This is a genomic window from Streptomyces sp. NPDC102283 (assembly GCF_044766265.1).
GTDB lineage: Bacteria > Actinomycetota > Actinomycetes > Streptomycetales > Streptomycetaceae > Streptomyces.
In genome coordinates this window covers 54,846-110,642 of record NZ_JBIWLQ010000017.1, presented here as the reverse complement: position 1 = coordinate 110,642, position 55,797 = coordinate 54,846, and the positions used below count along the sequence as shown (strand labels likewise).

At 72.0% G+C, this 55,797-nt stretch carries 48 protein-coding genes and 4 pseudogenes (2 of these 52 running past the window's edge); 21 read left to right on the top strand and 31 right to left on the bottom strand.

Annotated features, from left to right (window positions below; all coding sequences use genetic code 11):
- Positions 1-85: the beginning of a lactonase family protein gene (locus tag ACIRJT_RS29130; RefSeq protein ID WP_403914759.1), read on the bottom strand. 1,121 nt of this gene lie to the left of the window's left edge; only the first 85 of its 1,206 coding nucleotides appear in the window; the start codon lies at positions 83-85; the stop codon falls past the left edge of the window.
- 259 nt (positions 86-344) lie between these two features.
- Between ACIRJT_RS29130 and ACIRJT_RS29125 the strand changes: the two genes are divergently transcribed.
- The 3 genes from ACIRJT_RS29125 to ACIRJT_RS29115 all read left to right on the top strand — a co-directional run bounded on the left by ACIRJT_RS29125 (position 345) and on the right by ACIRJT_RS29115 (position 3,842).
- Complete coding sequence (locus ACIRJT_RS29125; protein WP_403914756.1) at positions 345-1,184, top strand: TIM barrel protein; 840 nt, start codon at positions 345-347, stop codon at positions 1,182-1,184.
- Positions 1,185-1,263: 79 nt separating this feature from the next.
- Positions 1,264-2,157 (top strand): 2-hydroxy-3-oxopropionate reductase, encoded by an 894-nt coding sequence (locus ACIRJT_RS29120; protein ID WP_403914753.1) that lies wholly within the window; start codon positions 1,264-1,266, stop codon positions 2,155-2,157.
- Between the two features lie 227 nt (positions 2,158-2,384).
- Positions 2,385-3,842, top strand: a complete 1,458-nt coding sequence (locus tag ACIRJT_RS29115) for a catalase (protein WP_402019742.1) — start codon at positions 2,385-2,387, stop codon at positions 3,840-3,842.
- Between the two features lie 299 nt (positions 3,843-4,141).
- Here the strand turns inward: ACIRJT_RS29115 and ACIRJT_RS29110 are convergent, their stop codons facing one another.
- Entirely contained in the window at positions 4,142-4,999 is an 858-nt protein-coding gene (locus ACIRJT_RS29110; RefSeq protein WP_403914750.1) for a choice-of-anchor K domain-containing protein, read from the bottom strand.
- Positions 5,000-5,486: 487 nt separating this feature from the next.
- Positions 5,487-7,271, bottom strand: coding sequence for a glyoxylate carboligase (gene gcl, locus ACIRJT_RS29105; RefSeq protein ID WP_403914747.1), 1,785 nt, complete (start codon positions 7,269-7,271; stop codon positions 5,487-5,489).
- Between the two features lie 260 nt (positions 7,272-7,531).
- Between gcl and ACIRJT_RS29100 the strand changes: the two genes are divergently transcribed.
- The 3 genes from ACIRJT_RS29100 (at position 7,532) to ACIRJT_RS29090 (ending at position 9,207) form a co-directional block, all read left to right on the top strand.
- Positions 7,532-8,242: a hypothetical protein gene (locus ACIRJT_RS29100; RefSeq protein WP_403914744.1), complete on the top strand. Its 711-nt coding sequence runs from the start codon at positions 7,532-7,534 to the stop codon at positions 8,240-8,242.
- A 128-nt stretch (positions 8,243-8,370) separates the two neighbouring features.
- Positions 8,371-9,000: a GNAT family N-acetyltransferase gene (locus tag ACIRJT_RS29095; RefSeq protein ID WP_403914742.1), complete on the top strand. Its 630-nt coding sequence runs from the start codon at positions 8,371-8,373 to the stop codon at positions 8,998-9,000.
- A gap of 9 nt (positions 9,001-9,009) precedes the next feature.
- Positions 9,010-9,207, top strand: coding sequence for a hypothetical protein (locus ACIRJT_RS29090; protein ID WP_403914740.1), 198 nt, complete (start codon positions 9,010-9,012; stop codon positions 9,205-9,207).
- On the opposite strand, the gene ACIRJT_RS29085 is transcribed toward ACIRJT_RS29090, so the two are convergent.
- Positions 9,191-10,840 (bottom strand): AMP-binding protein, encoded by a 1,650-nt coding sequence (locus tag ACIRJT_RS29085; protein ID WP_403914738.1) that lies wholly within the window; start codon positions 10,838-10,840, stop codon positions 9,191-9,193. The two genes, ACIRJT_RS29090 and ACIRJT_RS29085, sit on opposite strands and share 17 nt — an antisense overlap.
- Entirely contained in the window at positions 10,837-12,513 is a 1,677-nt protein-coding gene (locus tag ACIRJT_RS29080) for an AMP-binding protein (RefSeq protein WP_403914735.1), read from the bottom strand. The genes ACIRJT_RS29085 and ACIRJT_RS29080 overlap by 4 nt, the downstream gene beginning before the upstream one ends.
- Before the next feature lie 130 nt (positions 12,514-12,643).
- Here ACIRJT_RS29080 and ACIRJT_RS29075 point away from each other — a divergent pair, with 130 nt between their 5' ends.
- A complete protein-coding gene (locus ACIRJT_RS29075; RefSeq protein WP_403914732.1) occupies positions 12,644-13,486 on the top strand; it encodes a response regulator transcription factor in 843 nt (280 codons plus the stop codon).
- 27 nt (positions 13,487-13,513) lie between these two features.
- On the opposite strand, the gene ACIRJT_RS29070 is transcribed toward ACIRJT_RS29075, so the two are convergent.
- Positions 13,514-14,665: a winged helix DNA-binding domain-containing protein gene (locus ACIRJT_RS29070; RefSeq protein WP_403914729.1), complete on the bottom strand. Its 1,152-nt coding sequence runs from the start codon at positions 14,663-14,665 to the stop codon at positions 13,514-13,516.
- Between the two features lie 120 nt (positions 14,666-14,785).
- Between ACIRJT_RS29070 and ACIRJT_RS29065 the strand changes: the two genes are divergently transcribed.
- The gene (locus tag ACIRJT_RS29065; RefSeq protein WP_403914727.1) at positions 14,786-15,667 is read left to right on the top strand and encodes a DMT family transporter; all 882 of its coding nucleotides are present in this window, start codon (positions 14,786-14,788) and stop codon (positions 15,665-15,667) included.
- 9 nt (positions 15,668-15,676) lie between these two features.
- On the opposite strand, the gene ACIRJT_RS29060 is transcribed toward ACIRJT_RS29065, so the two are convergent.
- Together ACIRJT_RS29060 and ACIRJT_RS29055 are read right to left on the bottom strand one after the other, a co-directional pair.
- Positions 15,677-16,714: a glutathione S-transferase family protein gene (locus ACIRJT_RS29060; RefSeq protein ID WP_403914724.1), complete on the bottom strand. Its 1,038-nt coding sequence runs from the start codon at positions 16,712-16,714 to the stop codon at positions 15,677-15,679.
- A complete protein-coding gene (locus ACIRJT_RS29055) occupies positions 16,711-18,210 on the bottom strand; it encodes an MFS transporter (RefSeq protein WP_403914721.1) in 1,500 nt (499 codons plus the stop codon). The genes ACIRJT_RS29060 and ACIRJT_RS29055 overlap by 4 nt, the downstream gene beginning before the upstream one ends.
- Positions 18,211-18,338: 128 nt before the next feature.
- On the opposite strand from ACIRJT_RS29055, the gene ACIRJT_RS29050 reads away from it, so the two are divergent.
- Both ACIRJT_RS29050 and ACIRJT_RS29045 read left to right on the top strand, forming a co-directional pair.
- Positions 18,339-18,734 (top strand): VOC family protein, encoded by a 396-nt coding sequence (locus tag ACIRJT_RS29050; protein ID WP_403914718.1) that lies wholly within the window; start codon positions 18,339-18,341, stop codon positions 18,732-18,734.
- A 203-nt stretch (positions 18,735-18,937) separates the two neighbouring features.
- Complete coding sequence (locus ACIRJT_RS29045; protein WP_403914715.1) at positions 18,938-20,017, top strand: glycoside hydrolase family 5 protein; 1,080 nt, start codon at positions 18,938-18,940, stop codon at positions 20,015-20,017.
- Positions 20,018-20,418: 401 nt separating this feature from the next.
- Here ACIRJT_RS29045 and ACIRJT_RS29040 read toward each other — a convergent pair.
- Positions 20,419-21,354 (bottom strand): annotated as a pseudogene (locus tag ACIRJT_RS29040) (NtaA/DmoA family FMN-dependent monooxygenase); the annotation flags it as partial.
- 70 nt (positions 21,355-21,424) lie between these two features.
- Positions 21,425-22,177, bottom strand: a pseudogene (locus tag ACIRJT_RS29035) (ROK family protein); the annotation flags it as partial.
- A gap of 874 nt (positions 22,178-23,051) precedes the next feature.
- Here ACIRJT_RS29035 and ACIRJT_RS29030 point away from each other — a divergent pair.
- A complete protein-coding gene (locus ACIRJT_RS29030; protein WP_403914713.1) occupies positions 23,052-25,460 on the top strand; it encodes an endonuclease/exonuclease/phosphatase family protein in 2,409 nt (802 codons plus the stop codon).
- 65 nt (positions 25,461-25,525) lie between these two features.
- Here ACIRJT_RS29030 and ACIRJT_RS29025 read toward each other — a convergent pair whose 3' ends face one another.
- From ACIRJT_RS29025 to ACIRJT_RS29015, 3 genes are read right to left on the bottom strand one after another with little or no spacing between them, the layout of a single operon-like run.
- Positions 25,526-26,434, bottom strand: a complete 909-nt coding sequence (locus tag ACIRJT_RS29025) for an alpha/beta fold hydrolase (RefSeq protein ID WP_403914710.1) — start codon at positions 26,432-26,434, stop codon at positions 25,526-25,528.
- 22 nt (positions 26,435-26,456) lie between these two features.
- Entirely contained in the window at positions 26,457-27,722 is a 1,266-nt protein-coding gene (locus ACIRJT_RS29020) for a beta-ketoacyl-[acyl-carrier-protein] synthase family protein (protein WP_403914707.1), read from the bottom strand.
- Positions 27,719-27,952 carry an acyl carrier protein gene (locus ACIRJT_RS29015; RefSeq protein WP_403914705.1) on the bottom strand — a complete coding sequence of 78 codons (234 nt, stop codon included), beginning with the start codon at positions 27,950-27,952 and terminating at the stop codon, positions 27,719-27,721. The genes ACIRJT_RS29020 and ACIRJT_RS29015 overlap by 4 nt, the downstream gene beginning before the upstream one ends.
- A gap of 242 nt (positions 27,953-28,194) precedes the next feature.
- On the opposite strand from ACIRJT_RS29015, the gene ACIRJT_RS29010 reads away from it, so the two are divergent.
- Entirely contained in the window at positions 28,195-28,641 is a 447-nt protein-coding gene (locus ACIRJT_RS29010; protein ID WP_403914702.1) for a nitroreductase family deazaflavin-dependent oxidoreductase, read from the top strand.
- A gap of 123 nt (positions 28,642-28,764) precedes the next feature.
- Here ACIRJT_RS29010 and ACIRJT_RS29005 read toward each other — a convergent pair whose 3' ends face one another.
- Together ACIRJT_RS29005 and ACIRJT_RS29000 are read right to left on the bottom strand one after the other, a co-directional pair.
- Positions 28,765-29,322 (bottom strand): hypothetical protein, encoded by a 558-nt coding sequence (locus ACIRJT_RS29005; RefSeq protein ID WP_403914699.1) that lies wholly within the window; start codon positions 29,320-29,322, stop codon positions 28,765-28,767.
- The gene (locus ACIRJT_RS29000; RefSeq protein ID WP_403914697.1) at positions 29,319-29,921 is read right to left on the bottom strand and encodes a TetR/AcrR family transcriptional regulator; all 603 of its coding nucleotides are present in this window, start codon (positions 29,919-29,921) and stop codon (positions 29,319-29,321) included. Before ACIRJT_RS29000 ends, ACIRJT_RS29005 begins: the two co-directional genes overlap by 4 nt.
- 155 nt (positions 29,922-30,076) lie before the next feature.
- Between ACIRJT_RS29000 and ACIRJT_RS28995 the strand changes: the two genes are divergently transcribed.
- Positions 30,077-30,808 (top strand): nitroreductase family protein, encoded by a 732-nt coding sequence (locus ACIRJT_RS28995; protein ID WP_403914694.1) that lies wholly within the window; start codon positions 30,077-30,079, stop codon positions 30,806-30,808.
- A 240-nt stretch (positions 30,809-31,048) separates the two neighbouring features.
- On the top strand, positions 31,049-32,602 hold the full coding sequence (locus ACIRJT_RS28990; protein WP_403914691.1) for a peptidoglycan-binding protein: 1,554 nt from the start codon (positions 31,049-31,051) through the stop codon (positions 32,600-32,602).
- A 155-nt stretch (positions 32,603-32,757) separates the two neighbouring features.
- On the opposite strand, the gene ACIRJT_RS28985 is transcribed toward ACIRJT_RS28990, so the two are convergent.
- Complete coding sequence (locus tag ACIRJT_RS28985; RefSeq protein ID WP_403914688.1) at positions 32,758-33,429, bottom strand: hypothetical protein; 672 nt, start codon at positions 33,427-33,429, stop codon at positions 32,758-32,760.
- Positions 33,430-33,503: 74 nt separating this feature from the next.
- On the opposite strand from ACIRJT_RS28985, the gene ACIRJT_RS28980 reads away from it, so the two are divergent.
- Positions 33,504-34,370 carry a DUF3626 domain-containing protein gene (locus tag ACIRJT_RS28980; protein ID WP_403914685.1) on the top strand — a complete coding sequence of 289 codons (867 nt, stop codon included), beginning with the start codon at positions 33,504-33,506 and terminating at the stop codon, positions 34,368-34,370.
- A 49-nt stretch (positions 34,371-34,419) separates the two neighbouring features.
- On the opposite strand, the gene ACIRJT_RS28975 is transcribed toward ACIRJT_RS28980, so the two are convergent.
- From ACIRJT_RS28975 to ACIRJT_RS28950, 6 genes are all read right to left on the bottom strand, one after another.
- A complete protein-coding gene (locus ACIRJT_RS28975; protein WP_403914902.1) occupies positions 34,420-38,079 on the bottom strand; it encodes a S8 family serine peptidase in 3,660 nt (1,219 codons plus the stop codon).
- Between the two features lie 204 nt (positions 38,080-38,283).
- On the bottom strand, positions 38,284-39,426 hold the full coding sequence (locus ACIRJT_RS28970; RefSeq protein ID WP_403914682.1) for an XdhC family protein: 1,143 nt from the start codon (positions 39,424-39,426) through the stop codon (positions 38,284-38,286).
- Positions 39,427-39,461: 35 nt separating this feature from the next.
- Positions 39,462-40,919: an NCS2 family permease gene (locus ACIRJT_RS28965; RefSeq protein WP_403914679.1), complete on the bottom strand. Its 1,458-nt coding sequence runs from the start codon at positions 40,917-40,919 to the stop codon at positions 39,462-39,464.
- Between the two features lie 372 nt (positions 40,920-41,291).
- The gene (locus tag ACIRJT_RS28960) at positions 41,292-43,709 is read right to left on the bottom strand and encodes a xanthine dehydrogenase family protein molybdopterin-binding subunit (RefSeq protein ID WP_403914676.1); all 2,418 of its coding nucleotides are present in this window, start codon (positions 43,707-43,709) and stop codon (positions 41,292-41,294) included.
- Positions 43,706-44,305, bottom strand: a complete 600-nt coding sequence (locus ACIRJT_RS28955; protein ID WP_403914673.1) for a (2Fe-2S)-binding protein — start codon at positions 44,303-44,305, stop codon at positions 43,706-43,708. The genes ACIRJT_RS28960 and ACIRJT_RS28955 overlap by 4 nt, the downstream gene beginning before the upstream one ends.
- 2 nt (positions 44,306-44,307) lie before the next feature.
- Positions 44,308-45,198 (bottom strand): FAD binding domain-containing protein, encoded by an 891-nt coding sequence (locus tag ACIRJT_RS28950; RefSeq protein ID WP_403914670.1) that lies wholly within the window; start codon positions 45,196-45,198, stop codon positions 44,308-44,310.
- 337 nt (positions 45,199-45,535) lie between these two features.
- On the opposite strand from ACIRJT_RS28950, the gene ACIRJT_RS28945 reads away from it, so the two are divergent.
- Together ACIRJT_RS28945 and ACIRJT_RS28940 are read left to right on the top strand one after the other, a co-directional pair.
- Positions 45,536-47,287, top strand: coding sequence for a PucR family transcriptional regulator (locus tag ACIRJT_RS28945; protein WP_403914899.1), 1,752 nt, complete (start codon positions 45,536-45,538; stop codon positions 47,285-47,287).
- A gap of 173 nt (positions 47,288-47,460) precedes the next feature.
- On the top strand, positions 47,461-48,243 hold the full coding sequence (locus ACIRJT_RS28940) for a hypothetical protein (RefSeq protein ID WP_403914668.1): 783 nt from the start codon (positions 47,461-47,463) through the stop codon (positions 48,241-48,243).
- Between the two features lie 44 nt (positions 48,244-48,287).
- On the opposite strand, the gene ACIRJT_RS28935 is transcribed toward ACIRJT_RS28940, so the two are convergent.
- Positions 48,288-49,154: a GntR family transcriptional regulator gene (locus tag ACIRJT_RS28935; RefSeq protein WP_403914665.1), complete on the bottom strand. Its 867-nt coding sequence runs from the start codon at positions 49,152-49,154 to the stop codon at positions 48,288-48,290.
- A 146-nt stretch (positions 49,155-49,300) separates the two neighbouring features.
- Here ACIRJT_RS28935 and ACIRJT_RS28930 point away from each other — a divergent pair, with 146 nt between their 5' ends.
- Together ACIRJT_RS28930 and ACIRJT_RS28925 are read left to right on the top strand one after the other, a co-directional pair.
- Entirely contained in the window at positions 49,301-50,149 is an 849-nt protein-coding gene (locus ACIRJT_RS28930; RefSeq protein WP_403914662.1) for a (2Fe-2S)-binding protein, read from the top strand.
- Positions 50,150-50,341: 192 nt separating this feature from the next.
- A complete protein-coding gene (locus tag ACIRJT_RS28925) occupies positions 50,342-51,442 on the top strand; it encodes a DUF2637 domain-containing protein (protein ID WP_403914659.1) in 1,101 nt (366 codons plus the stop codon).
- Positions 51,443-51,469: 27 nt separating this feature from the next.
- Here the strand turns inward: ACIRJT_RS28925 and ACIRJT_RS28920 are convergent, their stop codons facing one another.
- Positions 51,470-51,934 carry an ATP-binding protein gene (locus tag ACIRJT_RS28920; protein WP_403914656.1) on the bottom strand — a complete coding sequence of 155 codons (465 nt, stop codon included), beginning with the start codon at positions 51,932-51,934 and terminating at the stop codon, positions 51,470-51,472.
- A 257-nt stretch (positions 51,935-52,191) separates the two neighbouring features.
- Between ACIRJT_RS28920 and ACIRJT_RS28915 the strand changes: the two genes are divergently transcribed.
- Positions 52,192-52,626: a ribonuclease domain-containing protein gene (locus ACIRJT_RS28915; protein WP_403914653.1), complete on the top strand. Its 435-nt coding sequence runs from the start codon at positions 52,192-52,194 to the stop codon at positions 52,624-52,626.
- 52 nt (positions 52,627-52,678) lie between these two features.
- Here ACIRJT_RS28915 and ACIRJT_RS28910 read toward each other — a convergent pair whose 3' ends face one another.
- The 7 genes and pseudogenes from ACIRJT_RS28910 to ACIRJT_RS28880 all read right to left on the bottom strand — a co-directional run bounded on the left by ACIRJT_RS28910 (position 52,679) and on the right by ACIRJT_RS28880 (position 55,425).
- Positions 52,679-53,071 (bottom strand): DUF6193 family natural product biosynthesis protein, encoded by a 393-nt coding sequence (locus tag ACIRJT_RS28910; RefSeq protein WP_403914650.1) that lies wholly within the window; start codon positions 53,069-53,071, stop codon positions 52,679-52,681.
- An 85-nt stretch (positions 53,072-53,156) separates the two neighbouring features.
- Positions 53,157-53,357, bottom strand: a pseudogene (locus ACIRJT_RS28905) (transposase); the annotation flags it as partial.
- Positions 53,358-53,513 (bottom strand): annotated as a pseudogene (locus ACIRJT_RS28900) (transposase); the annotation flags it as partial.
- Between the two features lie 95 nt (positions 53,514-53,608).
- On the bottom strand, positions 53,609-54,085 hold the full coding sequence (locus ACIRJT_RS28895) for a hypothetical protein (RefSeq protein ID WP_403914648.1): 477 nt from the start codon (positions 54,083-54,085) through the stop codon (positions 53,609-53,611).
- A gap of 73 nt (positions 54,086-54,158) precedes the next feature.
- Entirely contained in the window at positions 54,159-54,758 is a 600-nt protein-coding gene (locus tag ACIRJT_RS28890; protein WP_403914645.1) for an HD domain-containing protein, read from the bottom strand.
- Positions 54,759-54,836: 78 nt separating this feature from the next.
- Positions 54,837-54,968, bottom strand: coding sequence for a hypothetical protein (locus ACIRJT_RS28885; protein WP_403914643.1), 132 nt, complete (start codon positions 54,966-54,968; stop codon positions 54,837-54,839).
- A 124-nt stretch (positions 54,969-55,092) separates the two neighbouring features.
- Entirely contained in the window at positions 55,093-55,425 is a 333-nt protein-coding gene (locus tag ACIRJT_RS28880; protein ID WP_403914640.1) for an SCO4225 family membrane protein, read from the bottom strand.
- 233 nt (positions 55,426-55,658) lie between these two features.
- On the opposite strand from ACIRJT_RS28880, the gene ACIRJT_RS28875 reads away from it, so the two are divergent.
- Positions 55,659-55,797, top strand: partial view of a hypothetical protein gene (locus ACIRJT_RS28875; RefSeq protein ID WP_403914637.1) — the start only. It continues 161 nt past the right edge of the window; only the first 139 of its 300 coding nucleotides appear in the window; it begins with the start codon at positions 55,659-55,661; its stop codon lies beyond the right edge, outside the window.

The following is a 55,797-nucleotide window of genomic DNA, read 5'->3' as shown; positions in this document are numbered from 1 at the left end:
GGGCGGCTCCCGCCAGCAGGCCGCCGAGGAGACCTCGGCGGCCGGGGAGGCCGGGAGCGGGGCGCGGGTGGGGGGCTGGGTTCATGCGAGGCACCTCGTGTGGGGGGTCGGCTGCTTCGGATGCGTTCGCCACCCTGGCCCGCCGACGACCGTTCGACAAGAGGTGCAACCGGAGTTGCATCCTGCGCAACGCGATGACAGGTCACCGAACAACCGCCCGCCCGGATGCCCCGCCGACCGGGGCGAATTTTCCGGCACCCCCTTGACAGCCTCGCCACCCTCCGGGCAATCTTCCGTTAAGCAGAAACTAACTTCCGCAATACGGAAGGAGCGCCGACATCCTCATGGGATACACGGACCAGCGCTTCAATGTGAACCTTTCGATCCTCTTCACGGAACTCCCGCTCCTGGAGCGTCCCGCGGCAGCCGCCGCGGCGGGCTTCACGGCGGTCGAGCTGTGGTGGCCCTGGATCGAGACCCCCACTCCTCCGCAGGCGGAGCTCGACGCCCTCAAGAAGGCGCTCGACGACGCCGGCACCCAGCTGGTGGGGCTGAACTTCTACGCCGGACAGCTGCCCGGCCCCGACCGCGGCGCGCTCTCCGTGCCCGGCACGGAGTCGGACCGCTTCCGGGCCAACATCGAGGTGGCGGCCGACTTCGCCGCCTCGGTCGGCTGCACGGCGCTCAACGCGCTGTACGGCAACCGCGTCGAGGGCGCGGACCCGGCGGCGCAGGACGCTCTCGCCCTGGAGAACCTGGTGGCGGCCGCCCGCGCGGCGGACCGGGTCGGGGCGATCCTTCTCGTCGAGACCCTCAACAAGCCGGAGTCGCCGCTCTATCCGCTGGTCAGCGCACCGGCCGCGATCGAGGTCGTCGACAAGGTCAACGCGGCGACGGGCCTCGGGAACGCCAAGTTCCTGCTGGACCTCTACCACCTCTCGATGAACGGCGAGGACCTGAGCCAGGTCATCAAGGCGTACGCCGCGAAGACCGGCCACGTCCAGATCGCCGACAACCCGGGCCGCGGCGCGCCGGGCACCGGCTCGCTCCCGCTGGAGCAGCTCCTCGACGAGCTGAAGGACGCCGGCTACGCGGGCTGGGTCGGCCTGGAGTACAAGCCGGGCGACCGGCCGAGCGCGGAGTCCTTCGACTGGCTCCCGGCGTCGGCCCGAGCGGCCCGCTGACCGGCTGCGGACGGGCCGGGCCGACCCCCGGTCGAGCCCAACCCCCTTACGTACAAACGTTTTTCAGGAAGGCACCCTCATGAGCAACAACCTCCCCAAGGTTGCGTGGATCGGCCTCGGCATCATGGGCTCCCCCATGTCCGAGAACCTGATCAAGGCCGGTTACGACGTCACCGGATACACCCTGGAGCAGGACAAGGTCGACCGGCTGGTCGCGGCCGGCGGCACCGGCGCCTCCTCGATCGCGGACGCGGTCAGGGACGCGGATGTCGTCATCACGATGGTGCCCGCCTCCCCGCAGGTCGAGGCCATCTCCTACGGCCCCGACGGCATCCTGGAGAACGCCAGGCGCGGCGCGCTGCTGGTGGACATGTCCTCCATCACCCCGCAGACCTCCGTGGACCTCGCCAAGAACGCGGCCGAGAAGGGCATCCGGGTCCTGGACGCACCGGTCTCCGGTGGCGAGGCCGGCGCCATCGAGGCGGTCCTGTCCATCATGGTCGGCGGCGAGCAGGCGGACTTCGACGCCGCGAAGCCGCTGCTGGAGGCGCTGGGCAAGACCATCGTGCTCTGCGGCCCGCACGGCTCCGGCCAGACGGTGAAGGCGGCCAACCAGCTGATCGTCGCGGTCAACATCCAGGCCTGCGCCGAGGCCGTGGTCTTCCTCGAGAAGTCCGGCGTCGACCTCGCCGCAGCGCTGGACGTGCTCAACGGCGGCCTCGCCGGCTCGACCGTGCTGACCCGCAAGAAGGACAACTTCCTGAAGCGGGACTTCGCCCCCGGCTTCCGGATCGACCTGCACCACAAGGACATGGGCATCGTCACGGACGCCGCCCGCAACGTCGGCGCGGCCCTGCCCGTCGGCGGCGTGGTCGCCCAGCTGGTCGCCTCGCTGCGCGCCCAGGGCGACGGCGGCCTGGACCACTCGGCGCTGCTTCGCTCGGTCGAGCGGCTGTCCGGCTCCCAGGTCTGACCCCCTCGCTCCGCAAGGAGCCCCTGGCCCCGTACGGGGCCACGGCCCGCACGAACGGGCCCCCTGATCTCCGGGCCGCGGTGGCGCTGACACCTGTCCTGTCGCGCCCAGGCGCTGCCGCGGCCCGGAACCACACACTTCGTTTTCAACAAACTGTTGACGTTGTCTCGCGGCGATTCTACGCTCCTCAAGCCGTCAGCAGCTCGTACGAAAGGTCATCCCGCCACATGGCTAAGCGTGTGCTCACGACCGAGTCAGGCGCCCCGGTCGCCGACAACCAGAACTCCGCCACCGCCGGTGTCGGTGGACCGATCCTCCTCCAGGACCAGCACCTCCTGGAGAAGCTCGCCCGCTTCAACCGTGAGCGCATCCCGGAGCGCGTGGTGCACGCCCGCGGTTCCGGCGCGTACGGCTACTTCGAGGTCACCGACGACGTCACGGGCTTCACCCGCGCCGACTTCCTCTCCGAGGTGGGCAAGCGCACCGAGACGTTTATCCGCTTCTCGACCGTCGCCGACTCGCTCGGCGGCGCGGACGCGGTCCGCGACCCGCGCGGCTTCGCCCTCAAGTTCTATACGGACGAGGGCAATTACGACCTGGTCGGGAACAACACCCCGGTGTTCTTCATCAAGGACCCGATCAAGTTCCCCGACTTCATCCACTCGCAGAAACGCGACCCGTTCACGGGCAAGCAGGAGCCGGACAACGTCTGGGACTTCTGGGCGCACGCCCCCGAGGCGACGCACCAGGTCACCTGGCTGATGGGCGACCGCGGCATCCCCGCCTCGTACCGCCACATGAACGGCTACGGCTCGCACACCTACCAGTGGACGAACGCCGCGGGCGAGGCCTTCTTCGTCAAGTACCACTTCAAGACGAACCAGGGCGTGCGGTCCCTCTCCGCCGACCAGGCCGCCGAGCTCGTCGGTAAGGACGCCAACTCGCACCAGACGGACCTGCTCCAGGCCATCGAACGCGGCGTCAACCCCTCCTGGACGCTGCACGTCCAGGTAATGCCGGCCGCCGACGCCGCCGACTACCGGTTCAACCCGTTCGACCTCACCAAGGTGTGGCCGCACAGCGACTACCCGCTCCAGCGGGTCGGCCGTCTGGTCCTGGACCGCAACCCGGACAACGTCTTCGCCGAGGTCGAGCAGGCCGCGTTCTCCCCGAACAACTTCGTGCCCGGCATCGGTCCGTCCCCGGACAAGATGCTCCAGGGCCGGCTGTTCGCCTACGCGGACGCGCACCGCTACCGCCTGGGCGTCAACCACACCCACCTGCCGGTGAACGCCCCGCGGACCGCCGTCGTCGACAACTACGGCCGCGACGGCGTCCACGCGACCCGCAACGGCTCGCGCCACGACAAGAACTACGAGCCCAACTCGTACGCCGGTCCGGCGCAGACCGACGCGGCACTCGCCGCACCGCTGGCGATCCACGGCTGGACGGGCACGCACGAGGCGCCCGCCCACACCAAGGACGACGACTTCTTCCAGGCGGGCGAACTCTTCCGGCTGATGTCGGAGGACGAGAAGGGCCGCCTGGTCGCGAACATCGCCGGAGGCCTCTCGCAGGTCACCCGTGACGACGTGATCGAGAAGAACCTCGCCCACTTCCACGCCGCCGACGCCGACTACGGCAAGCGCGTCGAGAAGGCCGTCCGCGCCCTGCGCGAGGACTAGGCCTCCCCCTGGACCCTGCCCGTACCGCGCACCCGGATGAGGGGTGCCGCGCGGCACGGGCAGGACGACGAGGCCGCGGCGGTCGAGCGATGCCAGTGCGGTGGTGAAGGACCCGGGGACCGTCTCCTGACCTGAAGGAGACGCCCTCCCCCCGGGCCGATCGCCGCCGCCGCGGTCCCTGTCACCCGGCGACACCTCTGTCGCTCCCCGAACGAGGGCGCGGAGTACGGATACGGTCCCGTACTCCGCGCCCTTTCGCGTGCCCGGCCCCGGCCCCGGCCCCGGCCCCGGCCCCGGAGTCAGGGGGTCCCGGCTCCGTAGCTGTAGTCGGAGACGACGGTGTCATCGGTGTCGCGGAGGCGGGCGGTGTCGCCCTTGTCGTTCCAGAGGGGGCGTCCACTGCCGTAGAGGTAGCCGCCCCACTCGGGGTGGACTTCGTTGGTGTAGATACGGATCCGCTGGCCGGGCTGGAGCACGGTGTTCGGCGGGAAGGTGAAGTTCTGCCCGGGGTCGTCGGCGAAGAGGGTCCAGCCGGAGATGTCCCCGGGGGCCGTGCCCCGGTTGACGATCTCGACGTACTCGTCGGCCTGCGTGCGCTTGACCGCACCCTTGTGGCGGATGTCGGCGATGACCACGTCGGGGGCGCCCACGCGGGAGAGCGCGGCGACGATGTGGGCGCTGTTTGCACCGTTCTCCGGGCTGATGAACTTGTTGACGATCTGGCCGTTCTGCTTGAAGCCGGTGATCACGACGGCGTACTCCTCGCCGTCGATGGTCACGCTCTCCGGGGACACCCTCGTGGGAAGGTCGACCTCGTCGTCGGGGGTGGGGCCGTCGTTGGGCGTCTCGAAGTGGTGGAAACGGAAGGTGAAGTCGCGGTCGGTGTCGTCCTCCTCGAACCGGACGCCCACCGCGAGATCGACGTCGAACCTGTTGTTCGCCCCGCCCTGGATGGGGAAGTTCTGGTGGGTGAAGGTACCCAGCGTGAACTCCGCGCCGTCGACCTTCGCCTCGATCGTCCCGCCGGCGAACACGTAGCCGCTCTTGCCTCCGCCGACGGGAACGCCCCAGTGGACGTGGTCGGTGCTGAGACCGGCGAGGTTGGGCGGGGCAGGGCTGACAGCCGTCCAGATTCCGGACGTCGTGACTGTGGACATGCTTGGACATCTCCTTCTTCGGTGGTGCGTCGCCGCCCGGCCCGGGCCGGCGCGTGTGACTCGCCGGGGACCGGCGGACGGCATCGGGCCGACTCCGGGAGCCGCGTCCGACGGACCGCGTCCGACACCCTCCCCGGTGGTTCCGGCCGAGAATCCGCCTTCCTGATCAGGACACCGCGTCCTGTCGCACGGGCGCCGTAATCCGGTCACGTACGAGGACGCAGCGGCAGGCCTGAACCGCGTGGTCTTCGGCCAGGTGCCGGCGGATCCCATCGGCAGGTGGCCGCTGTCCGTTCGCCGGGAGCGGCGGAGCGCCCGCGGGGAGGGGTGCTCGTGGGCCATCTCCGTGCCGCGCAATCATGGCCCGAAGACGCGTCCCTCGTTCGAGTGGTGAGGCTCTCCGCGACCGAGGGAGGGCATGGCGAGGGCCCCTGCCCCGGAGGTTCGCTCCGGGGCAGGGGCCCCTCGCCGTGGGCGGGTCGATCCGTCAGGACGCCGTCAGGGGGCGGATCGCGGTGGGCGCGTGGGAGGCGTCCGTGGCGATGTCCTCGAACTCGTTGACCGACGCGATGTCGCTGCCGCTCATCGCGATGTTCGTGACCCGCTCCAGGATCGCCTCGACGACCACCGGCACCCGGAACTCCGCGGCGAGCTTCTTCGCCTCCTCGAAGGCCGGCAGCAGCTGGTCCGGCTCGGTGACCCGGATCGCCTTGCAGCCCAGGCCCTCGACGACCTTGACGTGGTCCACGCCGTAGACGCCCAGCTCCGGGGAGTTGATGTTCTCGAACTCCAGGTTGACCTGGAAGTCGATGTCGAAGTTGCGCTGCGCCTGGCGGATGAGCCCCAGGTAGGAGTTGTTCACCAGGACGTGGACGTACGGGATGCGGTGCTGCGCGCCGACGGCCAGCTCCTCCAGCATGAACTGGAAGTCGTAGTCGCCGGAGAGGGCGACGACCGTGCCCTCCGGGTCCGCGGTGGCGACGCCCAGCGCGGCCGGGATCGTCCAGCCGAGGGGGCCCGCCTGGCCGCAGTTGATCCAGTGGCGCGGCTTGTAGACGTGCAGCATCTGCGCGCCGGCGATCTGGGAGAGCCCGATCGTGGTGACGTAACGGGTCTCGGGGCCGAACGCCCGGTTCATCTCCTCGTACACGCGCTGCGGCTTCAGCGGCACGTTGTCGAAGTGGGTCTTGCGCTGGAGGGTCGCCCTGCGCTCCTGTGTGGAGGCGGCCCATGCCGAACGGTCCTTCAGCTCGCCCGCGGCCTTCAGCTCGCGCGCCACCTCGACGAAGAGCGTCAGCGCGGCCTTGGCGTCGGAGGCGATGCCGAGGTCCGGGGCGAAGATCCTGCCGAGCTGGGTGGGCTCGATGTCCACGTGGACGAAGGTGCGGCCCTGGGTGTAGACGCCGATCTCGCCGGTGTGGCGGTTGGCCCAGCGGTTGCCGATGCCGAGGACGAAGTCGGACTCCAGGAAGTTCGCGTTGCCGTAGCGGTGCGAGGTCTGGAGGCCCACCATGCCGGCGTTCAGCTCGTGGTCGTCGGGGAGGATGCCCCAGCCCATCAGGGTCGGGATGACCGGGACGCCGGTCAGCTCGGCGAACTCCACCAGGAGTTCGGACGCGTCGGCGTTGATGATGCCGCCGCCCGCGACGAGCAGCGGGCGCTCCGAGGCGTTCAGCATCTGGATCGCGCGCTCGATCTGCTTGCGGGAGGCCGCGGGCTTGTGCACCGGGAGGGGCTCGTACAGCTCGGGGTCGAACTCGATCTCGGTGAGCTGGACGTTGATCGGCAGGTCGATGAGGACCGGGCCGGGCCGGCCGGTGCGCATCAGGTGGAAGGCCTGCTGGAAGACGCCGGGGACCTGCGCGGCCTCCAGGACGGTCGTCGCCGCCTTGGTGACCGGCCCCGCGATCGACGCGATGTCGACAGCCTGGAACGACTCCTTGTGGAGCGCGTCCGTCGGTGCCTGGCCGGTGATGCACAGGATCGGGATGGAGTCGGCGATGGCGGAGTACAGACCGGTGATCATGTCGGTGCCCGCCGGGCCCGACGTGCCGATGCAGACGCCGATGTTGCCGGCCCGGGCCCGGGTGTAGCCCTCGGCCATGTGCGAGGCGCCCTCGACGTGCCGGGCCAGTGTGTGCTGCACCCCGCCGGAGGCCTTGAGGGCCGCGTAGAAGGGGTTGATCGCCGCACCCGGCACACCGAACGCGTTGCTGACGCCTTCGCGCTTGAGGATCTCAACTGCCGCTCGGGCAGCGGTCATACGAGGCATTGAGTGCTCCTGCTCGGGATTGGTGGAGTCGGGCTCTGTCGCGCCACCTGAGAGCACCAATTCCGCATTACGGAAATTCAGTTCTGCTATACGGAAGCAATCTAAAACGTGGGACGATCCCCGTCAAGGGCGCACACGACCGCCCGCCCCCACGAAGTCCGCCGACCCCCTCCCCAGAGCCTCGCTCCTGGTGGACGATGGCGTGACGAGGGAGGCACGGAGCGCAGTCGTCCGCACAACCGTGCCGGAGGGAGACGATCGTGGAGTCCGTGCCGGTACGGTGCCCTGTCTGCAACCGGGACCACGCCTACAGCACACCGGCCTATCCCTGCCCGTGCGGGACGCCCACCGCCCCGCCGCTGCTGCGCGACGCCCCGGCGGTCCTGGTCGCCCACCGCAGCTGGAACGACGCGTGGGTCACCGTCCGCTGCACCTCCTGCGCCCGGGAGAACCAGTGGCCCCAACCCGAGCTGTGCTGCCCGTGCGGGACCGTCCTGCGGATACCGGTACGCCCGGCGGCCGCCGCACCGGCCCCGGCCGCGCCGGTCTCCCCCGCCCACATCCCGCTGCCGCGCACCGCCGCGCACCCGCGCCCGGCCTTCCGGCCGATGACGATCCGCACGGGCCAGGACGCGGTGAGCGCGGCCGGTCTCTATCTGACCTGGCTGGGCTACCTCGACGTCGGCAGGCCCGGAGCCGGCCCGGCCTCCGGGATCGACCTGCGGGCGGACGGGCTGATCGCGCGGGTCGACTCCCACACCCGGCCGACGACGCTGCGCGCGGTCGAGACCCTCTGGCTCAACGCGCTCGGCGCGTCGGCGACCGGGGTGTTCTTCTCCCTCGCGGGATACGCGGCCGACGCCCGGGCCCGTGCGGACGGCGTCGGGCTCCCGCTCTTCGTCATGGATCTCACCGGGACCCCGCAGCCGGTGAACGGACCCGCGGACGAGCTGGTGAGCACGGGCGCCTGAACGTCGACGACCGCGAAAAGCCCTCGGGGGCTCCGGGAAGCGTCTCCCGGGGCCGTCCGGCCATCCGCCGGACATCCTGATCCGGCCGGCGCGTACCGGTCCGCCGTCCGGCGCGGCACACTGAGTACATGCGTATCCGCTCCGCCAGACGCTCGGATCTCCCGCTGCTCCAGGACATCGAGCGCGCCGCAGGGGAACCGTTCCGGGACCTGGGCATGGCCTTCGTGGCCGACGACGATCCGCCCCCGCTCGACCTGCTGGAGCGCTACCGGCTGGCAGGCCGCTGCTGGGTGGCCACCGACCCTCTCCCCGCCACCGGCGACCGGCCGCTCGGCTACGTGCTCGCCGACCCCGTCGACGACGCCCTGCACATCGAGCAGGTCTCGGTCGACCCCGCGGCCGCCCGCCGGGGCATCGGCCGGGACCTGATCGCCCACCTCGCCGCCCTGGCCGCGACCCGGGGCCTGGCGGCGCTCACCCTGACCACCTTCACCGATGTGCCGTGGAACGCCCCGTACTACGCCCGTATCGGCTTCCGGATCCTGGCCGAACGCGAACTCACCGACGGGCTGCGTGCGATCCGGACCGAGGAGGCCCAGCACGGTCTCGACCGTTGGCCCCGGGTCTGCATGCGGCGCGAACTGGCGCCCGCCGCCCGGCCGTCGGGCGCAGCGGGGGCCGTGAGGATTCCGCGTATGCCGGACACCTCGGGGGCCCCGGACACCGCGGAAGCCGTTGCTGTCAGTGGCAGCCCGTAAGCTGTGCGCATGGCTTTACTCCCCGACAGCTCTTTCCCCGCAGACCGCCCCGCGCCCGCCGCCGAGCAGACCAACGAGGCCATCCGCGCCCTCGTCGACGCCTCCGGGCAGGACTGGTCCGCGGTGGAGGCCGCGACGTACGAGGTGCTGCTCATCGAATGGGCGGCGGCGACCCGGGGCGACCACGACATCATCGAAGCCGCCTGACCCGCCCCGTCGCGCGCCCTTCCGCCCGGTCCGCATATGCCTCGCGCAGTTCGATCTTGCGGACCTTCCCGCTCACCGTCATCGGGAAGGCCTCCAGGATCCGCAGCCCGCGCGGGATCTTGTAGTGCGCGAGCCGCTCCCGGCAGTATGCGGCGATCTCCTCCAGGGTGGGCGGGTCGGCGGGGTCCCGCGGGATCACGCAGGCCAGGATCTCCTCGCCGTAGCGCTCGTCCGGCACCCCGACCACCTGGACGTCGGCGACCTTCGGATGCCCGTACAGGAACTCCTCGATCTCGCGTGGGTACACGTTCTCGCCACCCCGGATGATCATGTCCTTGATCCGGCCGACGACCTGGACGTAACCGTCCTCGCGCATCACCGCGAGGTCCCCCGTGCGCATCCACCGCCCGGCGTCGACGACTTCGGCGGTGCGGTCGGGCTGGTCCCAGTAGCCGAGCATCACGCTGTAGCCGCGGGTGCGCAGTTCGCCGGCGCTGCCGCGCGGCAGCGTGACGCCGGTGACCGGGTCGACGACCTTGACCTCGATGTGCGGCAGCACGCGTCCCACCGTGCCGGTGCGGCGATCCAGGTCGTCGTCGCGGCGGGTCTGGGTGGAGACCGGGGACGTCTCCGTCATCCCGTAGCAGATGGACACCTCGGCCATGTGCATCTCGGCGACGACCCGCTTCATCACCTCGGCCGGGCAGGGAGAACCGGCCATGATGCCGGTGCGCAGCGAGGAGAGGTCGTACGCGGCGAAGTCCGGCAGATTCAGTTCGGCGATGAACATGGTGGGCACGCCGTACAACGAGGTGCAGCGCTCCTGCTGGACGGCGGTCAGCACGGCGGCGGGCTCGAAGGACGGGCCCGGAATCACCACGCAGGCGCCGTGCGAGGTGCTGGCGAGGTTGCCCATCACCATGCCGAAGCAGTGGTAGAAGGGGACCGGGAGGCAGACCCGGTCGGCCTGCGTGTACGCGATCGTCTCCCCCACGAAATAGCCGTTGTTGAGGATGTTGTGGTGGGAGAGCGTCGCCCCCTTGGGGAAGCCCGTGGTGCCCGAGGTGTACTGGATGTTGATCGGGTCGTCGCAGGACAGCTCCGCCTCGCGGGCGGCCAGTCTCTCCCGGGTGACGGCGGGCGCGGCGGCGGTCAGCTCGTCCCAGGACGGGTCGCCGATGTAGTGGACGGCGCGCAGGTCCGGGCAGTCGGCGCGGACCTGTTCGACGAGGGCGCGGTAGTCGCTGGTGCGGTGGGAGAGGGAGGCGACCAGCAGGCAGACGCCGGCCTGCCGGAGGACGAACTCCACCTCATGGGCGCGGTAGGCGGGGTTGATGGTGACCATGACGGCCCCGATCCGGGCCGTGGCGTACTGGACGAGCACCCACTCGGGGCAGTTGACCGCCCAGATGCCGACCCGGTCGCCCTTCGCCACCCCCGACGCCATCAGGGCACGGGCCACCATGTCGACGTCCGCGACGAGTTCGGTGTACGTCCAGCGTCGGCCCGAGGCCATGTCGACCAGCGCCTCGCGGTCGCCGTGCACCGCGGCCGTCCGGTCGAGGTTGCGGCCGATGGTGTCGCCGAGCAGGGTGGTGGAGCCGACGCCGTGCGCGTAGGACAGGCTGCTCACGTGAGGTCTCCCTCGTCGAACTCGGCGCCGGAGCCCAGGGCGGTGCGTTCACGCAGTTCGATGCGGCGGATCTTGCCCGACACGGTCTTGGGCAGCTCCGCGAACTCCAGCCTGCGGATGCGCTTGTACGGGGGGAGGACCGCCCGGGAGTGCTCGAAGAGGACCTTCGCGGTGTCGGGCCCCGGCTCCCAGCCCTCCGCGAGAACGACATACGCCTTCGGGACGGAGAGGCGGAGCGGGTCGGGGGCGGGCACGACGGCGGCCTCGGCGACCGCCTCGTGCTCCAGCAGGGCGCTCTCCAGCTCGAACGGCGAGATCTTGTAGTCGGAGGCCTTGAAGACGTCGTCGGCGCGGCCCACATAGGTGATGTAGCCGTCGGCGTCGCGTGCGCCGATGTCCCCGGTGCGGTAGTAGCCGCCCGCCATCGCCTCGGCGGTGCGGTCCGGGTCGCCGTGGTAGCCGGTCATCAGGCCGACGGGGCGGTCGGCCAGATCGAGGGAGATCTCGCCCTCGGCCGCCCCGGGCTGACCGCTGACCGGGTCGAGCAGTTCGACGGTGAAGCCGGGGCTCGGTCGGCCCGTGGAGCCGGTCTTGAGGAGCTGGCCGGGGGTGTTGGCGACCTGGACGGCGGTCTCCGTCTGGCCGAACCCGTCCCGGATGGTGACGCCCCACTCCCGCCGGACCGTCTCGATGACCTCCGGGTTCAGCGGTTCACCGGCCGCGACGACCTCGCGCGGCGGCACCTTCAGCCGGCTCAGGTCGGCCTGGATGAGCATGCGCCAGACGGTCGGCGGGGCGCAGAAGCTCGTGACGCCCGAGCGGTCCATCTCCGCCATCAGACGGCCCGCGTCGAAGCGGGTGTAGTTGAAGATGAAGACGGTGGCCTCGGCGGTCCACGGGGCGAAGAGGTTCGACCAGGCGTGCTTGGCCCAGCCGGGCGAGGAGATGTTCAGATGGACGTCGCCCGGCCTGAGCCCGATCCAGTACATCGTCGACAAGTGGCCCACGGGGTAGGACACATGGGTGTGCTCGACCAGCTTGGGGCTCGCGGTGGTGCCGGAGGTGAAGTAGAGCATCAGGGGCTCGTCGGCGTCCGTCTCCCGGCCCGGTGTGAACGTGGCGGACGCCTCGGCCACTCCCGCGTACGGCAGCCAGCCCGCCACCTCCTCGCCCACCGCGATCCGGGTGTAGTCCCCGGGGACCTCGTCGAACTTCGCGGTGTCCGCGTCCCGCACCAGCACATGGCGCACCCGCCCGCGCTCCACCCGGTCGCGCAGGTCGGCGGGGCCGAGCAGCGGGGTGGCGGGGATGACGACGGCGCGGAGCTTCATCGCGGCGAGGGCGGTCTCCCACAGCTCGACCTGGTTGCCGAGCATCACGAGGACGCGGTCGCCCTCCCGTACGCCCTGGCCCTTCAGCCAGTTGGCGGCCCGGTCGGAGCGCTCCGACATCGCCGCGAAGGACACCTCGGTGCGCCGGCCGTCCTCCTCCACGATGTGCAGGGCGGTGCGGTCGTTGTTCTCGGCGATGACGTCGAACCAGTCCAGGGCCCAGTTGAAGTGGTCCGCCCGGGGCCAGCGGAAGCCGGCGTAGGCCCGCTCGTAGTCCTCGCGGTGCTCCAGCAGGAAGTCCCGGGCTGCCCGGAACGTCTCGGTAGCGCTGGTTGCCGACATGTGCCCTCCTCATTACGGACCGGTCGCCTGACATCATGTAAACAGTGACCCAGGTCTCACCACCCCCGGACGGGGGTGGTCCGCTCCCCCGTGCGGGGGAGCGGCACGGACCGGGCGGGAGGACGTCGGAGTGCCGGAACCGGTCGATGCGGTCGAGATGCAGGCCGCGCTGTTGAGACTGCGCCGCACGAGCGGGCTCCCCGTGGTCTTCGGCGGCCTCCTGTCCGACGCGCGCCATGCGCGGATCGCCGAGCTGAACGGGGCGCAGACCAGCGCGTTGCGCGGGCTCGTCATCTCCGCCGGGAGCGGCCTGGGCGGCAAGGCCATCGCGCTGTCCCGGCCCTGCGCGGTGACGGACTACGCCTCCGCGCGCCACATCAGCCACGAGTACGACGCGGCGGTGGCGGCGGAGGGGCTGCGCTCGGTCGTCGCGGTCCCCGTCGTCGTACGGCGTGCGGTGCGGGGCGTGCTGTACGGGGCGCTGCGCACGCCGGTCACACTGGGCGACCGGACGTTCGACGCGATGGTGGCGGCGGCCCGTGACGTGGAGCAGTCGCTCGCGGTACGGGACGAGGTGCGGCAGTTGCTGGCGGCCGGCCGGGAGCAGGTGACCGATCCGGACACGGCGCCCGGCGCCTGGGAGGATGTGCGCGAGGCCCACCGCGAACTGCGCGCGCTGGCCCCGAGGGTCGCCGATCCGGCACTGCGCGACGAGCTGCTGGACGTCTGCGGGCGGCTGGCCTCGGCGGCGGGCGCCAAGGCGCCGGCGGCCCGGGAGGTCAGCCTCGCACCGCGCGAGGTGGATGTGGTGGCGTGTGTGGCGGCGGGCGCGACGAACGCGGCGGCCGCCGAGCGGCTGGGGCTGCGGCCGGAGACGGTGAAGGGCTATCTGCGGTCCGCGATGCGGAAGTTGGGGGCGCACACGCGGCTGGAGGCCGTGGTGGCGGCCCGCCGGGCGGGGCTGCTGCCCTGACCTGCGGGCCACGGGGCCGCGGAGGTCTCAGTCGCCGTGGTCCAGGAACGTGCCGAACCGGATGTCGTGGTCGGTCGCGTCCGTCATCACGGTCAGCATCCGCGCCGCCTCCTCGGTGATCTCCGCGCGCTCGGCGCGGAGGAGGCTCCGCAGCGGCTGGACGGTCAGGATCGCGGCGCCCCTCTCGCGTTCGACGCGCCAGACGGCGTCGAAGAACCCGTCGATCAGCACGGACCCGTAACTCTGGTTGCCCACCCCGTTGCGCCCCTTGTTGACCGGGGCGATCACGCGGGTGCGGTCGGCGTGGCCGAGCAGGAGGTTGTCGAACTCGGGCAGGAAGCGCGGCGGGGCCGGGGTGTCGGGGTCGGGTCGCGGGGCGTCCGGGAGGTCGAAGAGCTCGACGCCCTTGTCGTCCCGGAAGGTGAGCAGCCGGGGCCTGAGGCGTTCGAAGACCTCCTTCGTGCGGGTGAGCCCCGCCCATGACTGGAAGTCCATCACCGAGGCGGGGCCGAACGCGCCGAGGTAGCGCAGCACGGTGGCGTCGGGTGCGGGCGCGGGTCGGGCGGACCGGCCCAGCCAGTGCTCCACGGTGGTCAGGGCGACCTGTCCGCCGCGTCCCCACAGCCCGCGCGGGGTGACCTGGACCAGCGGCAGCAGGCAGCGGGCGGCGACGGTGAGCGCGAGGGGGTCGGCGCTGGGCCAGTGCGCGAGGAGTTCCTCCCGCAGTTCCCCGACCGGGCGCGGGCGCTCCACGACCAACTCCTCGGCCACCGCCGCGAGCCGGTCCAGGTCCACTCCTTCCAGCCCGCGCCGGAAGCTCTTCAGCTCCCGTTCGCGCGCCGCCTGCACCAGAGGGCGCAGGGTGAGCGCGTCGTCCGCCGTGTGGGTGTGGAGGGTGGAGCGGAGGGTGACGATCCGGACCACCTCGCGGGTCTCCATCAGTGCGGACAGCTCTTCGGGGTCGAAGTCCGCGAGCCGGGCGTACAGCTGGAAGTACGGGGGCTTGGTGTTCTGGGCCTGGAGCCCGAGGAGGTGGGCGACCGCGTCCTTCGCGGACATCTCCGACCGGCGCAGCAGGAGCTGGCGGTCCAGGGTCGCCCGGTTCAGCGCCCGGGTGGACAGGCCGGTGGGGTGTGCGGCGGTGGGATGTGCGGCGCTGCGGTGCGTCTTCGCTGCCATGGTCCGCACGCTACCGCCCCTTGCGGACAGTTACGGTCCGCAAGGGCGGCGGGACGCGCGTTACGCCCACCGGACCCGTGCGCCGAGCGCCCCGGCCGGGGCCGGCTCCATGATGAACCGGTGATCAGTGTCCTGTTCGCCGTCCTCACCGCGCTCAGCAACGCTTCCGCCTCGGTGCTCCAGCGCCGGGCGGCGATGCGGGTGCCCGACAGCGAGGCGATGCGGCTCTCCCTGATCGGTCATCTGCTGCGGCAGAAGGTGTGGCTGGCGGGGATCGGGCTGGTGGTCGTGGCGGCAGTCTGCCAGGCGGTCGCCCTGGCCACCGGGCCGATCGCGGTGGTCCAGCCGATCTTCGTGATCGAGCTTCCGGCGACGCTGCTGATCGCCGGGTTCGTGATGCGGGTCCGGGCGGACCGGGCCGTCCGGTACGGCGTCGCGGCCGTCACGGTCGGCCTCGCGCTCGGCATGGCGTCGGCCGCGCCGGTCGGGGGCAGCGACACGGTGCGGGACGCGGCGTGGATTCCGGCCCTGGTGCTGACGGGGCTGTTCGAGGCGGTGCTGATCGGCGCTGCGCTGCGGACGCGCGGCAGTCCGCGGGCTGCCCTGCTGGGGCTGGCCGCCGCGTGCGGCTACGCGCTGACGGCCGCTCTGATGAAGGACGCGATGGCGAACCTCGACGACGGCGGCGCTCCGGCGCTGCTGGCGTCCTGGCAGCTGTACGCGACGGCGGCGGCCGGGGTGGGCGCGCTGTTCCTGCTCCAGAACGCCCTTCAGGCGGGCAGTCTGGTGGCCGTGCAGCCGATGCTGACCCTGGGGGACGCGCTGATCAGCATCCTGTACGGGGTGACGTTGTTCGGCGAGGAGTTGCGGACCGGCTGGTGGCTGCTGCCGGAGCTGGCGGCGCTGGCCCTGATCGCGGCGGGGTGCGTGCGGCTGGCCCGTACACCGCTGGCGGCGGGCACGCTCGCGCCGCCGCCGCCATCGTCGTCCGCACCCGGGTGAACGCCCGGGTCAGGCGGCGGTCACGGGGGTGACCCGCTCGCCCGGGGGCACGGGGCCCGGGGGTGTGCCGTCGCCGAACGGGCGGCCGCCGAGCTGTTCGCGGTGGTGCGGAGCGGTCCAGCCGGAGAGGTCGGGGCCGACGGGGACGATGCCGGTGGGGTTGATGCCCGTGTGCACCTGGTAGTAGTGCCGCTTGATGTGGTCGAAGTCGACCGTGTCGCCGAATCCGGGTGTCTGGTAGAGGTCGCGGACGTAACCCCACAGGACGGGGTGCTCGGTCAGCTTCGTACGGTTGCACTTGAAGTGGCCGTGGTAGACGGCGTCGAAGCGGACCAGGGTGGTGAAGAGGCGGATGTCGGCCTCGGTGATGGTGTCGCCGACCAGGTAGCGGCGGTCCGTGAGGCGGGCGGAGACCAGGTCGAGTCGGCGGAACAGGGAGGCGTACGCCTGCTCGTACTCCTCCTGGGAGCTGGCGAATCCCGCGCGGTACACGCCGTTGTTGATGTCCCGGTAGACGCCCTCCATGACCTCGTCGATCTCGTCGCGCAGCGGTTCGGGGTAGAGGTCGGGGGCGCCGGGCCGGTGCAGGGCGGTCCATTCGGTGGCGAGGTCGAGGGTGATCCGCTGGTAGTCGTTGGTGACCAGCTTCCCGCTCGCTACGTCCACGATCGCGGGCACGCTGACACCGCCGGGATAGCCGCGCTCCCGGGCGTCGTAGGCCTCGCTCACATAACGGATGCCGAGGACCGGGTCCTTGCCGCCGGGATCGAGGGTGAAGCGCCAGCTGCGGTCGTCCTGGATCGGGTCGGCGACGGCCAGCGACAGCGCGTCCTCCAGGCCGAGGAGCCGCCGGGAGACCAGCGCGCGGCTCGCCCAGGGGCAGGCGCGGCTGACGACGAGCCGGTAGCGGTCCGGCTCCACGGGCCAGCCGTCGCGTCCGTCGGCGGTGATCCGGTCGGCGAAGTGGCTCCGGGACCGCTTGAACGGCTTGTGGCCGTAGGAGGTGTTGCCGTCGCTCCCGGCGCTGTCCGCTGTCGTGTCGTTCATACCGTGCTCCTCGATGCGTCGCTCGGTGTGCGTGCTGTCCGTCGTCTGCCCCGCCGGTCGGCGCCCACGTCGGCCAGCGCCACGATCAGGGCGGCGAGCACGAAGGCGACGGACACGACGAGCCCGTGGTCGTAGGCGTCGGCCCAGCCGTCCGGGCCGACCTGGGCGAAGAACACCGCGCCGACGGCGGCGATCCCGATCGCGGAGCCGACCCGCTGGCCGGTCTGCAGGGTGCCCCCGGCGCTTCCGGCCCGGTTCACCGGTACCTCCGCGAGGGTCAGGGTCTGGTTCGGGGCGATGACCAGGCCGCTGCCGAGACCGGCGAGCAGCAGCGGGGCGGCCATCGCCCAGCCCGCACCGGTGCTGGGGACCAGGTGGACGGCGAGGGCGGTACCGGCGAGGCCGAGCGCGACCATGGCCAGGCCCGCCACCACGAGGGGGCGGCCGAAGCGCCCGACGAGCCGGCCGCCGATGGACGCGGCGGCACCGGAGCCGAGGGCGAAGGGGGTGATGGCGAGTCCGGCCACGAGGGCGGAGTAGCCCAGACCGGACTGGAGGTAGAGGGTCGTGACGAAGAAGATCGAGGTGAAGCCGGCGAAGTAGAGCAGGATCAGCAGGCAGCCCAGCCAGTAGGAGCGCAGCCGGAACAACGACAGATCCAGGACCGGGTGGGTGCGTCCGCCCGCGCACCGCGACTCCCAGGCCACGAACGCGGCGAGCAGGGCCCCGGCCAGGACGAGGAGCAGCCACTTTCCGTTTCCCGGCCACTGCTGGGCCTGGACGAACGGCAGCAGCAGCGCGAGCACCCCGGCCCCGAGCAGGACGACGCCCACCGGGTCCAGGTCGCGTGGCCTCACCCGGCCGGCGGACGGGGTGTCCGGGAGCAGCCGGTGCGCGAGCAGGAGGCAGACGGCGCCGAGCGGCAGGTTCACGTAGAAGACCCAGCGCCAGCCGTGGTCGGGTCCGGCGGCCTGGATGAGCAGGCCGCCGAGCAGCGGGCCCACGGCCGTGGAGATGCCGACGACGGTGCCGAACATGCCGAAGGCCCGGCCGCGCTCGCGCCCGGAGAACATCTGCTGGATCAGGGCGGAGATCTGCGGGGAGATCAGACCACCCGCGATGCCCTGCACGAGTCGGGCGATCACCAGCCACATGCTGGACTGGGCGGCCCCGCAGGCTGCGGAGGCCAGGGTGAAGAGGGCGAGGCCCGCCATGAAGACCGCCCGGCGGCCCCGCGCGTCGCCCAGGCGTCCGGCGGGGATGAGGAAGAGCCCGAAGGCGAGTGCGTAGCCGGAGAGCACCCACTGGAGGTCGGACTCGGGAGTGTTCAGGCCGTCCCTGATCGAGGGGAGGGCCACGTTGACGATGGAGACGTCCAGCAGGGTCATGAAGCCCGCCACCAGGCAGACGGCCAGTGCCCGCCAACGCCGGGGGTCGGGTCCGTCCGGGGCGGCGTCGCCCCCGGACGGCCCGGGATGCGCAGCGCTCCGTGCCATGGTTCGCACCTTAGGTCGCGTGGGGTGTTTCCTCACCCGGGACGCGTCCGCACCGGTGGCCCGGGTTCCGGTTTTCCGGACGGGCCCGGTACGGCGTGGCAGCGCCCGGCGGGGGTAATGGTTCCCGCATGACTGTGGAGAAAACGAGCGTCCTCGTCCTTGACTGCGCCGAACCCATGGAGCTGGCCGAGTTCTACGCCGGTCTGCTCGACGCGGAGATACGGATCGGCACCGACCCCGATTTCGTCGAGATCGTCGGCAACGACGGCGTCCGGCTGGCGATCCGCCGCGACCACGGCTACGCCCCGCCGAGCTGGCCGCGCCCGGAGGACTCGCAACAGGCGCATCTGCGGATCCTGGTCGCCTCCGAGAACATCGACGAGGCCGAGCGGGAGGCGATCGGGCTGGGGGCCCGGCCCGTCGACACCGGCGACAGCAACAGCGGCCCCCGGGACGTGAGGGTGTACGGGGACCCGGCGGGCCACTCGTTCTCGCTGGCGGTCTACCCGCTGCCACAGGGCTGAGCCGCCCGGGAGGGCCGGGCGGGACACCGGCATACCGGTGCACAAGGACGGGCGCGTGGCGGAAGGGTCCCAACAGGCCCTTCCGCCACGCGTGTTAATAGACAGGAAAGTTTCCCAACACTGTTGACGGCAATTGAAAGGAAGCTTTACTTTCAGTCCTGCCGACATGGCGCCTCCCACCCCCCTCCGAAGGGAGCACCACCATGCACCAGCGCACCACTCCCCCCACCGGCACCGCCGTCGCGACCGGGCGCCGCAGAATGGCCCGCAAGGCCCTGCTCGCCGCGTCCGCGCTCGGTGTCGTCACCGCACTGATGGCCCCGGTCCGGGCGGGAGCCGCCCCGGCCCCCGCCTCCCCCTCCGCCGCCACCCCGCTCGCCGCCAACGGACAGCTCTCCGTCTGCGGCCGCCAGCTCTGCAACGACTCCGGCCAGGCCGTCGCCCTCAACGGAATGAGCACGCACGGCACCCAGTGGTACGCCCAGTGCGTCACGGACGGATCGCTCGACGCCCTGGCCCAGGACTGGCGCGCCGACGTGCTGCGCGTCTCCACCTACGTACAGGAGGGCGGGTACGAGACCGACCCGGCCGGATTCACCGCCCGTGCGCAGAAGTTCGTCGACGCGGCGCACGCACGCGGCATGTACGCGGTCATCGACTGGCACATGCTCTCCCCGGGCGACCCGAACGCGAACCTGTCACGGGCGAAGACCTTCTTCACGGCGATGGCGAAGAAGTACAAGAACCACCCGGGCGTGCTCTACGAGATCGCCAACGAGCCGTCGGGCGTGAGCTGGTCGGGCATCAAGTCGTACGCGGAGCAGATCATCCCGGTGATCCGGGCCCAGGACCCCGACGCGGTGGTGCTCGTCGGAACGCGCGCCTGGTCCTCCTTCGGGGTGTCCGAGGGCTCCGACGAGAAGGAGGTCGTGAACAACCCCGTCCGCGCCTCGAACATCATGTACACCTTCCACTTCTACGCGGCCTCGCACCGCGAGGAGTATCTGAGCGCGCTCGACCGGGCCTCCGACAAACTGCCCGTGTTCGTCACCGAGTTCGGCACGCAGAACTACGCGGGCGAGGGCGCCAACGACTTCGCCATGTCGCAGCGCTACCTCGACCTGATGAAGCGCAAGAAGATCTCGTGGACCAACTGGAACTACTCCGACGACCACCGTTCCGGGGCCGTCTTCAAGACCGGCACCTGCAACGGGACCAACTGGACGGGGACCGGGGTCCTGAAGGAGGCCGGGGTCTGGATCCGCGACCGCATCCGCCAGTGACCCCGGCCCGCTCCCCGCGCCGTCGGGCCGAACGGCGGCGCAGGGAGGCGTCGGTGACGACCGTCGGGGTGTAGCCGGCAGCGAGCGCCGACAGGTTGACGCCGGGCGGGGCGATCTCGTCGATCCGGTCGAGAACGTCCCGGCCGAGCCTCACCTTGGCGGCGCCGAGCCGGCTCTCCGGTTGCCCGACGGTCCGCGGCCCGATGATCGCCGAGGTGACGGCCGGGTGCTCCAGCACGAGGAACAGGGCGAGTTGGACCAGGGTGCGTCGGACCGGGGTGAGACCGGCCTCCTCGGCGAGGACGGCGAGGAGACGTCCGCGGTGTCGATGACGTTGATGCCCGCGTCCAGTGCGTGGCGCATGGTCCGGACGCCGGTGCGGCCGGGGGTGCGGTACTCGGTCATGCGGCACTCTCCTCGACGAGCTGCTCCGGGGTTACGACCGAGTCGAAGAGGCGGTTGGCGGGGCGCGGCAGGCCGTAGTGCTCGCGGAGGGTGGACCCGGTGTACTCGGTGCGGAACAGGCCGCGTTCCTGGAGGATCGGGACCACCCGGCCGACGAAGATCTCCAGGCCCGAGGGGAGCACCGCGGGCATGATGTTGAATCCGTCGGCGGCCCCGCTGTCGTACCAGTGCTCGATGGTGTCGGCGACCTGCTCGGCGGTGCCGGCGAAGGTGCGGTGGCCGCGTCCGCCGCCGAGCCGCCCGATGAGCTGCCGTACGGTCAGGTGCTCGCGGCGGGCCAGCTCCACGATGAGGGTGTAGCGGCTCTTGGCGCCCTCGATCTCGTCCTCGGTCGGGATGTCATCGGGGAGTTCGGCGTCGAGGTCGAGGTCGTCCGGGGCGATCCGCAGGCGCAGGGCGAGCTGCCGCTTGGCGTACTCGGGGACGATGAGGCGGTCCAGCTCGGCGTCCAGCTCGTGCGCCTCGGCTTCGGTGTCGCCGATGACGGGGACGATGCCCGGCAGGATCTTGATGGAGTCGGGGTCCCGGCCCAGGGCCACCGACCGCGCCTTGACGTCCCTGTAGAAGGCGACGCCCTCCTCCAGGGTCTGCTGCGCGGTGAACACGGCCTCGGCGTACCGGGCGGCGAAGTCCTTGCCGTCCTCGCTGGACCCGGCCTGCACGAGCAGGGGGTATCCCTGCGGCGGGCGCTGGACGTTGAGGGGCCCGTCGACGCGGAAGAACTCGCCCCGGTGGTCGATGGCCCGGACTCGTTCGGCGAGCGCGTGGACGCCCTTCTCCTTGTCGGCGACGACGGCGTCGTCCGCCCAGCTGTCCCACAGCTTGGTGGACACCTCCACGAACTCGGCGGCGCGGCGGTAGCGCTCGTGGTGGGGCCCAGGAGCGCCTCGCCACCTCCGCCCGCAGGGCCGCCAGGCACTCCGGGATGCGGCCCGCCCCCGGTTCGACGACCACGAGGACCTCCGGGTCGAACAAGTCCAGCAGCAGGGCCGCCGCCCGGCCGACGAGCAGGGCGCGGCGGCGAAAGAGCCCGAGGGCCCGCTCGTCCCCGGCCAGGGCTCCGTCGAGCAGTTCGGCGAACGAGCCGACGAACAGGCCCTGTTCGGCGGCCCGGCGCACCATGGCCCGCTCCGAGACCTCTGACTGGAGGCAGCCGGCACGGCCGCACGAGCAGGGCTCGGCCCCACCCGATCCGCCTGACCCCAACGGCAGATGGGCCACGCTGCCCGTGCCGGAGCGAGGTCCCAGGTGCATGTTCCCCGAGCTGGCGAACGCTGCGTCCACCACCGCCCCGACGAAGAGGAGGACCGTGCTGACCCGGGTCGAGGCCGCGCCGAACAGCTGCTCGGCGCGGGCCAACGCCCGTGAGTGGCTGTCCACATGGACCGGGAGGCCGGTGGCGGTTTCGAGGATCTCGCGCACCGGCATGTTCCGCCAGCCCAGGTGCGGATGCTCGACGACGACTCCGGCGGCGGGGTCCACCCGGTGCCCCGTGGCGAAGCCGAGGGCGAGCACGGTCCGGCCGGCGGCGTGCGACCCGACGAGGCGGGACAGCCGGTCGGCGAGGTCGCGCAGCAGGGCCGGCCCGCTGGAGAGGCCGCGCGGGGACCGGCCGGGGACGGTGGCGTAGGGCCCCGTCGCCCCGAGTGCGTGCGGTTGCCGGTCCTCGGCGACGATCCGGCCGCGCAGATCCATCAGCGAGACGGTGGAGTGCGCGACGGCGACGTGGGCCCCGGCGACCAGATAGCGGCCGGTGTCGATCTCGACGGGGATGTGGGGACGGCCGAGCCCCGTGGGCCCGGCGGTCTCCGCGCCCTCCCGCACGAGCCCGCGCGCCAGCAGCTGTCCGACGTGGCCGGTGACCGCCGCCGGGGAGAGGCCGGTGAGCCGGGCGACGTTGGACCGGGCGACGGGCCCGTGGTCGAGGATCGCGCCCAGCACGGAACCGGTGCCGGACACCCGGCGGGCGGGACCTGCCGCCGGGATGTCCGAGCGGCGCAGCGGGACAGGGCGGCGGGCGGGCACGGACGGACGCTTCACAGGTGTCTCCACAGGTCCTCGATGGCAGCGGGCCGTGCGGGAAGGCGTCCGGAGGGGGCCTCGCGTCGAGGTCCGTCCGGCGCCGGGCCGGAGCGCGTTCGGCATCTCCCGTGGAACGGTCCCCCCGGGTGCGCACAGCGGAGGGGCTCCGGCGGCGGTCGCGCCGGGGCAGGTCGCGTTCAGGCCCGGTGACACGCCGCGGAGCACACACGCTTCAGGTCGACATGACCCCGCGTCGTCAGGTGTGCGGATCGCTGCATGGCGCGCAACGTAGCCGGAACGGCGGAACCCGGTCAAACTGCTGACCGTATGGTGGACGGCCGTCTCGTCAGGGCGTGTTGCCCATCATTGCCGCACGTGACAGGCGTGTGGCGGGCGTGCGAAGCGTGGGCCGGGCGAGCCCTGTGGGGCGCGTAGGCCCGCCCTCCATCCGGACGACGCCGGGAATTAACCGATGATGCCTTGTCACGCCCTGTTCTACGCGCATAGCTTTTGCCCCTACTACTCAGTTCAGTTGGGGGCACCTCCCGTGCAGATACACAGATCCGGTTCCGTTCTGCTGACCGGCGCCGTCGCCGCCGCTCTCGCGGTGACCGCCCTGCCCGCCGCCCAGGCGGCCCCGTCCGCCACCGCTGTCATCTCCGAGGTGTACGGCGGCGGGGGCAACTCCGGCGCAACGCTGACCCGGGACTTCGTCGAGCTGGCCAACGCCGGCGCCACGCCCTTCGAGGTCGGCGGCCTCAGCGTCCAGTACCTGCCGGGCAGCCCGTCGGCCGGCTCGCAGTGGCAGGTCTCCGGGCTGTCCGGGTCGATCGCGCCCGGCGGCCGCTACCTGGTCGCGCAGGCCGCGGGGACCGGCGGAACCGTCGCGCTGCCCACCGCCGACGCCACCGGCACGGTCGCCATGGCGGCGGGGAGCGGCACCGTCGCCCTGGTCTCCGGAACGACCCCGCTCACCTGCAAGTCGGCGGCGGACTGCGCGGCGGACACCCGGATCGTCGACCTGGTCGGCTACGGCTCCGCGGTCGTCCGGGAGGGAAGCGGCCCGGTCCCCGGCGCGTCGGCCACCGCGTCCGTCGCACGGGCCGCCTCGCTCGCCGACACCGACGACAACGCGGCCGACCTCGCCGCGGGCGCCCCGACGCCGGTCAACGCCAAGGGCGAGACGTCCGGCGGCGGGCAGGAACCGGAGGAGCCCGGTCCCACCGAGCCCGGCGACGTACGGATCCACGACATCCAGGGCACCACCCGGGTCTCCCCGCTCGACGGCAAGGCGGTGACCGGCGTCCCGGGCGTCGTCACCGGGGTGCGGGCCAGTGGCTCGCGGGGCTTCTGGATCCAGGACACGGCCCCCGACGGCGACCCGCGCACCGGCGAGGGCCTGTTCGTCTACACCGGCTCCACCGCACCGGCCGTGAAGGTCGGCGACGCGGTCCTGGTCAGCGGCAAGGTCGCGGAGTACTACCCGGGCACCGGCACCCAGTCCCTCACCCAGATCACCGCGCCCCGCACCACCGTCCTGTCCTCCGGCAACGCGCTGCCCGCCCCGGTCGTCCTCGACGCCCGTTCGGTGCCCGGCCGTTACGTGCCCTCGGCGGACGGCGGGGCGATCGACGCGCTGCCGCTGGCCCCGTCCCGGTACGCCCTGGATCTGTACGAGGCGCTGGAGGGCTCCCGGGTGGAGTTCGCCGACACCCGGGTGACCGGGGCGACGACCGCGTACGACGAGATCTGGGTGACCGTGAAGCCGAGGGAGAACCCGACCCGGCGCGGCGGCACGCTCTACGCCTCGTACGAGGACCAGAACACCGGCCGCCTCAAGGTGATGTCGCTGGACCCGGCGCGGCCGGTCGCGACGGCGAACGTCGGGGACGTGCTGAAGGGCCGCACCACCGGCGTGCTCGACTACGCGAGCTACGGCGGCTACAACGTACAGGCCACCGAGCTGGGCACGGTGGTCGACAGGAAGCTGCGGCGCGAGGTGACCCGCGAGCAGAAGAAGAACGAGCTGGCGGTCGCCACGTACAACGTGGAGAACCTCGACGCGCGCGACGACCAGGCCAAGTTCGACACGCTGGCCGAGGGCGTCGCGGTCAACCTGTCCTCCCCCGACATCGTCTCGCTGGAGGAGATCCAGGACGACAACGGTGCGGCGAACGACGGCACGACGGGCTCCGGGGCGACGCTGAAGCGGTTCACCGACGCGATCGTCGCGAAGGGCGGGCCGCGCTACGCCTGGCGCTACATCGCCCCCGAGAACAACAAGGACGGCGGCGAGCCCGGCGGCAACATCCGCAACGTCTTCCTCTTCAACCCGCAGCGGGTCTCCTTCACCGACCGCGCGGGCGGCGACGCCACCACGCCGGTACGCGCCGTCGACACCTGGAAGGGCGTCGAGCTCTCCGCGTCGCCGGGCCGGATCAACCCGGCGAGCCCGGCGTGGGCGGACAGCCGCAAGCCGCTGGTGGGCGAGTTCGTCTTCCGCGGCAAGCCGGTCTTCGTCATCGGCAACCACTTCGCGTCCAAGGGCGGCGACCAGCCGCTGCACGGCCGCTACCAGGAGCCGACACGTTCCTCGGAGACGAAGCGGATCCAGCAGGCCGCCGAGGTCAACACCTTCGTCGCCGCGCTGCTGAAGGCGGACAGGTCGGCCAAGGTCGTCGCGCTCGGGGACTTCAACGACTTCGAGTTCTCCCCGACGATGAAGGCGCTGACCAAGGGCAGGGCGCTCAAGCCGCTGATCACGACGCTCCCCTCGTCGGAGCGGTACAGCTACGTCTTCGACGGGAACTCGCAGACGCTGGACCACATTCTGACGAGCCCCGGCATCCGGCGTCCCGACTACGACGTGGTGCACATCAACGCCGAGTTCGCCGACCAGGCGAGCGACCACGACCCGCAGGTGGTGCGGATCAAGGTCGGCGGCTTCTGGCGCTGAGGCACTGAGGCAGCCCCCTGGCGGGGCGGACCGGATCTCGGGTCCGCCCCGCCGGCGGGGACCGTTCAGGTCCGCCCGGCCGGGGCGCCCGCCTGGCGCGGCAGGGTGACGGCACCGGCCTCGTCGGTCACCGGCTCCCGCCCGATGAAGAACCGGGAGACCAGCGCGGCCACGTCGTCGGCCCGCTCCAGAACCACCCAGTGGTCGGACTCCCCGATCGTCAGGAACCGGCTGCCCCCGATCGTCGCGGCGAACTCCCGCTGCCGCGCGGGCGGCGTCACCGTGTCGTGCTCCCCCGCGAACACCAGCGCCGGTACGCCGGTGAGACCGCCGGAGAAGTCGGGCCGGTCGGCCAGCGCCCGGTACAGCGAGTCCGCTACGTGCGGCGAGTGGGTGGCCACGTGCAGGAAGGAGCGCCGCACATAGCGGCGGGCCAGCTCCCGGCGGTGTACGGCGCGTTCCGGGTCCAGGCACATCAGGGCGTCGGCAGCGGTCGCGGCGAACCCCTCGCGGTCGCCTGCGGCCAGCAGCTGCCTGGCGCGCTCCCAGGTGGCGACCTGGACCGCGTCGATGTGGAGCGGGACGCCGCCGAGGGCGAGGCGTGCCACCCGTTCCCGATGGCGGCGGGCGAAGCCGAAGGCGATGGCGGTGCCGTAGGAGAAGCCGAAGATGTTGAGCCGGGGCGCGCCGATGTCGTCGGCGATGCCGAGCACGGCCCGGCGCAGCAGGTCGGCGCTGGGGCCGGGCGGGAGCGGGTCGGCGCTGCCCATGCCGGGCAGGTCGGCGGTGACCACGTCGGTGGCAGGGCCCAGGTGGTCGTCCATCTGCGGCCAGCCGAACATGCCCTGGAGCGCACCGCCGAGGATGAGCGTCGGTTCGGTGGCCGGGGGCTCGCCGGGGTGCGCGCCCGGCAGGACGCGGTAGCTGTAGCGCACTCCGTCGACCGACAGGGGCCGGATGATCTCCTCGGGCATGTGCTCCTGCGTTCCCTTCCGTTCAGGTCCTGGTGAGGACGAGTGCCGCGTTGTGGCCGCCGAAGCCGAGCGAGGTCTTGACGGCGCAGTCGAAGGTGGCGCCGCGGGCTTCCTTGGCCACCACGTCGATCGTGATCTCCGGGTCGGGGGCGTCCAGGTTGACGGTGGGCGGTACCAGTTGGTGCTGGAGGGCGAGCACGGTGAGCGCGGTCTCGATGCCGCCCGCCGCGCCGAGGGTGTGGCCGGTCATCGCCTTGGTGGAGGTCACCAGGGGGCGCTCGCCGAGGACCCGGCGCAGCATCGTCGCCTCGATCAGGTCGTTGGAGAGCGTCGAGGTGCCGTGCGCGTTGACGTGCCCGACGTCGGCCGGGGAGAGGCCCGCGTCGGCGAGCGCGGTGCGCAGGGCGCGCTCGATGCCGAGGCCCTCGGGGTCGGGGGCGACCGGGGAGTGGGCGTCGCTGGACGCCCCGTAACCGCTCACCTGGGCGCGGACCGCGGCGCCCCGGGCGCGGGCATGGTCCGGGTGTTCCATGACGATCAGCCCGGCGCCCTCGCCGACGACGAAGCCGTCGCGGTGGGTGTCGAAGGGGCGGCAGGCGGCCGTGGGGTCCTCGCGGCGGGTGGAGGCGGCCTTGAGGCTGCAGGCGCTGGCGATCAGGAGGCGGGTGCAGGTGGATTCCGCGCCGCCCGCGATGACGATGTCGCAGGCTCCGGAGCGGAGCATCTGGTGGGCGGTTCCGATGGCGACGGTGCCGGAGGAGCAGGCGGTGGAGACGGCCTGGCTGGGCCCGTGGACGCCGAGGTCGAGGCTGACGCTGCTGGCCGCGCCGTTGACGACGCTGAGCGGGGCGAGCTTCGGGGAGACCCGGCGGGGTCCGCGCCCGGCGAGCGTGGCGTGCTGCTCGTCGTAGAAGGGCAGTCCGCCGTGGGCGGAGCCGATGACGACGCCGACGCGGCCGCTGTCCCAGACGGACGGGTCGAGTCCGGCGTCGGCGACGGCCTCGCGGGCGGCGATGACGGCGAGCTGGGCGAAGCGGTCCATCAGCCGCTGGGCGGCCACCCCGAGGACTGCTCCCGGGTCACAGTCGGTGACGGAGTAGAAGAAGTCGCAGGGCAGCCCGTCCAGTTCGGGTCGCGGGCCGGCGGAGGGCGCGAGGCCCTCGGTGACACCGTGCCAGGCGGCGTCCGCTCCCGTACCGGCCGCGGTGACCAGGCCGACGCCGGTGACGGCGGCGGCGAACGGGGCGAGCGGCGCCCGGCGGTAGGGCCGACCGGTGGCCGCGCTCATGCGGAGGCCTTCCCGTCCACGGCCTCGACGAGACGGTAGAAGGTGTCGCGCGAGGTGAGCGCGACGTCCTCCAGGTCCACGTCCAGCCGGTCCTCGATGTGCAGCCGCAGCTCTTCCAGCGCGAGGGAGTCCAGCCGCAGCCGGTGCAGCGGAACATCGGGGCGGATGGCCCCGGGGTCGGTTCCGAACTTCGCTACCAGCAGGGCGCTGATCTCTTCCGAAGTGCTCATTGGCGCTCCTGGGATCGGTGACGCGGTGACGCCGGCCGCGTGAGGGAGGTGAGGGAGGGGCCATCGGGGGACGCCGGCTGCTCCGGAAGGACCCTTTATACGCCTTCCCGGGCGGGTTCCCGGTCCGCGTTCCCCCGTGCGGTGGGAGGGCTGTCCAGGTGTACGAATCCTGGGTGCGGCTCGGGTGGATGCCAAGATGGGGGCGCAGCCCGTACGGGACGGCACGAGAGAAGGAGAAACCGATGACGGCCGAGCAGGACGGCGACGCGGAGGTCTCGTTGAGCCCCGCAGACTGGGTCGCCCGGCAGGCCGAGCTGTACGAGTCCTCCGGCGGCACGGAGGGCACCACCCAGCTGGGTGTGCCGTGCCTGCTGATGGACTACGTCGGCCGGCGCAGCGGGACGGTGCGGCGCACGGTGCTGATGTACGGGCGGGACGGCGAGGACTATCTGATCGTGGCGTCCAACGGCGGCTCGGACCGCCCGCCGCTGTGGTACCTCAACCTCCAGGCGAACCCGGAGGTCGAGCTCCGGGTGGACACCGAGCGGTTCGGGGCCCTCGCGGCGACGCTCCCGGTCGAGGAGAAGGCGCGCGTCTGGCCGGGGCTGGTGGAGCTGTTCCCGCGCTACGGGGAGTACCAGGCGGGCACCGAGCGGGACATTCCGGTCGTGCGGCTGACGCGGCGCTGAGTCGTCGGCCCGGGTCGGCCGGAGTCGGGCCGAGTCGAGTCGGGCCGGGCCTGCCCGGGCCGGCAGCAGTCGCCCCGGGCAGGCCCGGCGGCTCGGAGCGCCGGTCCGTGCCGAACGCCGGGTTCACCGCTCCGGGAGCAGGTGGGCCAGCAGGAGCTTGATCACCAGGACGGGGGCGAACCAGGCCAGCTCGCCGGGGACGGCCACCGAGGTCGTCGCGGCGGTGATCGCCAGGGCGGAGACGGCGAAGGCGACCGGCCGCCGGAGATCCGTGGGGGCGACCAGGACGCATGCCGCCCCGGCGAGCGTGAGGCCGTAGACGGCGCCGGCGGAGGTCCAGCCGAACCCCGGGACGAGCAGGGCGAGGGCGAACGGCTGGACGTGGGCGGCCACGAAGGCGAAGTGGTGCCGCCGGGTGCGCCCCGGTCGGTGGAACCGGCGCTTGGCGGACCGGGTGGCGTTGACGACCGTGCCGCCGAACAGGTCGAAGGCCACCACGGCGATCACGATCAGCGGCAGCCACGTGTGCTGGGCGCGCAGGGCGAGGACGGTCGCGAAGACGGTGCCGGCGAGCGCGCCCGCGTAACAGCCGACTCGCTCGCCCCGCTCCGCGTCCGGGGCCACCAGCCGCGCGTCGAGCCGACGGGCCGCCGTCGCCGTCGCACCCCCCGAGGCCCTCACTCCGCGCCCTCGCGGCGCAGCCCTTCGACGCACACGTCGAGGAGAGGCCCGGTCAGCTCCGCGACCGGCAGCGTGGGATCGACGATCCACTGCACCAGAAGGCCCTCGACCGCCCCGACGACGACGGCCGCGTGCCCTGCCCCCACCCCGGCGCGGCAGACCCCCTCGGCCTCGGCGGCGGCGAGCAGTTCGGCGATCGCCGTGCGGTACTCGCGGTACAGGGCCGGGACGTCCACCCCGGAGGCGGCTCCCTGCCGTCCGGCCGCCCACAGATCGATGAGGATCCGGGCGAGTTCGGGCTCGGCCACGACCATGTCCAGCACCGACCGCACCAGCCGGGCGAGCCGCTCCAGTCCGTCCCCCGGACCGGTACGGGCCTGGTGGACCACGGCCCGCGCATGGGATCTGTACTCCTCGAAGGCGGCCGTGAGCAAGGCGTCCCGGCCGTCGAAATGGAGATAGACGCTGCCCTTGGCCACGCCCGCCTCTTCGGCGATGTCCTCCACCCGGGTCGCGGCGAACCCCTGCCGGGCGAACATCCGCACGGCGGCCTTCAGGATCATGTCCCGGCGCGCCGCCGGGTCGACTCTCTTCGCCATGTCATGAGCCCCCTGTCGAATGACTGACCAGTCAGTCACAGTGTGGCACAGGACGACGCCAACTACCGCTGATTCAGCGGGAATCGGGGCGGCCCGCAACCGCGCGCGCGGGGCGGGGAGACACCGGCGGAGGATCCTGCCTAAACTCCGCGATCATGACCATGGAAACGGCTCAGGCCGACCCGTCCGCCCTCGGCGGCCCCGCCCTCTTCGACACCATGTCCACGATGCGCGCCATGCGCCGCCTCAAGCCGGACCCGGTGCCGGACGGGACGATCGAGCAGCTGATACAGGCCGCCGTCTGGGGGCCCAGCGGCGGCAACATGCAGTGTTACGAGTACGTGGTGGTGACCGACCGCCAGGTGATGGCGCGGCTCGCCCCGCTGTGGAAGCGGTGCGTGGACGCGTATCTGGCGACGACCGGGAAGTACGCCCCGGCGGGCATGGACGAGGCGGCGTACGGCCGGATGGTCGCGGCGATCGAGTACCAGCGCGACCACTTCGCCGACACCCCGGTGCTGATCGTGCCGTGCTACCGGTTCCCGGAGCCACGCCTGGACGAGGAGGGCCTGGCCGCCTCGGCGCGGGCGCTCGGACCGGCGGGCACCGAGCACATGATGAACACGCAGACACGTTTCCAGACGCTGGCCGAGGGCTCCTGTGTCTATCCGGGGGTGCAGAACCTGCTGCTCGCGGCCCGGGGGCTGGGGCTGGCGGCGAACATCGCCATCTGGCATCTGATGCTGGAGCAGGAGTGGAAGCGGGAGCTGGGCATCCCGGAGGACATGGCGACGTTCGCCGCCGTGCCGGTGGGGTGGCCCGCGGGCAACTTCGGCCCTGTCCGGCGGCGTCCGGTGGCGGACGTCATCCACCGCGACCGCTGGTAGCGGCCGGCGCCGCGTCAACCCGCGCCGACACCCCTGTCGGGTGAAGCGCCACGTCACCCGACAGGGCTAGCACCGCACTCAACTCCTGTGATTTTGCAGGATGTTGCCAGCGGAATCACCTCTTCAGCTCTTTGTCATGCCCACCCCATATCGATAGCCTGGCCGTGCTCGGCATCCCTCTGGCCCGCTCCGGGCCCGAGGGCTTTTCTCTTCCGCCCACCCCACTGAGCAGGAGCCCTCATGCCCCTTGGCACCGCCGCCCGAACCAGGGCCCGCGCCTGTGCCGTGGCGGCCCTCACCGCCACGGCCCTCCTCGCGACCGGACACCCGGCGACCGCCGCCCCGCACGCGGACACGCCCGACCCGATGAACCGCGCGTTCGCCGAAGCGGCGCACGAGTACGGCGTACCGCGCGATCTGCTGGCCGCCGTCGGCTACGGCGAGAGCCGTCTCGACGGCCACGCGGGCACGCCCAGCCAGGCGAACGGCTACGGCGTGATGCATCTGGCGAGCAACCCGGCCAACCGCTCCCTGGAGAAGGCCTCCGAACTGACCGGCGAGAGCGCGGCCCGGCTGCGCCGGGACACGACGGCCAACATCCTGGGCGGCGCGGCCGTCCTGCGCGACCACGCCGACGCGCTGGGCCTGGACGCCGCAGAGCGCCGGGACGTGAACTCCTGGTATCCGGCGGTGGCCCGCTACAGCGCCGCCGAGGGTCCCGCCGCCGCGCTCTACGCGGACGCGGTCTTCACGTTCCTCGCCGAGGGCGTGTCCGCCACGGCGCCCGGCGGCGAGGAGGTCCTCGTGCCCTCGCGGCCGGTCGACCCGGACAAGCACGCGGTGTCGGCGTCCGACGTCTACGCCCAGAGCCCGGACTACCCCTCGGCACGCTGGGTGCCCGCGTACTCCGGGAACTTCGTCGTCGACCGCAAGGCCGCCATCGACAAGGTGGTCATCCACACCACCCAGGGGTCGTACGCCGGTTCCATCAGCTGGTACCAGAACCCGGCCTCCGAGGTCAGCGCGCACTACACGATCCGCTCCTCCGACGGTGAGGTCACCCAGTCGGTCCTGGAGAAGGACACCGCCTGGCACGCCGGCAGCACCAACTCCTCGTCCGTCGGGATCGAGCACGAGGGCTACGTCGACAACCCGGCCTGGTACACGGAGGCGATGTACCGGTCCTCCGCCGCGCTCACGAAGCACCTCGCTGCGCGGTACGGCATCCCGAAGAACCGGTCCCACATCATCGGCCACAGCGAGGCGCCCGGCGCCGACCACACGGATCCCGGCCCCAACTGGGACTGGAACCACTACATGGAGCTGATCGACGGCGACCCGGGCAGCGGCGGCGACGGACTGACCTTCCCCACGTACACGACCCAGCGGTCCGGCTCCACCGGCCCGCAGGTCAAGGCCGTGCAGACGCTGCTCAACGCCCAGGGTCACCAGGCGGGCGCGGCGGACGGCAGCTTCGGACCCACCACCAAGGGCGCGGTGCAGGCGTTCCAGCGGGCCCGCTCGCTGGAGGCCGACGGAACGGTCGGCCCGAAGACCTGGACCGCCCTGCTGTCGGCCGGCACGACCCCGGCGCTGTCGCGGGGCGGTTCGGGCGACGCGGTGAAGCGGCTCCAGCGGTCCCTGACGGCGGCGCTCGGCACCACCGTCGGCGTGGACGGCAGTTTCGGCCCGGCCACGGAGACGGCGGTGCGCAGCTACCAGACCAGCCGCAAGCTCTCGGTCGACGGCCAGGTGGGCCCGGCCACATGGGAGGCGTTGCAGAGCGGGAAGTGAGCGCGGCCCCGGGCGGGCCCTCTCCGACTCCGGAGGGGCCCGCCCGGGACCGCCGGGCGCCGGGGCCGCCGGGGGCCCACCGCGCCCCGGCGGCCCCGGAGGCGGACCGACCGCGGCGCCGCGGGCACGGAGGCGCACGGCGTCCGGGGCGCGGGCTACTCCCCCGGGCCGACCGGATACCCGATCTCCTGGACGTCCGCGGCCAGTTCGGCGGGGACCCGCTCGGGGGCGAGGGCGGCGATCACCTCGTCGGTCAGCGGTCGCAGCGCATAGACGTGACGCACGGCTTCGATATCGACGGAGACCTCGAAATGGTCCTCGGCCCACTCCTGGTAGGACTCGGGAGTGCCCGTGAGGAGGAGCTGGAAGAGCCAGTCGGCCCCGTCGGAGTCCTCTCCGTCCTCGGGGAACTCGATGGCTCCGGCCCGCCAGCGGTCGTCGTCGCTCGCGCGCCAGAGGCAGGCGGTGACGACGGGCACGCCGAACTCGTCGGTGAACAACGGCTCGTCGACGTAGCGGCGGAACACGGCGGGCACCTCGTCGAGCACCCCGGGCCAGGGGCCGTCGTCCACGTACGGGCTCATCGGCGACTCGTGGTCGAAGCCGCGCGCGTACGCCCCGTCCGCGGAGAAGACCACGGAGTACTCCCCGCCCGACCCGTCCCGCATCGAGGCCATCGTCTCCGTCGGCGACCACCGCGCGTCGAAGCTGTGCCAGCGGTGGTCCCACTCGGGACACAGGATCGCGTCGAGCATCGCCAGGGAACGACAGAGATCGGTGAGGGCGGATATGCCCGGCAGCCCGCGGGCCACGTCGTGAACGCTCATGGTCATATCCAACCGCACGGGCGGGGCGGAGGTATTCAGGTGCTCCCGCGACGCCGCGCGGTCACACTGTCACGATGAACGTCGATATCCCGGTCACTTCTGCCCGAACGCGGGCACTGGAGCACGTCACCTCGCTGTCCTCCGGCGCGCCCCTGGACGCCGGGCCGTGCGTCACCCTGAACTTCCACCCCGACCGGGCGGTGGCGGGGCGGCCGATCCTCGGACGGCTGCGCGAGGACGGTCTGTACGTCTCCCAGTTCGTGACCGGCACCGGCAACGGCGGGCTGACCGCGCACCCCGGCGGCGACCGGTGGCGCTGGGAGAGCCGGATCTTCGCAGGCGCGTACGACCGGGCCGGGCCCGCGGAGCGGCCCGTCTACGGGGCGCTGGACGTCCACCGCTCTCCCTACGGCGCCGCTCCCCGCTTCGGCTCCGCACACTTCAGGCTGGTGGCGGACGTCCTCGGCTCGGCCACCTTCTGCTACCCGGACAGCGCCGCCGAGCCCGCGCACTTCGGCGTCGCGGCCCGGATGTCGGGGCTCGTCGAGCTGGCGGCGGCGGACCGCCGTGACGCCCTGGACGACTACATCGAGGCGCAGCTCCACGCCCCGGTCCGGCTGGACCGGGACGTGGCGGCGCTCGTGCTCGACCCGGTGTACCGGGGGACAGCGGTGGAGGCGGCGGCCCGCCTGCTGCCGTGCCCCGTCGAGTGGCACCCCGGATTCCGTCTCTGCGTCGAGGAGCTGCGGATCCATCCCGGCTACCGCGGGCCGGAGTTCGTCGCCCTCGGTTCGGCCCTGGCGGTCGACGGGTGGCTGGACGCCCGGATCATCGGAGACGCGGTGCGGTCCGGGCGGCATGACGCACAGGACCTGAAGCGGGTCTGGCATCTGCTGGCCCGGTTCGGACGGACACCCGCCGCCGGTCCGGCCGGAGGCTGACGCACGTGGTCCCGCGCCCCCCGAGGGAGTGCGGGACCACGTCAGCAGGTCACTTCAGGCCGAAGGCCCGGATGATCTCCTGGTCGACGACGAGCCCGCCGGGGCCCTCCGCGTGCGCCTTGAGCGAGACCGAGGTCGCGCCCTTCGACGGGGTGCGGAAGGTGGCCGTCCACTCGCCGGTCCTCTTCTTGCGGAGGTCCACCTTCGACCAGTGCTCGCCGTCGTCGTAACTGACCGACAGCGAGGCCTTGTCCGCCTTCACCGCGCCCGGCAGCCACTCCTGGGTGGTGGAGGAGAGGCCGATCTCCGTGGTGCGGCCGGCCCGGACGTCGCCCGCCAGGTCGGTGTCGACGGCGTAGTCCAGCTGAAGCATCGGGATGTCGGCCTGCTGCGGGCCGCCCGGCTCCAGGGCGCCGGAGACGAAACCCCACTCGGAGTGGGTGCGGGTCGACGTCTTCCAGGTCTCCGCGTCCCGCCGCGAGTCGATGACCAGGCGGTACGGGAGCTTCTCGGCGGGGAGGTCCCAGACGAATCCGGCCCTGCCCACGCCCTTCTTCAGCTCCTTGTCGCCCTGGTGGACGGCGTAGGAGGTGGTGTCGTACTCGTTCTCGGGCATCGAGCCGGAGTGGCCCGCGCCCGCGTCCGTCCACGGGGTGATGTTGAACTGGACGTCGTTGTGGACCGTGCGGAAGGGACCCCAGTAGGCGGTGCCGAGACGGGGGCGGACCACCGGGGCGAACCACTCGGCGCGGTAGTCCTTGCCCGCCCGGTAGTCCAGCTCGGCGCTGCGCATCTCGTGCGCCCGGTCCGACTGCTCCGCGTTGAGGACGGAGTGGTTCTCGTACCAGAAGGAGTCGCCCGGCAGCGGGTTGACCCATTCGGTGCGGACGTCCGGGAACTGCTCGTACTCCTCGAAGCCGAGGCCGGGCCCGTAGTCCGGGATGTCGTAGCGGTAGCCGCCGCCGAGCGTCTTCCTGTGGCCGTAGAAGGTGTTCTCCACCTTCGCGAGCTGACGGGTCGAGGGCGCGAAGGCCAGCGAACGGTCCGGGATCGTGCCGTCGTGGCGGTCCACCAGGTCGTACACGTAGTCCGCGAACTTCTTCTGGTCGACCTGGACCTTCTTGCCGCGCTGCGCCGCCCTGATCAGGCTCTCGCCCGCGGACTTCTGGACGGACGCGACGGGAATCGTGGTCTCCTCGCCGTACGGGGTGTAGCTCTCCATCGCCACGCCACGCTCGTCGTTGACGACGAACAGGGCCTCGGCCCCGGCCGCCAGCGCGGCCGCGAGGCGTTCGGCGGGAGCGACGTCGGCGCTGCGGGTGATGACGACCGCCTTGCCGCGCGCGTCCACACCCCGGTAGTCGGCCGGTGCGCCCTTGCCCGCGTACACCGCGTTCAGCTTCTGCCTGCGGTCCTCGGCGACCGCCGCGCCGCCCTGGACGAAGACCGGCACGTCACGGCCGTCGGCCTCGACGTCGATCAGCTCCTCGCCCTGACGCCAGCGGGTCAGGAAGCTGAAGCTGCCCTGGGTGACCTTCTTGGTGGGGCTCGCCCACAGCTGGTCGTACGTCAGCGGTATCTGGAACGCGTCACGCTGGACGGTGCCGTCCGGGGCGGTGCGCGCCATGTCGTAGCGGAGCTGGCGGGTCTCGGTCTCCTTCGGTGTGCGCACGTCGATCCTGCGGGCCTTGGAGGCGTCGAGGGTGACGGTGGTGGAGCCGGTCAGGATCGTCTCGGGGGCCGCGAGGAAGGCGACGGCCCTGGAGTCGGAGCGGTCACCGTCGATGTCCACGGTGGCCCAGGCGGTGTAGTTGCCGGGCGGCAGGCGCAGCGTGGTCTCGCCGCCGCTGACCTGGACGAGGCCGAGCTCCGTGTCGCCCAGTTCGGCGAGGACGACGGTGCCGTCCATCGGCTTGCCCGAGCGGTCGCGGAGCTTCACCGTCAGGTCGTGCAGCTCCTTCTCCTTGGTGAGCGCGAAGCCGGTGTGCGCGACCGTCGCGCCCGCCGCGTCGGTCGCGACGACCTGGCCGGAGAAGGTGGTGTCGTTGGCGACCTTGGCCGGGTCGAGAGAGAGGACCGCCTCGGCGGTGCCCCCGGCCGGGACGGTCAGCGTGTCGGTGGACAGCGTGTACGCCGCCTCGTCCGTGTCGGTGGCCAGGTTCAGCGTGACGTCCGTGTCACCCGCGTTGCGGTAGGTGATGGTGCGCTCGGCGACCTGGTCGGACGGGCTGTGCGGCCAGTCGTAGGAGGCCACCTGGACCGAGCCGGTGGCCTCGATCGTCGTGTCGATCGCCGCCTTCACATCCAGCCGGCCGGTGCCCTGCTCGTACGGGGTGTACGCGTCGAGCTTCTTGGACGAGGCCATCAGCGCGTCCTTGATGCGCTGACCGGACCAGTCGGGGTGACGCTGCTTCAGGATCGCCGCCGCGCCCGCGACATGGGGCGTGGCCATCGACGTCCCGGACATCGACTGGTACATGCCCTCGATGCCGGGGACGGACTGCGAGGCGGCGGCGTTGATGTCGACGCCGGGGGCCGACAGATCGGGCTTCAGGCCGTGCGAGCGGACCAGCGGGCCCATCGAGGAGAAGTCGGCGCGGCCGTCCTGCTTGTCGACGGCGGCGATGGTGAGCGCCTGCTCCGCCGAGCCGGGCGAGCCGATGGTGCCCGCCCCGTACGCGTTGCCCGCCGCGATCACGAACAGCGGACCTCCGTCCGCCGAGAGGGAGTTCACCGCCTGGGACATCGGGTCCGTGCCGTCGTCGGGCACCGGGGAGCCGAGACTCATGGAGACGACGTCGGCTCCTTCGGCCTTGGCCCACTCCATGGCCTCGATGATCCCGGAGTCCGCGCCGGAGCCCTCGTCGCCGAGGACCTTGCCGACGAGCAGGTCGGCCGCCGGGGCGACGCCCTTGTTGGCGCCCTCGGAGGCGGCGCCGGACCCGGCGATGGTGGAGGCGACGTGCGTGCCGTGACCGTTCTTGTCGTCGACCTCCTCGCCCGGGACGAAGCTGCGGGCGCCGACGACGCGGTCCTTGACGTCCGGGTGGTCGACATCGATGCCGGTGTCCAGGACGGCGATCTTGGCGCCCTTGCCGTCGAAGCCGTCGGCCCATGCCTGCGGGGCGCCCACCTGCGGCACCGACTCGGTCAGCAGCGCCTCGGAGCGGCCGTCCAGCCAGAGCTTCGCGATCCCGCCGTCGAGTGAACGGGCCTTGTCCGCACCGGTGATGGCGCTCCAGAACGTCCGCGCGTCGTTCTTGTCGGCCGAGAGCGCGGCCCCATTGACGGATCGGAGGGTGTGGACCTTCTTCGCGCCGCGCGGGGCGGCTGGCAGCGCCTTGGCCCGCGCGGGCAGGTAGGTGGCGATCAGCGGGACGGAGCCGGTGCCCTCGTCGTCGTATCCCATCCGCACCAGGGCCGAGACGTTGAACAGCCTCCGGTCCAGGGTGCCCGCCGCGATCAGCGCGGTGGCCTCGTCGGGCAGGACGTACACGTCCTCGCCCGCCTGCTGGATGCGGACGCCGCCGCTCGCGCCGTCGGGGCGGTCCACGGTGACGGTGTCCTGGTCGCCGGGGCCGTCCACGTAGCGCACGACGTCACCGGTGATCAGGGTGACGGTGTGGCTCTCGGTGCGTACCTCGGAGCGCGGGGTCTCGGAGCGGGGTGTGGGGGCGGCGCCCGCGGTGCCGGCGAAGGGGACCAGCATGCCGCCCATCAGGGCCGCCGAGGTCGCCAGGAGCAGGGCTCTGCGTCCTGGGCGGGCGGATCTCGCCCGGCCGGGAACGGAGGAGGGGGAAGAAGTCATGCAGCTGATCTACCGGCAAATCCGGGGCGACCGCTGCGTTGCGGGCGGGCGGGAAACCGCCGTGGCGGTAACCCGCCCGAGGTGGACAGGCTGTTGACGGACGTTTCAGGCCACCGAGGCGAGCGGCTGTCCGCTGCTGTCGTGATGAATGGGGGTATGGGCCCCGGTGAGCGGTACGCCGCTGCCGCCGCGCCGGACCGCGACGATCTCGGCGGCGATGGACAGGGCCGTCTCCTCCGGCGTACGCGCGCCCAGGTCGAGGCCGATCGGCGAGTGCAGCCGCGCCAGTTCACGGTCGGTGAGGCCGACCTCGCGCAGCCGGTCGTTGCGGTCCAGGTGGGTGCGGCGGGAGCCCATCGCGCCGACGTAGGCGACCGGGAGGCGCAGGGCGGCATCCAGCAGCGGGATGTCGAACTTGGCGTCGTGGGTGAGGACGCAGAGCACCGTACGCGCGTCGGTCGCGGTTCCGGCGAGGTAGCGGTGGGGCCAGTCGACGACGATCTCGTCGGCCTCGGGGAAGCGGGCCGCGGTGGCGAAGACCGGGCGGGCGTCGCAGACGGTGACCCGGTAGCCGAGGAACTTCCCGGCGCGGACCAGCGCCGCGGCGAAGTCGATGGCGCCGAACACGATCATGCGGGGCGGCGGGACGCTGGACTCGACCAGCAGCTCGATGGGCCGGCCGCAGCGGGAGCCCTCCGCGCCGATGGCGAGCGGTCCGGTGCGGCCCGCGTCCAGCAGGGCGCGGGCCTCGGCGGCGGCGGTCCGGTCGAGCGCCGGGTGGCCGCCGAGCCCGCCCATGTGACCGCCGTCGGCGCGGACCAGGAGCGGGAGCCCGAGCAGTTCCCCGGGTCCGTCCGTGACCCGCGCCAGCGCGGCCGCCGTCCCCTCCGCGGCGGCCGCGAGCGCGGCGGCGAACACCGGGCGGGCGGGGTCGTCGTTGCGTACCGGTGTCACCAGGATGTCGATGACGCCGCCGCAGGTCAGACCGACCGCGAAGGCGTCCTCGTCGCTGTAGCCGAAGCGCTCGCGGACGGATTTCCCGTCGTCCAGCGCCTGTTGGCACAGTTCGTACACCGCCCCCTCCACGCAGCCGCCGGACACCGAACCGAGGGCCGTGCCGTCGCGGTCGACCGCGAGGGCGGCTCCTGGCTGCCGGGGCGCGCTGCCGCCGACCGCCACGACGGTGGCGACGGCGAACTCGCGTCCCCGCGACACCCACCGGTGCAGCTCTTCGGCGATGTCCAGCATGGCGTGTCTCCTTAGGCGGGAGGGGGGCCCGGGCGTCAGTGGACGCCCAGCCAGCTCTCGATCGGGTTGAGGGCGAAGAAGACGATGAAGATCACCGTCAGCCCCCACATGAAGGCCCCGACCTCGCGGGCCCGGCCCTGGGCGAGCTTGATGGCGCTGTACGCGATGACACCCGCGGCGACACCGGTGGTGATGGTGTACGTGAAGGGCATCAGGACCACGGTCAGGAAGACCGGGATGGCGACCGAGCGGTCGCTCCAGTCGACGTGCCGGGCGTTCTGCATCATCATCGCGCCGATGACGACGAGGGCGGCGGAGGCCACCTCGGTCGGCACGATCGAGGTGAGCGGGGTGAAGAAGAGGCAGGCGGCGAAGAAGAGGCCGGTGACGGCGGAGGCGAGCCCGGTCCGGGCCCCTTCGCCGACTCCGGTCGCCGACTCCACGAAGACCGTCTGGCCGGAGCCCGAGGCGACACCGCCGATGACGCCGCCGGCGCCGTCGATGAACAGCGCCTTGGACAGGCCCGGCATGCGGCCCTTGTCGTCGGCGAGCTTGGCCTCGGTGCCGACGCCGATGATGGTGGCCATCGCGTCGAAGAAGCCGGCCAGCACCAGGGTGAAGACGATCATGCCGACCGTCATCACACCGACGTCGCCCCAGCCGCCGAACTCGACGTTCCCGAAGAGCGAGAAGTCGGGGGCGGAGACCGCGCTGCCCTCCAGCTCCGGCGGACCGCTGCTCCACGTCTTGGGGTCGATGTCGACGATCGCGTTGATGATGATCGCGACCACGGTGCCGACGGCGATGCCGATGAGGATCGCGCCGGGGATGTTGCGCGCCTGGAGCATGAAGATGAGCAGCAGGGTCACGGAGAAGATGAGGACGGGCCAGCCCGCGAGTTCACCGGCCGGGCCGAGGGAGACGGGGGTCGCCTCGCCCTGGTGGACGAATCCGGCCTTGTAGAGGCCGATGAGGGCGATGAAGAGCCCGATGCCCATGGTGATGCCGTGCTTGAGCGCGAGCGGGATCGCGTTCATGATCAGCTCGCGGAGGCCGGTGACCACCAGGAGGCAGATCACCACACCGTAGATCACACACATGCCCATGGCCTGCGGCCAGGTCATGTTGGGCGCGACCTGCGAGGCGAGCACACCGGAGACGCTGAGCCCCGCGGCGAGCGCCAGGGGCACCTTGCCGACGAAGCCCATGAGCAGGGTCGTCGCCGCCGCCGCGAAGGCGGTCGCGGTGATCAGGCCGGGCTGGCTGAGGAGGTTGCCGTTGACGTCCTCCCCGCCGAGGATGATCGGGTTGAGCAGAAGGATGTACGCCATGGCCATGAAGGTCGTGACGCCGCCGCGCACCTCGCGCGCGACCGTGGATCCTCGTTCGGATATGTGGAAGTACCGGTCGAGCCATGATCTTCCGGCGGGGACGCGCGAGCCGGGGCCCGCGCCTTCCGGACTGGTCTTCGGTTCCACTGACTGCTGGGTCATGATGCCTGACTCCCAAGGTTCACAGGGGCACCCGCTTGGAGATTCCTGAATGCGGGATTTGGGATGACTGCGTCGGCTGCACGACCCGGGGACGGCCGGGACGGACTGTGAGGCAGAACGGATGTGCCGGCGGCACGGATGGCACGTGGGGCGATGCCGTGCCTCGGCACGGCGAAGAACCGCGAGCGGTGCGGTACTCGGGTCCTCCGGGCGGTGCGGGTGCGGAAAAGTGTGACGTTCTCGGCGTTGCGCACCGCCCGGAGAGTTCGGGGGGGGCCGCCAGAGCCTGTCGTCGCCCGGCAGGCGGGAGAGTGACGACAGGTCCTGGAAGGCTGCCGGGCGACGACCGGTGGGAGATCGCCCGGCGGGCTCTCAGGTGCTGGTGAGGTGTTCGGGCCGCACCGGCGTCCTGTTGAGCTCGAGACCCGTCGCGTTCCGGATCGCCGCGAGGACGGCCGGGGTGGACGACAGGGTGGGGGCCTCGCCGATGCCGCGAAGCCCGTACGGGGCGTTCTCGTCGGCGAGTTCGAGCACGTCGACCGGGATCGTCGGCGTGTCGAGGATGGTGGGCAGGAGGTAGTCCGTGAAGGACGGGTTGCGCACCTTCGCGGTCTTCGGATCGACGATGATCTCCTCCATCACGGCGACCCCCATGCCCTGGAGGGTGCCGCCCTGGATCTGGCCGAGGACGGAGAGCGGGTTGAGCGCCTTGCCGACGTCCTGGGCGCAGGCCAGTTCGATGACCTTGACCAGGCCCAGCTCGGTGTCGACCTCGACGACCGCGCGGTGCGCGGCGAAGGAGTACTGGACGTGGCCGTTGCCCTGTCCGGTGCGCAGGTCGAACGCCTCGGTGGGCCGGTGGCGCCACTCCAGCTCGATGTCGATCGCCTCGTCCTCCAGGACGTCGGCGAGATCGGCCAGCACCTCGCCGCCGTCGGTGACGACCTTGCCGCCCTCCAGGAGGAGTTCGGCGGTGGCCCAGGCCGGGTGGTAGGTGCCGAACTTGGTGCGTCCCAGCTCCAGGACCTTCTCCCGTACGGCTTCGCAGGAGTTCTTGACCGCGCCGCCGGTGACGTACGTCTGGCGGGAGGCGGAGGTGGATCCGGCGGAGCCGACCCGGGTGTCGGCGGGGTGGATGGTGACCTGGTTGACGCCGAGTTCGGTACGGGCGATCTGGGCGTGGACGGTGACGCCGCCCTGGCCGACCTCGGCCATCGCGGTGTGTACGGTCGCGACCGGTTCGCCGTTGATGACCTCCATCCGGACCCGGGCGGTGGAGTAGTCGTCGAAGCCTTCGGAGAAGCCGACGTTCTTCAGGCCGACCGCGTAGCCGACACCCCGCACGACGCCTTCGCCGTGGGTGGTGTTGGAGAGCCCGCCCGGCAGCGCGCGGACGTCGACGGAGGTGCCCTCGCTGCCCGCCGCCAGCCACTGCTGCTCGGGCGGCAGCGGCCGGGACTTGACCCGGCGGAGCAGTTCGGCGACCGGGGCCGGCGAGTCGCAGGGCTGTCCGGTGGGCAGCAGGGTGCCCTGTTCCATGGCGTTGAGCTGCCGGAACTCCACCGGGTCCATGTCCAGCTTCGCGGCGAGCTTGTCCATCTGCGCCTCGTAGGCGAAGCACGCCTGGACCGCGCCGAAGCCGCGCATCGCTCCGCAGGGCGGGTTGTTGGTGTAGAGCGCGATCGCCTCGATGTCGACGTCCTCGATGACGTACGGGCCGACCGAGAGCGAGGAGGCGTTGCCGACGACCGCCGGGGAGGCGGAGGCGTAGGCCCCGCCGTCCAGGACGATGCGGCACTTCATGTGTGTGAGCTTGCCGTCCTTGGTGGCGCCGTGCTCGTAGTGGAGCTTCGCCGGGTGCCGGTGGACGTGTCCGAAGAAGGACTCGAACCGGTTGTAGACGATCTTCACCGGCTTGCCGGTGCGGAGCGCCAGCAGGCAGGCGTGGATCTGCATCGAGATGTCCTCGCGGCCGCCGAAGGCCCCGCCGACGCCGGAGAGCGTCATGCGGACCTTCTCCTCGGGCAGGCCGAGGACGGGGGCGATCTGGCCGAGGTCCGAGTGCAGCCACTGGGTGGCGACGTACAGCTCGACGCCGCCGTCCTCGGAGGGCACCGCGAGGCCGGACTCGGGGCCGAGGAAGGCCTGGTCCTGCATGCCGAAGGTGTAGTCGCCGGTGACGATGACGTCGGCCCGCTTCGCGGCCTCGTCGGCGTCGCCGCGGATGATCGGCTGGCGGTGCACGATGTTGGGGTGCGGGACATGGCCGATGTGGTGGTCGTCGCGTCCCTCGTGCACGAGCACGGCGTCGGGAGCGGTCGCCGAGGCCTCGTCGGTGACGAGGGGCAGCTCGCGGTACTCGATTCTGATCTTGGCGGCGGCGCGGCGCGCGGTCTCCGGGTGGTCGGCGGCCACGATGGCGACCGGCTCACCGTGGTGACGGACCTTGCCGTGGGCGAGAACCGGGGTGTCCTGGATCTCCAGGCCGTAGTTCTTCATCTCGGCGGGCAGGTCGTCGTAGGTCATCACGGCGTAGACGCCGGACGTCGCGAGCGCCTCGGAGGTGTCGATGGAGACGATCTCGGCGTGCGCGACGGTGGAGCGCAGCGTCTGGCCCCACAGCATGTCCTCGTGCCACATGTCGGAGGAGTAGGCGAACTCTCCGGTGACCTTGAGGGTGCCGTCGGGGCGGAGCGTGGACTCGCCGATGCCGCCCCTGGTGGGCGAACCCTGGGTGATCTTGGTGGGGGTGCCGGCCGGTACGGTCCGGGCCTTGGGTGTCGTCGTCATGACTGGACCGCCTCTTCCTGGCGGGCGGCCGCGAGGCGGACCGCGTCGAGGATCTTCTCGTAGCCGGTGCAGCGGCAGAGGTTGCCGGAGAGCGCCTCACGGATGTCCTGGTCGGACGGCGAGGGAGTGTTCTCCAGCAGCTCGTCGGCGGCGACCAGCAGGCCGGGGGTGCAGAAGCCGCACTGGACGGCTCCGGCGTCGATGAACGCCTGCTGGATCGGGGAGAGTTCGACGGCCTCGCCGGTCTGGCCGTCGGTGGGCTTGGACTGCCAGCGCTTGGCGGCGTCCAGGGTGGTGCCGCAGGATCCGGCGGCGCAGCCGCCCCCGGGGTGGGCGTCCTCGCGGTGCTTGGCGTAGTCGGCCAGTCCCTCGACGGTGACGACCTCGCGGTCCTGGACCTGGCCGGCGGCGACGAGGCACGCGCAGACCGGGACGCCGTCCAGGCGGACGGTGCAGGAACCGCACTCGCCCTGCTCGCAGGCGTTCTTGGAGCCGGGCAGGCCCATGCGCTCACGCAGGACGTACAGGAGGGACTCGCCCTCCCACACGTCGTCGGCTTCCTGCTGACGGCCGTTGACCGTGAAATTGACTCGCATGGTTACGCAGCTCCTTCCAGCGTGCGGCCCGCGCCGCGGTACTGCTCCCAGGTCCAGCCGAGCGTGCGGCGGGCCATGATGCCGACCGCGTGCCTGCGGTACTTCGCCGTGCCGCGCACGTCGTCGATCGGGTTGCAGGCGCCGGACGCGAGGGCGGCGAACTGCTTGGCGATCGCGGGGGTGATGATCTTTCCGTTCTCCCAGAACCCGCCCTCTTCGAGCGCGGCGTTCAGGAACTCCTCTGCTTCCTTGGCCCGGACGGGCGTCGGGGCGGCGGAGCCGATGCCGGTGCGCACGGTGCGGGTCTCGGGGTGCAGGGCGATACCGAACGCGCACACGGCGATGACCATGGCGTTGCGGGTGCCGACCTTGGAGTACTGCTGGGGTCCGTCGGCCTTCTTGATGTGCACGGCGCGGATCAGCTCGTCGGGCTCCAGGGCGTTGCGCTTGACCCCTGTGTAGAAAGCGTCGATGGGAATCAGCCGCGTTCCGCGTACGGATTCGGCCTCGACCTCGCAGTCGGCCGCGAGCAGGGCCGGGTGGGCGTCACCGGCCGGCGAGGCGGTGCCGAGGTTGCCGCCGACGCCACCGCGGTTGCGGATCTGCGGGGAGGCGACGGTGTGCGAGGCGAGCGCCAGGCCGGGCAGCTCGGCGCGCAGGTGTTCCATGATGCTGCTGTACGGCACGGAGGCGCCGAGCCGCACGCTCTCCTGGCCCACCTCCCACTCGGACAGCTCACCGATGCGGTTCAGGTCCAGGAGGTACTCGGGCCGCCGGTGGTCGAAGTTGATCTCGACCATCACATCGGTGCCGCCCGCGATGGGCACAGCTGTGGGGTGCTCGGCCTTGGCGGCGAGCGCCTCCTCCCAGCTGGCGGGGCGAAGGAAGTCCATGAGTGGCTCTCTTCTTCTCAATCGGGTCGTTCGCTGGGGCTGGGGACGGCCGGCCCTCGACTGGCTCGTTCATATGGTGTTCACGTGGTGTGTGGCCCAGTACACAAGCCCCGCTCCTGGCGGTGCAGTCACCGAACCACTGAAGGAGTTGGCTGGTGTCCGCCCTCGTCTTGTAGATTCGAACGAATGGCGGGATTCAGTAACCTCGCCGCAATCGACAGATACCCGTTCGTCCCACGGTCCCCCCACCGGGCGGCCTCCTTCACCCACTTCCACCTTGACCTGCTCCTTCACGAACTTCACCTGCTCCCCCTACGGAAAGATCGGCGGCGACGAGATGCGGCTGCGCGCACTGCTGGAGACCGACGCGCTGGGCCTGCGGCTGCTCGGCGGCGAGGACGAGCTGGACCGCTCGGTCCGGGGCGTCATGACGACCGACCTGCGCGATCCCAGCCGCTACCTCTCCGGCGGGGAGCTGGTGCTCACGGGCCTCGCCTGGCGCCGGGACGCGGCGGACTCCGAGCCGTTCGTCCGGATCCTGGCGGGCGCCGGGGTGGCCGGTCTCGCGGCGGGCGAGGCGGAGCTCGGCGACATCCCCGCCGATCTGGTCGAGGCGTGCCGGCAACACCGCCTCCCTCTCTTCGCCGTGCATGAGACCGTTGCTTTCGCAACAATCACCGAGTACGTCGTACGCCAGGTATCCGGCGAGCGGGCAGGCGATCTGGCGGCCGTGGTGGACCGGCACCGGCGGCTGATGACCTCCGGCCCGGCGGGCGGCGGCCCCGAGGTCGTCCTGGACCTGCTCACCTCCGACCTGGACCTGCGGGCGTGGGTCCTCTCCCCGACCGGCCGCCAGATCGCCGGGGCGGGCGCCCCGCTGCCCGGGCCGCTGGGCGCGGCGCTGGCCGGGCACCACCTGGCCGCGACCCGCACCGGCCGCCGGGGTCCGCACCGGGCGGCGGTCGCCGGTACGACGTATTCGCTCTTCCCGATCCGGAACACCGGCCGGGGCGCGATGCCCGCCGCCCGCGACGTACGGGAGTCGGTGCTCTCCGACTGGCTGCTGGCGGTAGAGGCCGACGCCTCGGACTGGCCCGCCGCGCGGCTCGATCTGCTCCAGGGCGTCACCCAGCTGATCGCGGTCGAACGCGACCGTCGCGACGCGGCCCGCACGGTACGCCGCAGGCTCGCCCAGGAGGTGCTGGAGCTGGTCCAGGCGAGCGCCGCCCCGGCCGAGATCGCGGCCAGGCTGCGAGTCGCCGCACCGGTCCTGCTGCCCGGCCTCGGCCTGGCCCCGCAGTGGCAGGTCGTGGTGGCCCGGGTCGACTGGAGCGCCGGGGGCCAGCCGGTCGCCGCGGGCGACATCGCGAGCGGCCCGGTGGCCCAGGCGCTCCTGGAGGAGATCCTCGTCGACCCGGCGGTCGGCGGCCCCGACTCGGCCGACCGGATCGCCGTCGCCCACACGGGTGAGGAGGCCATCGCCCTGGTGCCGCTGCCCGCGCCCACCACCGTGGCCGCGGAGTCCGGGGAGGGCGATTCGGGCGATGCCGCGCGGGCGGGCGCCAAGGACGCCGACGCCCTCGACGCGGAGCCCGGACTGCACGCCGACGCGCTGCTCGCCTCCGTGCGCGAACCGCTCTCCGCGGGACTCGCCGACGACGGCCGGCTGACACTGGGTGTCAGCGCCGCCGTGCATTCCGCCGAAGGGCTGCGCGGCGCCCTGGAGGAGGCCCGGCACGCCCGCCGGGTGGCCGCGGCCCGTCCGGGGCGGGTCTGCGCGGCCGGCCACCACGAGCTGGCCTCGCACGTGCTGCTGCTGCCGTTCGTCCCCGACGACGTCCGGCGCGCCTTCACCGCCCGGCTGCTGGACCCGCTGCGCGAATACGACCGGCGCCACCGGGCGGAGCTGATCGAGACGCTGGAGGCCTTCCTGGACTGCGACGGATCCTGGACCCGCTGCGCGGCCCGGCTGCACCTGCACGTCAACACGTTGCGCTATCGCGTCGGGCGGATCGAGCAGTTGACGGGGCGTGATCTTTCGCGCCTGGAGGACAAGCTCGACTTCTTCCTCGCCCTGCGCATGAGCTGATCTTCCGGCCGCGCCCGGGGCCCGGGAGGGCACCGTCGCGCTCCGGCCGATTGTGAAATCTTTCACCTGACATTGCCCGGACCCCTTGGCCCGGCGTGCCAATCCGTGCTGAGATGCGCCGTACCCAACAGCACAATGGCGCGCTCGGGGAGGGCAATGTGGCGCATACCGCCATGTCTGGTTCCGGAACGACAGCAGATGACGATCCGCCGCTCCAGACCGCGGTATGGCGGCTGCGCTCACGCGCCTGCTGGACGGACGCGGCCGCACTGCTGGAGCACGACGCGAGCACCGATCCGGCCGCCGCTCTCCAGCGCACCGCGCTGCTGACCGAGCGGTGCCTCTACACCGGAGCGGGCTGGACCGACGCCGAGGACGCCCTGCGCACGGCGGAGGCCGTCGCCCGCAGCGACGACGAGCGCGGGTCGGCCGCTTCCGAACGGGGCCATCTGGCGTACGCCTCGACCCTCCTGGCGGTACGGGACCGGGCCGACGAGGCGAGCGTGGCGCTCAGCCGGTCGGCGGCGCTGCTGGCGCCCGCGTCCCCGGCCCGGCCGCTGCTGGACTTCCGGCGCGGGCTGATCGCCCAGAACATCGCGGAGTCGCCACAGTCGGCGCGAGCCGCGTTCCGCCGGGCCCACGCTGGCGCGGTGGCCCGGGGCGACGAGCTGCTGCTGTCGTCCACCTGGCGGCATCTGGCGGCGCTCGCCCTGCGCGAGGGAGAGCTGACCGAGGCCCGGCACGGCTTCGCGGAGTCGCTGCGGATCCGGGAGGAGCTGGGGTTCCTGGTCGGTACGGCCCCGGCGCTGATCTCCCTCGCCGAGGCGGAGGAGGAGCCCGAGGCGGCGCGGCTGCGCGCCGAGGCGGGCCGGCTGTTCCGGCTCCTCGGCGGCGTCCCCACCTGGCTGGCCCCGCATCTGGGCCCCCCGGCGCCGCGCACCGCCGAGGCGAGCTGAGGCGGCGACGCCCGCGGCCCCGGGGGTCGCGGGCACCGTCCGGGTCAGCCGTCGGCGCCGGCGAAGTGTTCGCGGACCAGGGCCTGGACGACGGCGAGGTCCTGGGAGACGAGGGCGTCGAGCAGGGCGGTGTGCTCGGAGGCGTCGGCCAGCAGGTCGGCGCGGCGGGTGGCGGGGCCCGATACCAGCGGCCACTGGGAGCGCCGGTGCAGTTCGTCGGCGACGGTCACGAGCTGCTCGTTGCCCGACAGCATGAGGACGGCGCGGTGGAAGGCCCGGTCCGACTCGGCGTAGGCGGCCCGGTCGCCGACGGCCGCCGCGGTGACCGTGGCATCCGCCAGCGGGCGCAGGCCGCTCCAGCGGTGCGCCGGGACCGTACGGGCCAGGCTCAGCATCACCGGGACCTCGATCAGGGCCCGCACCTCGGCCAGTTCCGCGAGCTCGCGGGGGCCGCGTTCGCTGACCCGGAATCCCCGGTTCGGCACGACCTCGACGGCTCCCTCGACGGCCAGCCGCTGCATGGCCTCGCGCACCGGCGTCGCGGAGACGCCGAAGCGGGCGCCGAGCGCGGGGGCGGAGTACACCTGGCCGGGCACCAGCTCGCCGTCGACGAGGGCGGCGCGCAGGGCGTCCAGGATCTGGCCGCGAACGGAGTGGCGCTGGACGGCACGCGGCGCGGGAGGCTCACTGTGGGTGTGCTCGCCCCGGGCGGCCTGTTCCCCCTCGACCGGGCGTCCGCCCGCCTGCTCGGCTCCGGCCCGCCCGAATCCGGACTGCTCGACTCCGGCCCGCTCGCCCCGGGCCCGTTCCGGCACGCGGCACTCCGGCATCCGGCGTTCCGCCGGAGTGCGCGGGAACGCTCCGGGGGCGTACGCCGGACGTGCGCCCTCACGCGCGCTGCCCTGCTCCACCCGGACCTCCTCCGCCTGCCGCGGACCGACTCGCGTGCGCCGGACCTCCTGTGCACGATAGAGGCAGGAGGCTGCGGTTCAAACATCGATGGCATCGGGTAAGGTAAGCCTTACCTGCAAACGATCCCGATTCGGTGGTCCCCTGCATGACCCTCTCACCGCCGTTCACCGGCACCGCGACGTCCCCCGTGACCGCCGCGTACGCCCGCCTGACCGAGGTGTTCCCCGGCCTGCGGGCCGACGTGCTCGACGGCGACGCCGTGGCCCCGTCCGGAGCGGGCTGGGTCGGCGCGGCGGAGCTGGCCGGCGGCGGTCACGCCGTGGACGCCTTCCTCGCCTGGGACAACGCCCAGGTGCTGCGCGACTACGGGCAGCAGGCCCGCCCGGACGTGGTGGCGAGCTTCGGTCTGCACCGGTACGCCTGGCCCGCCTGCCTGCTGGTGACGGTGCCGTGGTTCCTGCAGCGCAGGGTGCCACGGATCCCGGTCGAGGACGTGGCCTTCCAGCGGGCACTGGGGCACCTGACCGTGCGGGTCCGGGAATTCGCCTGCCTGCCGGACGACCCGGCCGCGGCGCTGCCCGGGGCCCGGGTCGTCGCGGACGAGGCGGCGCTGCGGGCCGAGGTCCTGGCCTCCCTGACCGAGCACCTCGGTCCGGTGCTGGAGGGCTTCGGGCCGCGCATGCGGCGCGGGAAGCGGGCCCTGTGGGGGATGGCGACGGACGAGATCGTCGAGGGCCTCTGGTACATCGCGCATCTGCTGGGCGAGGAGCGCCGCGCGATGGCCGAGCTGGAGCTGCTGCTCCCCGGCACGACGAAGCCGTACGTCGGCACCGCGGGCTTCCGCGAGCTGACCGGGCCCGACGGGCGGTCGCTGCCGACCCGGGACCGGGCGAGCTGCTGCCTCTTCTACACCCTGCGCCCCGAGGACACCTGTGTGACCTGCCCGCGTACCTGTGACGCGGACCGGGTGCGGAAGCTCGCGGCGGCTTCCTGATCCACACCGCCCGTCCGGATGACGTGGAATCGAACACAACTCGCCTTCACCGGGCGGCCGTTCGACAAGATTCCACCCATCGATAGCCTCTCCCACCCCCATGGCGTGCTCTTGTCCCGAAACCACCGGAGCGGGACGGGAATTCCGTCACGATGGCGCACGAAACGCCCTACGTGACGCAAGGGACCGCGCATGAGACTGACCGACATATCGCTTGACTGGCTGCTTCCGGGCGCCGTACTGCTCGTGGGGGTCATGGCGGCGGTGACGGTGGTCGCACGCGGCAAGCGTGCCGCCGGCAAGGCCGCGGCCGACGACTCCTGGGAACGCAGCGAGGAGCGCCGCAGACGCAAGGAAGCGCTGTACGCCACCGCCAGTTACGTCCTGCTGTTCTGCTGCGCGGCGGTCGCCGCCGCGCTCTCCTTCCACGGGCTCGTCGGCTTCGGCCGGCAGAACCTGAACCTCACCGGAGGCTGGGAGTACCTGGTCCCGTTCGGACTGGACGGGGCCGCGATGTTCTGTTCCGTGCTGGCCGTACGGGAGGCGAGCCACGGAGACGCGGCGCTCGGCTCGCGGCTGCTGGTGTGGACGTTCGCCGGGGCCGCGGCCTGGTTCAACTGGGTGCACGCCCCCCGGGGCATGGACCACGCGGGCGCACCGCACTTCTTCGCGGGGATGTCCCTCTCGGCCGCGGTGCTCTTCGACCGCGCGCTGAAGCAGACCCGCCGCGCCGCACTGCGTGAACAGGGCCTGGTGCCCCGTCCGTTGCCGCAGATCCGGATCGTCCGCTGGCTGCGGGCGCCCAGGGAGACCTTCGGCGCCTGGTCGCTGATGCTCCTGGAGGGCGTCCGCACCCTGGACGAGGCGGTGGACGAGGTGCGGGAGGACCGCAGGGAGCGCGAGCAGGACCGGCTGCGCCGACGCGACCAGGAGAAGCTGGACCGGGCCCGCATCAAGGCCCTGAACCGGCAGAACCGGGTCTGGGGGCGCGGTGGACGGGGCGAACGGCAGGTGGACGTGCCCGCTCTCGCCCCAGCATCGGGCGGCACGGCACCGGCCGTAGCGGAGCCCGCCATAGCGGAGCCGGGTCAGTTGCCTCTGCGACCCCGGCCATCCCTGCAAGCCGTCGGCCCGAAGCAGGCGGACGGCCCGGGCTCGAAGAGCCTGGACGCCTCGGGCCGGGGAAGTGACCCGCGGACCGTCGACCTCACCACTGAGGACGACACCCAGACACTCCCCCGCCTCGACTCGCTGGAACAGAAACTGAAGGATCTGGAGCAGCAGTTCGGCTGAGCGCGCCTCGCGGCGGAGGGCCGCCCCTCAGGGCCTTCCGCCGTGCAGCTCGAACCAGACGACCTTGCCCAGACCCTGTGCCTCCACGCCCCAGGCGTCGGCCAGGCTCCGGACCAGGACCAGGCCCCTGCCGTGCGTACCGTCGTCGGCGTTCGGTACGTACGGCGCGGGCAGGCCCTCCGACGCGAAGTCCTGGACCTCAACGCGCAGCCGGGCGCGCGTCGCCGTGGCGGTGACCACGGCCCCGTGCCGGGTATGGATGAGGGCGTTGGTCACCAGTTCGCTCACCAGCAGCTCCGCCGCCTCGGTCTCCTCCTCGTCGGAGCGGTGCCGGAGGAACTCCCGCAGCTCCCGGCGCACTTCGCCCACCGCCGACCGCTCCGTGTGGCCCACCCTCCGGCGCATCCGGGCCGGCGGTGACGCCTCGCCCGGTCTCCGCCCCCGGGGGCCGCGCCCCTCGATGACCGTGGTCCTCTTCTGACGCTTCGCCATTTCCCCCGCCCGCACAGTGAACCGACCTCCCCTGATCCGACTGCCCGTCGAACAGCCTCACGGGATGCATGCCCTTGTACGCACACGGTCACGCTTGTGGAATCGTCAAGAGGTGAACGATCGGGAGCGGCGAGGGGCGCACGGAACATCCCACCCGCGCACGCCATCACCACATAGGCGCAGCTTTGGTCAACGTCCGGCGAATACGGCCGAGTCGGCGTTGACGACCCGACTTCTACGCGCGTCATCATGATGGCATGCGCATCCCCCCACGCATCACCCGGTTCGGCGGCTCGGCCGCCCTCCTGTCCGTCGTCCTCCTCGCCTCGGGCCCGGTCACGGCCCAGGCAACCACCCCGGCCCCCGCCCCCACCGCCCACTCCGCGACCGCCTTCCGGACCGCCGCGGTGGGCAGCATCTGCCACTCCGCGCTGCCGTCCCAGGCGCACGACACCCTGGACCTCATCGAGCAGGGCGGACCGTTCCCGTTCGAGCAGGACGGCACCGTCTTCCAGAACCGCGAGGGCCTGCTGCCCGGCCGGTCCAGCGGCTACTACCACGAGTACACGGTCATCACCCCCGGCTCCGACACCCGCGGCGCCCGCCGGATCGTCACCGGTGACCAGGTCGAGGAGGACTACTACACCGCCGACCACTACGCCTCCTTCGACCTGGTCGACCACGACTGCTGATGCTCTCCGCGGAGTGTCGGCCGGACCCGGACGAAAGGCTTCAGCTTGTCGTTCAACCGTTGAGGTGGCCTTGGGCTGCCTGCTCGTGGGCAGCGAGCTCATCCGGCGTGCCGAGGAAGGCGGGCCCGCATCCGGTCGGCAGGTGTTCCACCACCATGGCGACGGCTTGCTCAGCCGTCTCCGCAGGCCCGACCGTCTGGGAACGTAGAGGTCCCGAGATCCAGTAGCCACCGGCGGCTGCAGGTTGGATATAGGGGATGCCCCACGTCCACCGCTGTTCAGTGCACCGGCTGAAGTGCAGCTCACCCATTCCAGTCCAGGGGAACAACTGCCGCAGTCTCGGTTCAGCGTAGGGGAGGTCCAACAGTTCCGGACGGACGCGTCCGTCAGCGCGGACCGCGCGCCAACCCGCTTCAACCCTGTCGCTCGATGGATTCGTTGTCATCGAGCCATCATCCACGCCGCGCCCTTGGCATCACGAGGTGGGAGACGTGCCCGCTCATCGCGGTTTCGTGGTGGGCGGGCCGAGCCTACGCCTCACCGGTGGCCAGAACTCCGCCTACCTCGCGGCGGGTGGCGGGCCGTTGGTTCTTCGAGCCCGGCGGGCGTCCGGGGCCAGGGCGGGTGGGTTTCGGTGCACCGGCCGGAGTGCCCGTTGTCGTGCGGAGGTTCCGGAGCCCGCGCCGGACCCGCGTCGGGGTGAGTTTGTGCGGGGGCGCCGGTTTCTCCCAGGTCCCGGCATCCGGCCGAAGCCACGGTGAGACATCGACGGCCAACACCAGCCGGCCGTCCGCGGCCCTCGGCAGCGGCACCCCGGCCAAGACCCGCCGCAACCGGGCGACGTCCACCCGTCCACGGTTGAGACCCGCGTAGAGGGGGCCATGGCCCCCCACAACGCACATGATCACACCGAGGCCGCACCACTGCTTCATCGCCCACTGGTAGTCAACTGGCCTTTCGGCAGCGGACGTTGAAAACAAGTTCAGGTCCTGCCCTCAAACCCTCTCGCGGGGGTGCGTGCGCCACCGAGGAAGGCTGCGAGCCCGGTGTCGAAGTCCATGGAGGACGGAACGAACAGGACGGTCCGGTCCGGTGCGACGTACACCTTGCCGCCGCCACGCCCGGTCTGTACGACACACACGCCCGCGCCGTCCGGCAGCTCGACGACGTTCACCCCCGCGCCCGGTGCGAGACCGAGGAACCTCTCTCCGGCCTCCGCCAGTTGCTCCGCACCGGCCCTCGGCGGGGAGGGTGGAGGAGGCTGGTCGGTCACGCCTGCCTTCAGGTCCCGGGCCTTGCAGCCGCACCCGCCGGGAGGCCGGGCCTGCGAGCTCGCCGCCCCTTGCTCGGGGAAGCAGGCCTCCTCGTTGCTGTGCACATGGATCTGCCCCAGACAGGGCGGGCCGCCGAACGCCGGCGGCCGGCACACGACCTCACGCCGACAGTACGCACACTGCATGACCTCTCCTCGTCCCCGGGTAGCTTTCACGCCCGGCCGCAACCGCAGGGCAACACGTGGGCCACGCGCGGGTTCAACCCTGATCGAGCGGGTTCGACATGGCCCGTTCGGGCCACCCTCCCGCTACCAACTCCGCCGCCGCGCATCCCGGTTTGCGCTCCGCCTGCCCTTGGAACAGGTGCACGAAGGTCTGGGCGAAGCCCCGTCGGGGGTACGCCTCGACGAGCGCGTCCCTGAACGTCGCCTCGAAGGCTTCCAGCCCCGCCCCGGAGACGCCCGCGCTGGTCCCCACCTGCAACAGCCGGCTCTCCACGTCCACTTCCGGCGCGACGTCGTCCCGCATATGGAGCACGATCAGCTCGGCCGCCCGATCACGCCTCTCGGTCGGCCAGCCGAGACCGGCCGTGAAGACCCGCGCCAAGTGGCCACCAGCCTCCTCGAACGACAGCGTGTGACTGTCAAAAGGCGGAGTGAGAGCCAAGTCGTGCAGCAACGCCGAGACGAAGAACAGCTCCCGGTCGAAGTCGAGGCCACATGTCTCCGCCCAGGCCGCGCCGAAGAAGTACGACCGCACGGAGTGGTGGTACAGCGCGGCGTCAGCGTATTCCTCACATACCAGTCGCGCTGCCTCCGCCGCCCGCCCCGCAGGTACCCGCACTCCCGCGACCTCCATCAACATCTGCCTGCCCCCTCGCAACCGAACACGAACTCGCGAGGTGCAGCTTAGACAGATCCGAACTCCCACTGCCGGTCAGCCGATCGCGCGCAGCGCCAACCGGACGACCGCCATGAGACCCCGCGCGATCCATCCGAGCAGACCCACCTCTGCGGCCAGCTCGGCGGCATCCATCGCGGTCTCCCCTTTGTCCGCCTTGTCCATCACCCCGGAACGGCACCGAGAGCAGGAGCGAGGCCAACGCCGCTTCTGAGCACCGCACTTCTCGCACGTCGTCATGCCGTCCATTCTTCTCGCGGTCGCGGACCGCCGGCAGGCGGGGGCAGGGGCTTCAGGCGCTGATAACGCCGTTCCCGGTGCCGTGGGCGCGCCGCTCGGTGACGTGGCGGTACAGGGCACCGAGCGCGAAGGCCTGCACGATGGCACCGATCGGGATCGCGATCAGGCCCACGGGGCCGGTGAAGGGGACCAGCAGCGAGATCGGGGCGGTCACCAGGAAGGCCCACACTCCGGCGAAGCCGGCGTCTCCGGAGGAGGCGGCGAAGTAGGTGTCCGCGGCGACCCACAGGCACACCGCGAGGACAACGCCCAGGTATCCCAGAGCCAGAGGGTTCGCCAGGTAGTGGCGGAGGTTCCGCGGCATCGAGCGCGAGGTCTTGGCCATGTGGGATCTCCTGGAAGTGCCGGTACGCCCGGTGCGGTGACGGTTCTGCTGACGACCTCGACCATGCCGTCCGCAGGGAGTCGCCACATGAGCATCCATACTCACGTTCGCACCCGTGCACTCGCTGTGGTGCCCTCGTCGGGCCTAGTCCGACGGATCATGGCACCTTCACCTCTCCGTTCGGCCACGATGGTGTGGGGCGCGAAGCCTCACCGATCGGAAGGACTGGTGCAGTGGCGATCAGCCCACGACTTGAACGACGGATCCGGCGCGACTTCCCTGAGCCGGGCTCTGCCCCGGAGATCATGCGGTTGATCGACGAACTACCGGACACCGCGGGCTATGGCGCGGAGCACTTCGCGAGCGAACGCG

Excerpts from the sequence above, each read along its gene's own strand:
- ACIRJT_RS29125 (WP_403914756.1), top strand. The coding sequence starts at position 345 with ATGGGATACACGGACCAGCGCTTCAATGTGAACCTTTCGATCCTCTTC.
- ACIRJT_RS29120 (WP_403914753.1), top strand. The coding sequence starts at position 1,264 with ATGAGCAACAACCTCCCCAAGGTTGCGTGGATCGGCCTCGGCATCATG.
- ACIRJT_RS29115 (WP_402019742.1), top strand. The coding sequence starts at position 2,385 with ATGGCTAAGCGTGTGCTCACGACCGAGTCAGGCGCCCCGGTCGCCGAC.
- ACIRJT_RS29110 (WP_403914750.1), bottom strand. The coding sequence starts at position 4,999 with ATGTCCACAGTCACGACGTCCGGAATCTGGACGGCTGTCAGCCCTGCC.
- gcl (WP_403914747.1), bottom strand. The coding sequence starts at position 7,271 with ATGCCTCGTATGACCGCTGCCCGAGCGGCAGTTGAGATCCTCAAGCGC.
- ACIRJT_RS29095 (WP_403914742.1), top strand. The coding sequence starts at position 8,371 with ATGCGTATCCGCTCCGCCAGACGCTCGGATCTCCCGCTGCTCCAGGAC.
- ACIRJT_RS29090 (WP_403914740.1), top strand. The coding sequence starts at position 9,010 with ATGGCTTTACTCCCCGACAGCTCTTTCCCCGCAGACCGCCCCGCGCCC.
- ACIRJT_RS29080 (WP_403914735.1), bottom strand. The coding sequence starts at position 12,513 with ATGTCGGCAACCAGCGCTACCGAGACGTTCCGGGCAGCCCGGGACTTC.
- ACIRJT_RS29070 (WP_403914729.1), bottom strand. The coding sequence starts at position 14,665 with ATGGCAGCGAAGACGCACCGCAGCGCCGCACATCCCACCGCCGCACAC.
- ACIRJT_RS29060 (WP_403914724.1), bottom strand. The coding sequence starts at position 16,714 with ATGAACGACACGACAGCGGACAGCGCCGGGAGCGACGGCAACACCTCC.
- ACIRJT_RS29055 (WP_403914721.1), bottom strand. The coding sequence starts at position 18,210 with ATGGCACGGAGCGCTGCGCATCCCGGGCCGTCCGGGGGCGACGCCGCC.
- ACIRJT_RS29050 (WP_403914718.1), top strand. The coding sequence starts at position 18,339 with ATGACTGTGGAGAAAACGAGCGTCCTCGTCCTTGACTGCGCCGAACCC.
- ACIRJT_RS29045 (WP_403914715.1), top strand. The coding sequence starts at position 18,938 with ATGCACCAGCGCACCACTCCCCCCACCGGCACCGCCGTCGCGACCGGG.
- ACIRJT_RS29025 (WP_403914710.1), bottom strand. The coding sequence starts at position 26,434 with ATGCCCGAGGAGATCATCCGGCCCCTGTCGGTCGACGGAGTGCGCTAC.
- ACIRJT_RS29020 (WP_403914707.1), bottom strand. The coding sequence starts at position 27,722 with ATGAGCGCGGCCACCGGTCGGCCCTACCGCCGGGCGCCGCTCGCCCCG.
- ACIRJT_RS29015 (WP_403914705.1), bottom strand. The coding sequence starts at position 27,952 with ATGAGCACTTCGGAAGAGATCAGCGCCCTGCTGGTAGCGAAGTTCGGA.
- ACIRJT_RS29010 (WP_403914702.1), top strand. The coding sequence starts at position 28,195 with ATGACGGCCGAGCAGGACGGCGACGCGGAGGTCTCGTTGAGCCCCGCA.
- ACIRJT_RS29000 (WP_403914697.1), bottom strand. The coding sequence starts at position 29,921 with ATGGCGAAGAGAGTCGACCCGGCGGCGCGCCGGGACATGATCCTGAAG.
- ACIRJT_RS28995 (WP_403914694.1), top strand. The coding sequence starts at position 30,077 with ATGACCATGGAAACGGCTCAGGCCGACCCGTCCGCCCTCGGCGGCCCC.
- ACIRJT_RS28990 (WP_403914691.1), top strand. The coding sequence starts at position 31,049 with ATGCCCCTTGGCACCGCCGCCCGAACCAGGGCCCGCGCCTGTGCCGTG.
- ACIRJT_RS28985 (WP_403914688.1), bottom strand. The coding sequence starts at position 33,429 with ATGAGCGTTCACGACGTGGCCCGCGGGCTGCCGGGCATATCCGCCCTC.
- ACIRJT_RS28980 (WP_403914685.1), top strand. The coding sequence starts at position 33,504 with ATGAACGTCGATATCCCGGTCACTTCTGCCCGAACGCGGGCACTGGAG.
- ACIRJT_RS28975 (WP_403914902.1), bottom strand. The coding sequence starts at position 38,079 with ATGCTGGTCCCCTTCGCCGGCACCGCGGGCGCCGCCCCCACACCCCGC.
- ACIRJT_RS28970 (WP_403914682.1), bottom strand. The coding sequence starts at position 39,426 with ATGCTGGACATCGCCGAAGAGCTGCACCGGTGGGTGTCGCGGGGACGC.
- ACIRJT_RS28965 (WP_403914679.1), bottom strand. The coding sequence starts at position 40,919 with ATGACCCAGCAGTCAGTGGAACCGAAGACCAGTCCGGAAGGCGCGGGC.
- ACIRJT_RS28960 (WP_403914676.1), bottom strand. The coding sequence starts at position 43,709 with ATGACGACGACACCCAAGGCCCGGACCGTACCGGCCGGCACCCCCACC.
- ACIRJT_RS28955 (WP_403914673.1), bottom strand. The coding sequence starts at position 44,305 with ATGCGAGTCAATTTCACGGTCAACGGCCGTCAGCAGGAAGCCGACGAC.
- ACIRJT_RS28950 (WP_403914670.1), bottom strand. The coding sequence starts at position 45,198 with ATGGACTTCCTTCGCCCCGCCAGCTGGGAGGAGGCGCTCGCCGCCAAG.
- ACIRJT_RS28945 (WP_403914899.1), top strand. The coding sequence starts at position 45,536 with ATGCGGCTGCGCGCACTGCTGGAGACCGACGCGCTGGGCCTGCGGCTG.
- ACIRJT_RS28940 (WP_403914668.1), top strand. The coding sequence starts at position 47,461 with ATGTCTGGTTCCGGAACGACAGCAGATGACGATCCGCCGCTCCAGACC.
- ACIRJT_RS28930 (WP_403914662.1), top strand. The coding sequence starts at position 49,301 with ATGACCCTCTCACCGCCGTTCACCGGCACCGCGACGTCCCCCGTGACC.
- ACIRJT_RS28925 (WP_403914659.1), top strand. The coding sequence starts at position 50,342 with ATGAGACTGACCGACATATCGCTTGACTGGCTGCTTCCGGGCGCCGTA.
- ACIRJT_RS28920 (WP_403914656.1), bottom strand. The coding sequence starts at position 51,934 with ATGGCGAAGCGTCAGAAGAGGACCACGGTCATCGAGGGGCGCGGCCCC.
- ACIRJT_RS28915 (WP_403914653.1), top strand. The coding sequence starts at position 52,192 with ATGCGCATCCCCCCACGCATCACCCGGTTCGGCGGCTCGGCCGCCCTC.
- ACIRJT_RS28910 (WP_403914650.1), bottom strand. The coding sequence starts at position 53,071 with ATGACAACGAATCCATCGAGCGACAGGGTTGAAGCGGGTTGGCGCGCG.
- ACIRJT_RS28895 (WP_403914648.1), bottom strand. The coding sequence starts at position 54,085 with ATGCAGTGTGCGTACTGTCGGCGTGAGGTCGTGTGCCGGCCGCCGGCG.
- ACIRJT_RS28890 (WP_403914645.1), bottom strand. The coding sequence starts at position 54,758 with ATGGAGGTCGCGGGAGTGCGGGTACCTGCGGGGCGGGCGGCGGAGGCA.
- ACIRJT_RS28880 (WP_403914640.1), bottom strand. The coding sequence starts at position 55,425 with ATGGCCAAGACCTCGCGCTCGATGCCGCGGAACCTCCGCCACTACCTG.